The organism is Butyrivibrio sp. NC3005, assembly GCF_000424545.1.
GTDB lineage: Bacteria > Bacillota > Clostridia > Lachnospirales > Lachnospiraceae > Butyrivibrio.
Window position 1 is genome coordinate 1 of record NZ_AUKC01000003.1, and the last position, 57671, is coordinate 57671.

Annotated in this window: 45 protein-coding genes, 1 tRNA gene, 1 pseudogene and 1 riboswitch (1 of these 48 running past the window's edge); of the genes and pseudogenes, 10 read left to right on the top strand and 37 right to left on the bottom strand. The window is 35.8% G+C overall.

Annotated features, from left to right (window positions below; all coding sequences use genetic code 11):
• Positions 1 to 328 precede the first annotated feature (328 nt).
• The 4 genes from G634_RS0100005 to G634_RS0100025 all read right to left on the bottom strand — a co-directional run bounded on the left by G634_RS0100005 (position 329) and on the right by G634_RS0100025 (position 5394).
• Positions 329 to 1933, bottom strand: a complete 1605-nt coding sequence (locus G634_RS0100005) for an ABC transporter substrate-binding protein (protein ID WP_026503561.1) — start codon at positions 1931 to 1933, stop codon at positions 329 to 331.
• A gap of 496 nt (positions 1934 to 2429) precedes the next feature.
• Positions 2430 to 3038, bottom strand: coding sequence for a dTDP-4-dehydrorhamnose 3,5-epimerase (rfbC, locus tag G634_RS0100010; protein WP_026503562.1), 609 nt, complete (start codon positions 3036 to 3038; stop codon positions 2430 to 2432).
• Between the two features lie 22 nt (positions 3039 to 3060).
• Positions 3061 to 4092 carry a dTDP-glucose 4,6-dehydratase gene (rfbB, locus tag G634_RS0100015; RefSeq protein WP_026503563.1) on the bottom strand — a complete coding sequence of 344 codons (1032 nt, stop codon included), beginning with the start codon at positions 4090 to 4092 and terminating at the stop codon, positions 3061 to 3063.
• Between the two features lie 123 nt (positions 4093 to 4215).
• A complete protein-coding gene (locus tag G634_RS0100025; protein WP_035798342.1) occupies positions 4216 to 5394 on the bottom strand; it encodes a MerR family transcriptional regulator in 1179 nt (392 codons plus the stop codon).
• A gap of 254 nt (positions 5395 to 5648) precedes the next feature.
• Between G634_RS0100025 and G634_RS0100030 the strand changes: the two genes are divergently transcribed.
• Genes G634_RS0100030 through G634_RS0100040 form a run of 3 tightly spaced genes read left to right on the top strand, consistent with a single transcriptional unit; the run spans position 5649 to position 9423 of the window.
• A complete protein-coding gene (locus G634_RS0100030) occupies positions 5649 to 7124 on the top strand; it encodes a nucleotide sugar dehydrogenase (protein ID WP_026503565.1) in 1476 nt (491 codons plus the stop codon).
• A 15-nt stretch (positions 7125 to 7139) separates the two neighbouring features.
• A complete protein-coding gene (locus tag G634_RS0100035; protein ID WP_026503566.1) occupies positions 7140 to 8453 on the top strand; it encodes a sugar phosphate nucleotidyltransferase in 1314 nt (437 codons plus the stop codon).
• A complete protein-coding gene (locus tag G634_RS0100040; protein WP_051233575.1) occupies positions 8422 to 9423 on the top strand; it encodes a type I phosphomannose isomerase catalytic subunit in 1002 nt (333 codons plus the stop codon). Before G634_RS0100035 ends, G634_RS0100040 begins: the two co-directional genes overlap by 32 nt.
• A gap of 168 nt (positions 9424 to 9591) precedes the next feature.
• Here G634_RS0100040 and G634_RS0100045 read toward each other — a convergent pair whose 3' ends face one another.
• The 21 genes from G634_RS0100045 to trkA form a co-directional block, all read right to left on the bottom strand.
• Positions 9592 to 10416, bottom strand: coding sequence for a sugar transferase (locus G634_RS0100045; protein ID WP_242826740.1), 825 nt, complete (start codon positions 10414 to 10416; stop codon positions 9592 to 9594).
• Positions 10417 to 10447: 31 nt separating this feature from the next.
• Complete coding sequence (locus G634_RS0100050) at positions 10448 to 11083, bottom strand: hypothetical protein (protein WP_026503569.1); 636 nt, start codon at positions 11081 to 11083, stop codon at positions 10448 to 10450.
• A 32-nt stretch (positions 11084 to 11115) separates the two neighbouring features.
• On the bottom strand, positions 11116 to 11904 hold the full coding sequence (locus tag G634_RS0100055; protein ID WP_026503570.1) for a hypothetical protein: 789 nt from the start codon (positions 11902 to 11904) through the stop codon (positions 11116 to 11118).
• Between the two features lie 4 nt (positions 11905 to 11908).
• A complete protein-coding gene (locus G634_RS0100060; RefSeq protein ID WP_051233576.1) occupies positions 11909 to 13426 on the bottom strand; it encodes an LCP family protein in 1518 nt (505 codons plus the stop codon).
• Between the two features lie 176 nt (positions 13427 to 13602).
• Positions 13603 to 14313, bottom strand: coding sequence for a CpsD/CapB family tyrosine-protein kinase (locus G634_RS0100065; protein ID WP_026503572.1), 711 nt, complete (start codon positions 14311 to 14313; stop codon positions 13603 to 13605).
• A 23-nt stretch (positions 14314 to 14336) separates the two neighbouring features.
• Positions 14337 to 15890: a Wzz/FepE/Etk N-terminal domain-containing protein gene (locus tag G634_RS19945; protein WP_051233577.1), complete on the bottom strand. Its 1554-nt coding sequence runs from the start codon at positions 15888 to 15890 to the stop codon at positions 14337 to 14339.
• Between the two features lie 38 nt (positions 15891 to 15928).
• Entirely contained in the window at positions 15929 to 16663 is a 735-nt protein-coding gene (locus tag G634_RS0100075; RefSeq protein ID WP_081676381.1) for a CpsB/CapC family capsule biosynthesis tyrosine phosphatase, read from the bottom strand.
• 195 nt (positions 16664 to 16858) lie between these two features.
• Complete coding sequence (locus G634_RS19950; RefSeq protein WP_051233578.1) at positions 16859 to 17443, bottom strand: VanZ family protein; 585 nt, start codon at positions 17441 to 17443, stop codon at positions 16859 to 16861.
• Between the two features lie 136 nt (positions 17444 to 17579).
• Positions 17580 to 19055, bottom strand: a complete 1476-nt coding sequence (locus tag G634_RS0100085; RefSeq protein ID WP_026503574.1) for a flippase — start codon at positions 19053 to 19055, stop codon at positions 17580 to 17582.
• A 3-nt stretch (positions 19056 to 19058) separates the two neighbouring features.
• Positions 19059 to 19946 carry an ATP-grasp fold amidoligase family protein gene (locus G634_RS0100090; RefSeq protein WP_026503575.1) on the bottom strand — a complete coding sequence of 296 codons (888 nt, stop codon included), beginning with the start codon at positions 19944 to 19946 and terminating at the stop codon, positions 19059 to 19061.
• A 123-nt stretch (positions 19947 to 20069) separates the two neighbouring features.
• Positions 20070 to 21230 carry a glycosyltransferase family 4 protein gene (locus tag G634_RS0100095; protein ID WP_026503576.1) on the bottom strand — a complete coding sequence of 387 codons (1161 nt, stop codon included), beginning with the start codon at positions 21228 to 21230 and terminating at the stop codon, positions 20070 to 20072.
• Positions 21231 to 21492: 262 nt separating this feature from the next.
• The gene (locus G634_RS0100100) at positions 21493 to 22647 is read right to left on the bottom strand and encodes an EpsG family protein (protein WP_026503577.1); all 1155 of its coding nucleotides are present in this window, start codon (positions 22645 to 22647) and stop codon (positions 21493 to 21495) included.
• Between the two features lie 334 nt (positions 22648 to 22981).
• Complete coding sequence (locus G634_RS0100110) at positions 22982 to 24763, bottom strand: hypothetical protein (protein ID WP_026503579.1); 1782 nt, start codon at positions 24761 to 24763, stop codon at positions 22982 to 22984.
• A 129-nt stretch (positions 24764 to 24892) separates the two neighbouring features.
• Positions 24893 to 25930: a glycosyltransferase gene (locus G634_RS0100115; protein ID WP_026503580.1), complete on the bottom strand. Its 1038-nt coding sequence runs from the start codon at positions 25928 to 25930 to the stop codon at positions 24893 to 24895.
• Between the two features lie 338 nt (positions 25931 to 26268).
• Positions 26269 to 28134 (bottom strand): alpha-amylase family glycosyl hydrolase, encoded by a 1866-nt coding sequence (locus G634_RS0100120; protein ID WP_026503581.1) that lies wholly within the window; start codon positions 28132 to 28134, stop codon positions 26269 to 26271.
• Between the two features lie 607 nt (positions 28135 to 28741).
• On the bottom strand, positions 28742 to 30142 hold the full coding sequence (locus tag G634_RS17370; protein WP_155830466.1) for an MATE family efflux transporter: 1401 nt from the start codon (positions 30140 to 30142) through the stop codon (positions 28742 to 28744).
• Positions 30143 to 30234: 92 nt separating this feature from the next.
• The gene (locus G634_RS0100130; RefSeq protein WP_026503582.1) at positions 30235 to 31074 is read right to left on the bottom strand and encodes an SEC-C domain-containing protein; all 840 of its coding nucleotides are present in this window, start codon (positions 31072 to 31074) and stop codon (positions 30235 to 30237) included.
• A 55-nt stretch (positions 31075 to 31129) separates the two neighbouring features.
• Positions 31130 to 31777 carry a potassium channel family protein gene (locus G634_RS0100135; protein WP_035798346.1) on the bottom strand — a complete coding sequence of 216 codons (648 nt, stop codon included), beginning with the start codon at positions 31775 to 31777 and terminating at the stop codon, positions 31130 to 31132.
• A gap of 11 nt (positions 31778 to 31788) precedes the next feature.
• Positions 31789 to 33177 carry a TrkH family potassium uptake protein gene (locus G634_RS0100140; protein WP_051233579.1) on the bottom strand — a complete coding sequence of 463 codons (1389 nt, stop codon included), beginning with the start codon at positions 33175 to 33177 and terminating at the stop codon, positions 31789 to 31791.
• Between the two features lie 11 nt (positions 33178 to 33188).
• A complete protein-coding gene (locus G634_RS0100145) occupies positions 33189 to 34667 on the bottom strand; it encodes a TrkH family potassium uptake protein (RefSeq protein ID WP_026503585.1) in 1479 nt (492 codons plus the stop codon).
• A 25-nt stretch (positions 34668 to 34692) separates the two neighbouring features.
• The gene (gene trkA, locus G634_RS0100150; protein ID WP_026503586.1) at positions 34693 to 36054 is read right to left on the bottom strand and encodes a Trk system potassium transporter TrkA; all 1362 of its coding nucleotides are present in this window, start codon (positions 36052 to 36054) and stop codon (positions 34693 to 34695) included.
• 674 nt (positions 36055 to 36728) lie between these two features.
• Between trkA and bilS the strand changes: the two genes are divergently transcribed.
• Positions 36729 to 37259, top strand: coding sequence for a flavodoxin family protein BilS (gene bilS, locus G634_RS0100160; RefSeq protein WP_026503588.1), 531 nt, complete (start codon positions 36729 to 36731; stop codon positions 37257 to 37259).
• A gap of 80 nt (positions 37260 to 37339) precedes the next feature.
• Here the strand turns inward: bilS and G634_RS20665 are convergent, their stop codons facing one another.
• From G634_RS20665 to G634_RS21925, 4 genes and pseudogenes are all read right to left on the bottom strand, one after another.
• Positions 37340 to 37498 carry a FeoB-associated Cys-rich membrane protein gene (locus G634_RS20665; RefSeq protein WP_081676383.1) on the bottom strand — a complete coding sequence of 53 codons (159 nt, stop codon included), beginning with the start codon at positions 37496 to 37498 and terminating at the stop codon, positions 37340 to 37342.
• 130 nt (positions 37499 to 37628) lie between these two features.
• Complete coding sequence (locus G634_RS0100170; protein WP_026503589.1) at positions 37629 to 39710, bottom strand: beta-galactosidase; 2082 nt, start codon at positions 39708 to 39710, stop codon at positions 37629 to 37631.
• 87 nt (positions 39711 to 39797) lie between these two features.
• Positions 39798 to 41678, bottom strand: a complete 1881-nt coding sequence (locus tag G634_RS0100175) for a threonine--tRNA ligase (RefSeq protein WP_026503590.1) — start codon at positions 41676 to 41678, stop codon at positions 39798 to 39800.
• Positions 41679 to 41982: 304 nt separating this feature from the next.
• Positions 41983 to 42495: pseudogene (locus tag G634_RS21925) on the bottom strand (SEC-C metal-binding domain-containing protein).
• Between the two features lie 208 nt (positions 42496 to 42703).
• Here G634_RS21925 and G634_RS0100185 point away from each other — a divergent pair.
• The gene (locus G634_RS0100185) at positions 42704 to 43504 is read left to right on the top strand and encodes a murein hydrolase activator EnvC family protein (protein ID WP_081676385.1); all 801 of its coding nucleotides are present in this window, start codon (positions 42704 to 42706) and stop codon (positions 43502 to 43504) included.
• Between the two features lie 30 nt (positions 43505 to 43534).
• Positions 43535 to 44020 carry a bactofilin family protein gene (locus tag G634_RS17380; protein WP_051233581.1) on the top strand — a complete coding sequence of 162 codons (486 nt, stop codon included), beginning with the start codon at positions 43535 to 43537 and terminating at the stop codon, positions 44018 to 44020.
• Between the two features lie 90 nt (positions 44021 to 44110).
• Here G634_RS17380 and G634_RS0100195 read toward each other — a convergent pair whose 3' ends face one another.
• Positions 44111 to 44398: a YerC/YecD family TrpR-related protein gene (locus tag G634_RS0100195; RefSeq protein ID WP_026503592.1), complete on the bottom strand. Its 288-nt coding sequence runs from the start codon at positions 44396 to 44398 to the stop codon at positions 44111 to 44113.
• 281 nt (positions 44399 to 44679) lie between these two features.
• On the opposite strand from G634_RS0100195, the gene G634_RS0100200 reads away from it, so the two are divergent.
• A complete protein-coding gene (locus G634_RS0100200) occupies positions 44680 to 44880 on the top strand; it encodes a cold-shock protein (RefSeq protein WP_026503593.1) in 201 nt (66 codons plus the stop codon).
• A gap of 193 nt (positions 44881 to 45073) precedes the next feature.
• On the opposite strand, the gene hisA is transcribed toward G634_RS0100200, so the two are convergent.
• From hisA to dapA, 3 genes are all read right to left on the bottom strand, one after another.
• Positions 45074 to 45862, bottom strand: a complete 789-nt coding sequence (hisA, locus tag G634_RS0100205; protein ID WP_026503594.1) for a phosphoribosylformimino-5-aminoimidazole carboxamide ribotide isomerase — start codon at positions 45860 to 45862, stop codon at positions 45074 to 45076.
• Positions 45863 to 45866: 4 nt separating this feature from the next.
• Positions 45867 to 46622, bottom strand: coding sequence for a 4-hydroxy-tetrahydrodipicolinate reductase (gene dapB, locus G634_RS0100210; protein WP_026503595.1), 756 nt, complete (start codon positions 46620 to 46622; stop codon positions 45867 to 45869).
• A 289-nt stretch (positions 46623 to 46911) separates the two neighbouring features.
• Positions 46912 to 47799, bottom strand: coding sequence for a 4-hydroxy-tetrahydrodipicolinate synthase (gene dapA, locus G634_RS0100215; RefSeq protein WP_026503596.1), 888 nt, complete (start codon positions 47797 to 47799; stop codon positions 46912 to 46914).
• 66 nt (positions 47800 to 47865) lie between these two features.
• A riboswitch (Lysine riboswitch) is annotated at positions 47866 to 48045 on the bottom strand.
• A 234-nt stretch (positions 48046 to 48279) separates the two neighbouring features.
• Between dapA and typA the strand changes: the two genes are divergently transcribed.
• Positions 48280 to 50127 carry a translational GTPase TypA gene (gene typA / locus G634_RS0100225; RefSeq protein WP_026503597.1) on the top strand — a complete coding sequence of 616 codons (1848 nt, stop codon included), beginning with the start codon at positions 48280 to 48282 and terminating at the stop codon, positions 50125 to 50127.
• Positions 50128 to 50241: 114 nt separating this feature from the next.
• Here the strand turns inward: typA and G634_RS0100230 are convergent, their stop codons facing one another.
• Entirely contained in the window at positions 50242 to 50886 is a 645-nt protein-coding gene (locus G634_RS0100230; protein ID WP_035798351.1) for a YigZ family protein, read from the bottom strand.
• Between the two features lie 326 nt (positions 50887 to 51212).
• Between G634_RS0100230 and G634_RS17385 the strand changes: the two genes are divergently transcribed.
• A complete protein-coding gene (locus tag G634_RS17385) occupies positions 51213 to 54038 on the top strand; it encodes a transglycosylase domain-containing protein (protein WP_081676387.1) in 2826 nt (941 codons plus the stop codon).
• Positions 54039 to 54434: 396 nt separating this feature from the next.
• Here G634_RS17385 and G634_RS0100240 read toward each other — a convergent pair.
• Positions 54435 to 54507, bottom strand: a tRNA-Thr gene (locus G634_RS0100240).
• A 111-nt stretch (positions 54508 to 54618) separates the two neighbouring features.
• Between G634_RS0100240 and G634_RS0100245 the strand changes: the two genes are divergently transcribed.
• Entirely contained in the window at positions 54619 to 55989 is a 1371-nt protein-coding gene (locus G634_RS0100245) for an MATE family efflux transporter (protein WP_026503599.1), read from the top strand.
• Positions 55990 to 56004: 15 nt separating this feature from the next.
• Here G634_RS0100245 and G634_RS0100250 read toward each other — a convergent pair whose 3' ends face one another.
• Complete coding sequence (locus G634_RS0100250; RefSeq protein WP_026503600.1) at positions 56005 to 56523, bottom strand: DUF4364 family protein; 519 nt, start codon at positions 56521 to 56523, stop codon at positions 56005 to 56007.
• A gap of 105 nt (positions 56524 to 56628) precedes the next feature.
• Positions 56629 to 57671, bottom strand: the 3' portion of a protein-coding gene (locus G634_RS0100255) for a replication-associated recombination protein A (protein WP_026503601.1). 304 nt of this gene lie beyond the right edge of the window; the window shows 1043 of its 1347 coding nt (coding positions 305-1347); its start codon lies beyond the right edge, outside the window; it ends in the stop codon at positions 56629 to 56631.

The following is a 57671-nucleotide window of genomic DNA, read 5'->3' on the forward strand; positions in this document are numbered from 1 at the left end:
GCCTTTTAACCCCAAAAACCAACGTTTATAAACAATTCTGCTCATGAAATATTACAAGCCATCAGAACTCATCTAATTAGTTCAAATAACAAAAAGTATGACTTTTTGTCACTTATATTCAGAAACTCGCATTTACTGCGAGTTTCGTGAGAACAAAAGTCAAGTGGCAAACTGGTCCAAGGCGAAGCCTTTTTAAATGGCCAGTTTGCGTAGTTTTTGGAACGTAGTGACAAAAATCTATGACTTCTTGCTGAGATTTAGGATAATCATCAGCAAGAATCCTGCTTCGCAGGACAAAATTTGTCTTAACGACAAATTTTGTCCTACTTTATCCATCGTTTTCAATAACAATCTGATTATCTGCTTTGAGTTTTGAATAAAAAGTTATCTCATTTTCAGACAAAACATCATACCCTTGTTTTCCAAAGTATTCCAGCATTGCTATTGCATGATAGTAATTTGCCTGCTTAGACGCTTCTTGTACGAAATTACTCGCAGGAACTCTTCCACTATCAACAATATCATGTATACCAACCTTATTAAAAAACTGATTGCAAAAATTCCAATACCCAGCAATATTCGTCCAGCCATATGGAATAGGATTTCTGCAGCTTTCAAAATAAATATCCCAATAATTCTTATGTTCTTTATCCATATTTGTATAAAACATTTTTTTGTATAATTCCCATATTTCATTATCCATAGTAATGGGAGCCGGCATAACATCATTTTTCAATAAATTACCCTCAGAGTTAAGAACAGAATAATCATTGTATGCTTCAATCCTCGTTTTCCATCCATCTATTCCAAAACTCATAAATTTGAGAAGTTCATACGCTTCACGCGGGTATCTAGTACTCGAAGATATTCCTCCAAAATCAATTGTTGCTATAGTTTTGCTATCTATATTCGATTCTGTTTCTGTCAAAGAAACAGGAATTGGGTAAGGCACAATATCCAGATCGCTTTGCATAATTTCATAGCTTTCCCATATGCCTTGATACGTCCAAAAAGAATCAACTAAAACAGCAACTTGTCCAGATGTCCCATACCAGGCATTCTCATCACCAAGCCATTCTTTCATTTCAGGAGTTCCTTTTAACGGGGCAACGTACCCTCCGTTTTTCAAATCAGAAAACTCCTGCTCTCCAATAGCCCATCCTTCTAGGTTAAATCTCCTACCATCAAATCCTAGTTCCCCAATAATCTTGTCAGAATACGCAATTCCATAATACGAATCAAGTCTATTGGCACACCCACAGCCGTAGTACTTTTTCTGATTTTCATCTGTATATGTAGCGTCTTTTATAAGATAAATCATTTCTTCCCAATTCCAACCAGTGTCTGGTTCTGCAATACCAAGTTTATTCAAAACATTTCTATCTATATAGATAATTCCCGGAAAAAATTTAACAGGCACTGCATATCTTCTACTCGTTCCAAAGCATCCAAGTCCTGCACTGTTAATAGTAGGCAATAAGTTTTTGGTCTCAGGATCTTTATTCCAGAAATCTGTAATATCGCCCAGCAGCATGTTCGAAAGTGCAAAATCAGCATCTGAGTACATAATAACATCAGGAGTTTCACCATTTGAAACCATTGTAAGAAGAGTATCATCATAGCTTGATACACTCTCATAATAGTTCTTAACTGTTATGTTAGGATAAATCTGCATGAACCTATTAGCCAGATAATTCGTTATTTCTCTCTGATCGAAATTAAAGTATGTAAGAGTAATCTTATCAGAAGTTATATCATTAGATTTGTGATAAACAATATCGCTGCCGACTACAGTACTTTCAATATAAGTAGTCTCTTCATATGACATTGCAATAGAACTGTCATTTTCAACTTGAATCTCCTTTGAAAGCTGACAGGACGTTATAAAAAATACTGAAGTTATGGCACAAAAAATGGCGATTAGTTTTTTCATATGGCTCCAACATTAAAGTATGACTTCTTGTCACTTACATTCAGAAACTCGCATTTACTGCGAGTTTCGTGAGACCAAAAGTCAAGTGGCAAACTGGTCCAAGGCGAAGCCTTTTCAAATGGCCAGTTTGCGTAGTTTTTGGAACGCAGTGACAAAAATCTATAGGTTCTTGTTTTCATTAGGAAAATCATGAACCGTACCAGACCAAAATTTGTCGTTAAGACAAATTTTGTCCTGCAAAGCAGGATTCTTGCTGATGATTATCCTAAATCTCAGCAAGAAGTCATAAGAAACAATAACCTATATAGTTAATCTCTTATCCCCTATATCGCCATTTTGCCCTTGCTTCATTAGTTGCAGTCTTACAGACTTTTCAAAAATCATCTATAATAATTTATCTTTTTTTATAATGCAAAAAAGCCTGCTACTACCTGCATAATGCAAGTAGTAACAGGACTTATCTTTATAAATGCAATATTAAAACCGTTCTGTATTATTAAAACTTAAATGTGTCTTTAAGCCCAAGCCATTTCTGATCTTTATCAGAAAGGTTAAGTGGTGTACCATCTTCCATCACATAACCATTGGCAGAAGCACTTCCTGAATACTCTCCCTTGACATTTGGCCACTTTATGCCAATCTCAGGATCATTCCATGCCATTCCGCCCTCATCATTCTGATGCCAGAAATCATTTACTTTGTAGCAGAACTCAGCTTCATCGCTAAGAACAAGGAAACCATGTGCAAATCCTTCAGGAATAAGGAACTGTTTCTTATTCTCTGCAGAAAGCTCAACGCCGTACCATTTTCCATAAGTCTTGGAGTTTGAACGAAGATCAACAGCAACATCAAATACTGTTCCTCTTACCGCACGAACAAGCTTACACTGAGGATAATTCTTCTGGAAGTGAAGTCCTCTCAAAACACCTTTAGTAGACATTGACTGGTTGTCCTGAACAAATTTTATGTCAAAACCAGCTTCCTTCATATCATTTTCATTATAAGTTTCCATGAAGTATCCGCGCTCGTCACCATGAACAGCTGGTGTAATAACACATAAACCTTCAATTCCACCAACATTTTTCTCAACAAAAATCTGTCCCATTATTCAAAAACCTCGTTTTTTATCAATCAATTACTTTCTTGTTGCTGTACATTTCTTTGTAGTAATTCTGATATTCACCAGAAATGATGTTCTCCCACCACTCCTTGTTATCAAGATACCACTGAATTGTCTTCTTGATTCCATCTTTGAACATAGTCTCAGGAAGCCATCCAAGTTCATTATGAATCTTTGTAGGATCAATAGCATATCTCTGGTCATGTCCCTGACGGTCAGTTACATGCTCGATAAGAGAATATGGCTTGTCAAGAGCATCGCAGATAAGCTTAACGATATCAATGTTCTTCATCTCATTGTGACCACCGATATTATAAACTTCTCCAACTGTTCCCTTTCTCATGATAAGGTCGATTGCCTTGCAATGATCTTCTACATAGAGCCAGTCACGAACGTTAATACCTTCACCATATACAGGAAGCTTCTTATCAGCCATAGCATTGGCAATCATAAGAGGAATAAGCTTCTCAGGGAACTGGTAAGGGCCATAGTTGTTAGAACATCTGGAAATTGTAACAGGAAGTCCGAATGTTCTGTGATATGCCATAACCAAAAGATCAGCAGAAGCCTTAGATGTGCTGTAAGGGCTTGATGTATGGATAGGAGTATCTTCGTGGAAGAAGAGGTCTGGACGGTCAAGTGGAAGATCACCATAAACCTCATCTGTAGATACCTGATGATATCTCTTAATTCCATATTTGCGACAAGCATCCATAAGTACGGATGTACCAATTATATTAGTCTGAAGGAAAATTTCTGGATTTGCAATTGAACGGTCTACATGAGACTCAGCTGCAAAGTTTACGATAATATCTGGCTTCTCTTCCTCGAAAAGCTTCTCAACTCCCGCGCGGTCACAGATATCAAGCTTAACAAAACGGAAATTAGGCTTGTCCATTACTGGTGCAAGTGTAGAAAGGTTTCCTGCATATGTAAGTGCGTCAAGGCAGATGATTCTGTCTTCAGGATGTGACTCAAGTTCATAGAATACGAAGTTGCTTCCAATAAAGCCAGCTCCGCCAGTTACAATAATATTCATATTATCTCCATTCCATCGCAAAAAGCGATTTTCATATATATATTAAATTCCTTATGACAATTGTCATTATCGATCTTGAATTTAATATATAACATGACGTTACGTCACCTTCAAGCACTTTTTTTATTTTTTACAAAGAAAAATTCCTGCATCTTTTGTAATGTGGAATCCATCCGCAGTTTTTTTCTCAACAAACTCCTTGAAATCCTTGTATCTGTCAAGAAGTTTGAGATTCTGGTTGCCATGGCAGGATAAAATATATGAAATCAATGGCTCAGCAACAGATATTTCAATCGCATCCTCAAAACGCACCATATTTATTTCGGTAAAAAAATCCTGCAAAATAGCCATACCATTTTCCAACCCAAACTTATCATACAGTTCCTCTGCTGCAAGTACTATGTCAGGATTAAATTCCTGAACAAGATTGGTTATTTCCTTCATGTGCCTTGCTCCATAAGTACTACACTCAAATATTCCATCTTTTTTTAGAACTCTTTGACACTCTGACACAGACTTTTTTAAGTTCTTACAGTAAAACAGAACATGATTAGCTATAACAAGGTCGAATTCTTCATCATTAAATGGAATACTTTCGCAGTCAATCTGTCTGAACGAAAACCTGATGTCATTTCCAATACTGCGCCTTACATCACGAATCATACCTTCAGAAATATCCGATAGAACAACTTCTATATTATCTGGAAGTTTATCCATATTTTCAGTCCAAAAAGCCCCACTTCCACATCCAACTTCAAGAATACGCATGCCATCTTTTATATCGCACTTATCCATCATCCATGGAAACCACCCTGTCTTGTTTACAGAAAAATCTCTATGAAGCCTTATTCTAGCTGTAATATTTGCATCATTTTGATACTGAGTCTTAAAACTCTGTTCCATAACACTTAAATGGATAAGATTAAGCATGCTACTCCAATCGACCTGTTGCTGTCTCTCAATAGCATCAGTGGTTCTGTCTATTGCATCTGTCATAGCCTGCATCTGCTCTATTCTCTCTTCTACAAGTCTTTTCTGAACATTTAAGTTCTGTAAAAGAAGCTGACTATCAGCTGACGCAATTGTCATTTCTCTTATTTCATCCAGAGAAAAACCCAGATACTTCAGCAAAAGAATCTGAGAAAGCCTTGCAAAATCTTCGTCAGAGTAAAGTCTTGCACCACCTTCTTTATAAGACGAAGGGTGAAGAAGATTCTTTTTGTCATAAAATCGAATAGTTCTTATAGACACATGAGCTTTTGAGGCAAACTCCCCTGATGTGTAATATTTTTTATCCTTCAAAATAGGCCTCCAAGCCCCGGAATGTTATTTTAAGTAACATTTCAGGGTGATTTCAACTAAAAATTAATTATTTTCAAGTTAAAAGTTGATTTTAAATCACAAAAATGATATTCTAATTTTAACAAAAAGGTCTATCCAATTAATATAGACCCTTATAATGATTGCGTATTTCATCGTCGACGAAATTTGGTTTGATTATAAAAAAATACATAAAACACCAAAACAACTACTATTATACAAGAATGGAGATTACTATGAAAACTTTTTCACAGCAGCGTTTTGCTGATTTGGTTTTACAAAAAAGAAAAGAGTTAAATTTAACTCAGGCTGAATTATCCAGAATCACAGGTATCAACAGAACTACACTTAGTCGTATCGAATCCTGTGAGTATATTCCTCTTTTGCCACAGCTCGAAGCCCTTAGCAGCACACTTTTGTTTGATCCTACAGAGGTCTATGAAGATGCTCCTGACAAAGAGTTAGAGCCACACAAACCTTACAACGTTGCTATTGCCGGAACAGGATATGTAGGATTATCAATTGCTACTCTTTTATCACAGCACAACCACGTTACAGCTGTTGATATCATCCCTGAAAAAGTCAAGCTTATTAACAACAGACAATCTCCTATTCAGGACACTTATATTGAGAAGTATCTTGAGGAAAAAGATTTGGATCTTACAGCAACAACAAATGGTGAAGAAGCTTACAAGGATGCTGACTTTGTAGTTATTGCTACTCCTACTAACTACGATCCTCAGAAAAACTACTTCGACACTTCTCTAGTTGAAGATGTTATTAAACTTGTTCTTAAAGTTAATCCAAATGCGATTATGGTTATTAAATCAACTATACCAGTTGGATTCACCAAATCTGTAAGAGAAAAATACAACACAAAGAATATTATTTTCAGCCCTGAGTTTCTCCGTGAATCCAAGGCTTTATACGATAACCTATATCCTTCCAGAATCATTGTCGGAACAGATCTTGAAGATGAAAAGCTTACAAAAGCAGCCAATACATTTGCAATGCTTCTCCAGGAAGGTGCTATCAAGCAGAATATCGATACTCTTATTATGGGACTTACAGAAGCTGAAGCTGTTAAACTTTTTGCCAATACCTATCTTGCACTTAGAGTATCCTACTTCAACGAACTTGATACCTATGCTGAGTCCAAGGGACTTAATACTCAGCACATCATAGATGGTGTATGCCTTGATCCTAGAATCGGTACACATTACAACAACCCTTCCTTTGGTTATGGTGGATATTGTCTTCCTAAGGATACCAAACAGCTTCTTGCAAATTACAAGGATGTTCCGGAAAACCTTATTGAAGCTATAGTGGAATCCAACAGGACAAGAAAAGATTTTATAGCTGACAGAGTATTAGAAATTGCCGGCTGCTATGGTAACTCCGAAGAATACAACAAGGAAAAAGAGCATTCAGTAGTAATCGGAGTTTATAGACTTACTATGAAATCCAACTCAGATAACTTCCGTCAATCCTCTATTCAAGGTATAATGAAACGTATCAAGGCAAAAGGAGCTACAGTTGTTATCTACGAACCAACTCTTGAGAATGGTACAACCTTCTTCGGAAGTCTTGTTGTCAACGATTTAGAGGAGTTCAAGAAAAAGAGCAACGCTATTATTGCCAACCGTTACAACGAATGTCTTGATGATGTTAAAGATAAAGTCTATACTAGAGATATTTTCCAGAGAGATTAAGGAAGGAAAGAAAAAATGAATATTATCCTTTTATCAGGTGGAAGCGGTAAACGCTTGTGGCCGCTTTCAAATGATGTTAGAAGCAAACAGTTCATTAAAATCTTCAAAAATGAAGATGGATCTTATGAATCTATGCTTCAGCGTATGTACAATAATATAAAAAAGATAGACAAAGATGCGGTTGTAACAATCGCAACTTCCAAAAGTCAGGTATCAGCCATTCACAATCAGATTGGCTCAGATGTATCTATTTCTGTAGAACCCTGCAGAAGAGATACATTCCCTGCTATCGCTCTTGCTACATGCTTTCTTCATGATATTAAGCACGTAGACAGAGACGAATCAGTTGTTGTATGCCCTGTAGACCCTTATGTTGAAAGTGACTACTTCGAAGCATTGAAAGAGCTTGCAAGACTTGCAAAAGAAGGAGATTCCAACTTAACACTTATGGGAATGGAACCAACCTATCCTTCAGAAAAGTATGGCTATATAATCCCTGAGACAAAAGAAAATGTCAGCAAAGTCAGCATGTTCAAGGAAAAGCCTGATATAGAGACTGCCAAAGAGTATCTTGAAAAAGGAGCACTCTGGAATGGCGGAATCTTTGCTTACAAACTTGGATATGTTCTCGATATTGCTCATAAACTTATCGATTTCACAGACTATGATGATCTTTTCTCAAAATATGAAACACTTACAAAGATTAGTTTCGATTATGCTGTAGTTGAGAAAGAATCCCGCATCAATGTTATGCGTTTCTCCGGCATGTGGAAAGATCTTGGAACCTGGAACACACTCACAGAGGCAATGCAGGAGCACACAATTGGAAATGCAACTCTTTCTTCCTGTGACAACGTACATGTTATCAACAACATGGATGTTCCGCTTTTGTGCATGGGACTTAAAGATGTGATTGTTGCAGCTTCTCCAGACGGAATCCTTGTTTCAGACAAGCCTCAGTCAAGCTACATCAAACCTTTTGTAGATACTTTCGATGACAGAATCCGCTATGCTGAAAAAAGCTGGGGCAACTATCAAGTTATCGATGTTGAAAGCGACAGCATGACTATAAAAGTTACTCTTCATGCAGGTCACAAGATGAATTACCACAGCCATCAGCACAGAGATGAAGCATGGACTATCATTTCCGGAACCGGACGTACCATTATCGATGGAATGGAACAACAGGTTAAACCAGGTGATATAATCACAATGCAGGCTGGATGCCGTCATATGATTATCGCAGATTCAGAGCTTTCGCTGATTGAAGTTCAGCTTGGCAAGGAGATAAGCGTAAATGACAAGATTAAATACGACGATCCACAATAATCCTTTTTTGCTCTCACCTGCAGGAAAAGATTATTTATGGGGAGGAAGGCGATTAAAGGATTCTTTTTCCAAAAATATTCCTTTAACACCTCTTGCAGAGACTTGGGAATGCAGCGTTCATCCAGATGGACCAAGCGTTGTAGCCTCGGGTTCTTTTCAAGGAAAAAAACTAATAGACGTAATCAGGGATCATCCGGAATTTCTGGGAACACATCCCGATACCAGATATGGACTTCCTATTCTGGTGAAATTCATAGATGCCTACAAAGATTTGTCTGTACAGGTGCATCCAAGTGACGAATACGCTCTTAAATATGAAAACTCACTAGGAAAAAGCGAAATGTGGTATGTAATAGATGCCGCAAAGGGCGCAAAGCTAGTCTATGGCTTCAAGCGAAATATAAGCAAGGAAACCTTAAGAAAAGCCGCTCTTGACGGAAGCATCGAGAAATATCTAAATAGAATAGATATCCATCCAGGTGACGTATTCTATATAGAAGCCGGAACAGTACATGCCATATGCGAAGGTGCATTAATTGCTGAAATACAAGAAAGTTCCAACTTGACCTACCGCCTCTATGACTATAACAGAAGAGACAAAAACGGAAACCTTCGTGAACTTCATATTGATAAAGCAATCGATGTTGCAAACACCAAAAGCAGTACATCACCTCGTCAGCCTATGCACGTATTAAAATATCAGCCGGGCTACAGTTCAACACTGCTTGCAAGGTGCAAATATTTTCAGGTTGAAAAAATCAGAATAAATACAGAGCATGTCCGTGACATGGCAGATTATAGCTCAGGTTCTACTTCATTTGAAGTCTTATTGTGTATTGATGGATGCGGCAGTATTTTTGGAGATAACTTCTTTTTGAATTTCATTAAAGGAGATTGCATCTTCGTACCAGCCAATTCACCAGATTTAAAGCTTCACGGAAAAGCTGATATGCTAAGAATCTATTGTTAAAAAAAAGAGTTTTGATGCTATTTATGGAAAAATTTATCTTTAACCCTAGCGAAAGATTATTGATAGTATCCATAAATTGTAATCAAAACTCTTTTTAAATCAATATTGTGTTTTATGCAATAATAAAAATATCTGCAACTTAAAAACTCCTTACATACACTCCTACTTTTAATAAGCTCCGGCGCCTTTGAATATTACTGGAATTGTCTTCAATATAAGCTTTAAGTCTGTAAGAATACTCATATCTCGTACATACTGCAAATCAAGTTCAACCCATTTTTCCCAGCTTATATTGGCTCTTCCGCTTATCTGCCAGTAACAGGTAAGTCCCGGCCTAACGCACATTCTCTGACAATCATACTCATCACAAGCTTCCATCTGGAAATCTAAAATAGGCCTTGGTCCCACAATTGACATGTCACCTTTGATAATGTTTACAAGCTGTGGAAGTTCATCAATTGAATAATGCCTTATAAAATGACCAACTTTTGTAATTCTAGGATCATTTTTTATCTTAAATGCAGGTCCCGATTGCTCGTTGTTTTTCATTAAATCTTTGAGCTGCCTAGGTGCATCCTTGTACATGGAACGAAACTTATAAAAGCGAAAAGCTTTCATATTCGCACCGGTTCTCATCTGCGAAAAGAAAACCGGAAAACCATCTTCAATGGCTATAGCAATCGCTGTAATAAAGAAAAGAGGTGACAAACATACTAAAGCCACTAAACTAGCCACTATATCAAAGGCTCTCTTTATGAACTTGTAATATAAAGGCTTGCTCTGCCAGATTGCAGCAATGGTCATATCCAGCTTTTCAAGTTCAGCAGAACTTCTTCTGTAAACCTTAACACCGTTTATTAAAGCTGCTCTTTCTTCCTGACCTTGTTCTTCTTTTTCTACGACATTGCTGTTAAGAAATTTAAAATCAAATGCATCCTTCATCTGATTTTCTGGCTTGCTTCTTATGTTTGGAGCTGTCGTTGTCACATTCATCTGCGATTCCTTTCTATGATGCAATTACATATCAGGCAAATGCTATAATAAATGTTCCCATATCAGTTACACTAACAGAAACCTTTCCCTGAGTGACAGTAACTCTTCTTTCTGTAATTGAACCGTCCTTGTGAATCTGGAAAACAATAACTTCACGTCCATCAAACTGATTACCTATTCCAAAGCTTGCTGTAAATGTTCCAAAGCCATCCCAGATAGCAACTCCAGCATCATACATGCGAAGCTTGAATGGACCAAATGAAGAAACAGCGCCGTATTTATCTCTAATATAATTTTTAAGCGAAGACGTAGCTTTGTCATTTCTTGCTACAACCGCTGTAGACACTGCTCTTCCATTAGTAACACTGCTATAATCAGCATAAATTCTGATAGCACCTCCTGTTGATGCATTTCCAACAATTGTGGCAATGCCACCTGAAGCCTTTTCTCTAGTAATAACTATATTGTTAGGAGAATAAACATCCTGCGATTTAACATAAGATGATGAACTCGAAGGCGTCTCCCTAACCGGAACATACACAGTTTGAGTTACCACTCTTGTTTCGGTATTTCTAGTAGTGGAACTAGGAGCAGCCAAAGCAACATTTCCTAACGACATTGACATAACAAGGCATATTACGCCTGCTATTCTTGCACTTTTTTTCATAGTAGTTATTACTCTCCTTTCACGGACTGTTCTTACGGCGAAAGTGACTTAGCGCCAGTCATCGAAGCCTGAACAATAAAACATCTGCCATCCGTAAGCGATGATTGCAACGTCAGAAGCTGCCACGTATTAACAACTTCCTCATGCATTGAATCATTAACATAGGAATTCATATCCCTAATTAAAAATACATCGTTAATATAATTTTGAAATTTCGTATAGTCATAACAATTGTATTTCACTAGGATATCTTCAGGAGAATGGAAATAAGCCGCAAAAATCTCATACTCCATAACCCTGTTTTTCATATAAATATAAATATATGGATTTTTCTCTAAAACCAAAGGATCCAATACGTTTTGGAGAAGTGCAAAACTTTCAATTATAGAACCTTCTCCATGCAATACAACATTTGGATCTGAAAAATCATGACCGTTTCCTTCATCCAATAAGACATATCCGTCTGTCCCCGTCTGGATGATAAATTTCCTGTCAATTGAAGGAATTACCATAAGTGCCACTGCATTATCATAACCATACACAGCATTATCATAATCAAAATCTGCTAGTGGCTCTTTCCCTCTAAACGCAATCTGTACGGAATCCGTTCCAACAATAATCTGCTCATTTGACTCTGAATTATGCGGAAGCGAGTCTACTCTACTATCATTTTTTTCACGATCATCAAGTTCATTTTGTATATCGGCATTATCTTTCGAACTGACAACCTCCCTGACATTTATTTTTTTGCACCCAGAAAAAGAAATCAAAATGCAGAATATAACCAAAATACAAGCCGCAGTACTTATACCTTTATTCATACACTCACCCTATTTCGTTGTAAAAAATCTCGATTATCATGTCATATAAAGCTTTTTCATCGTAAATAAATTCCTCATGTCCGGTGTTTCCGAGCATAGTAACACCCTCCATAGTATAGAAAGAAGCCTCAGAAAAATTGTAGGCAGAAGCCTCCTGAATCAAATAGGTAAGTTTTGATACAGAAATATCTGTAACCATGTACGGCGAAATATCAGAATATAAGTCCATAATAGCAACAGGATTTTTACTTACTTCAGTTCGCAAGGTCGGAATAAAACTTGTCAAATACTGCTTTTCTCTCTCAAGTCTCTTATCTGCCGCACCAATATAGTCACCTCTTCCCTTCGTGTACCAAAAAGCCTGAATACCATCAAGCGTAACTTCATCTCCTTTTTGCAGTACTTCTTCAAGTTTGTTACTGCCACTTCTAAGTTCTGCCATTACCTTAACATCTTCAAGAACTGTTACCTTCACACCTCCAACCGCATCATTTATCTTAGGGATGGCATCATAGTTAATCGCTGCATAACCGTTTATCGGAAGATTGTAGAAAAGATTGGAAACTGCCCTTACTTCGCGCAAGCAGCTCTCCTGTTTGCCATCTCCATACCCATGTGCAAGGCAAATCTGAAATTTCCCGGTTCCCTGATACTCATCCTTCTCATTGTAAATATCAACATCCGTCATCGTATTCCTGTTAACTGCAATAACAGATATCTTATTCTTCACAGGATCAAGGCATAGCAAAAACAGCGCATCGGCCTGTCCTCCGTCCAGTGCATCTTTGTAATCAGTAACTTCTCCATCATGATCTATTCCCATTATAAGAAAAGATAAAATCTTCTCATTGTAATCATAAACCTTGCCATTATACCTGACATAGTCAGACTTCCAATCCTTAATCTTTGCATCAGCTTGTTTTGCATCAGCAAATTCTGCTCTTCCCAGCATAGGTCCAATCTTGTTGGGACTATAAAGAGAAGCCTTACCTGAAAAATACATAACAACTACAGAAATGAATAAAACCGCAATAATAGAAAGTACACAAATAATGCTCGATAACAAAAGCTTTTTCCAAACCTTTTGCCGAACCTTAAAACTCCTATGATGAATTCTGTGATAGTGTCTTGGGAATAAACGCTTAAACAACGAATTCATCTGCGTATGGCGGTGTATTACAAGCATTCCGCTTTTGTAATTCTGTTTAAACGAATGATTGCGCCTTCTTATACGTCCAAAAAAACTGCTTATCTTAACCTCAAACCAAAATGGTTCTCTTTTTTTGACTTTTTTTATCTTCTTTGGTCTGTAATTGTAATACATTGCTTCCTTACTTCGAATTTTTCTTATCTTTGGTTTTTCTTTTGGTTCAGGCTTTTTATGATGATTTTCTCTTCGAAGCTCTTCTTCAAGTTCTTTAACAGTAGGCGTAGCATTTACTTCGTATTCAAGTATAAAATCATCATTACTGTCTTCTTCTAGCGGCGCATAATCACTATCATAATTTTTTTGTTTTCTCATATCCCCTATTTCTAATGATTATAGGCACTATAGGAAACGTTACTATGACTTCTTGCTGAGATTTAGAATAATCATCAGCAAGAATCCTGCTTTGCAGGACAAAGTTTCTCTTGACGACAAATTTTGGTCTGGTACGGTTCTTGATTTTCCTGATGAAAACAAGAACCTATAAATTGTTAATGATCCTCGTTTTTCCCATAATACTTACCATAGTACTTGCCATAATAGCTTCCATAATATCTGCCATAATAACCACGTCCCGACAAATTGACTTTATTAAGTACGCATCCTATTATGTTGGCCCCTGATTTCTTTAACTGTTCCAAAGAACGCTGTACAAATCTGTAGGAATTATCTCCAGCACCTATTATTAGAATGGATGCATCGCACTTTTTGGCAACGATTGCAGCATCAATAACCGAGCCAACAGGCGGAGTATCCACAATAACCATGTCATAATGAACTCTAGCAAAATTTAAAAGTGCATCAAATTTCTCTTTTCCCAAAAGCTCAGCTGGATTAGGCGGCACTGGCCCCGCAAAAATCATATCAAAGTTAGGAATATCACTTTGACTAATGCAATCGTCAAGCGATACCTTTCCTACGAGAAAATGAGTAAGACCATAACGAATCTTTCCCTTTTTTCCTCGCGATTTCATAACAGACTTTCTTAAATCTGCATCTAAAAGCAATGTTCGCATTCCATTTTGAGCAAAAGAAATGGCAAGATTAAAAGCAACAGTTGACTTTCCCTCAGCAGGAGTGGTGCTCGTAACCATTACTATTCTGGTATCTTCACCTGAAAACTCAATGTTTGTTCGCAGCGTCTTAAACGCTTCCCTGCTCCTATAATCAAGATTTGAATCCTTTACCACGAATTGCTGCATACTCTATACCTCATGTTAAAAAGTTAATGAGATCTCATTAAATCCCTGGTTGTAGCTGCACTTATTCTCTGTTTATTTGCTCCATTTTTGATATATACGCTCTGACCATTTACCACCTGCCTAGGCGCATTTGATGACATCTGCTGCCTTTGAGCACCTATTGGCATTCCATTTCCCATCCTCTGAGGAATGCTTCCTGACATCCCGTTTCCTGTTCTCTGCATAGCACTTTGCGGCATCCCATTTCCCATTCTCTGCATAGCACTTTGCGGCATACTGTTGCCACTCCTCTGAGGATTGCTGTTTATCATGGCGTTTCCCATCATTTCACTAGCAGTTCTCTGAGGATTTGTTGCCATACTTTGATTCATTCCCATTGCAGATGGCTTTCTCATGCTATTTTGCTTTGCCCTATCCATTTGCATCTGTCTTGCAATTTCCTGAACACTTGCCCTTTTTGGTACAGTCAATTGCCTCTTAGGTTCTTCATGTCTTATCATATTATTGCTTCTAAGCATATCCTGTGCTGTCATCCCGGTATTGGTACCTTTAGGCGTATTAAGCGCTTCACTTAACGCTTCCTCATTCGTAATAACTTTAGGAATTGGACCTGTATAGTTCATACGTTCGTTTTTTTCCACCTTGTTAAGCCTAGTCAGTGCTGACAAATCAGAATCATGATTAGTAAATGGATTACTCTCTGATTCGATTATTTCTTTATCATACTCTCCTATATCATCGTTTTCTTTTTCTAACAAAGGATCTCTATCAAAAGATTTCTCTTCAACAATATTGCTGTCTTCTTCCTCTCGTGACCTTCTCCTCTCTTTCCTGAAAATACTTCTCTTTTCTCTGGATTCATCTTCCTCCTCGATAATAGGAATAAGCGCCAGCGTAGTCTGCCCCAGATACTTTTCAATATCATCAGAATCCATAATAGAATCATCCATTATATATTGAAGAATCAGTATAAAACCAATAAGTATCATTCCAAGAAGCCCGCCAAAAACAGTCCACTTGATAATAGATGGTGCTGCTGGTTTTGTAGGAAGATTAGCTTCATCGACGACATTTACAGCTTCGATATCCATTACATCTTTTATCTGATCTGTTGCGACGTTTCGAATATTGTTAGCTATTTTCTGTGCAAGCCTAGGATCTTTTTCTGTGACTGTAATACCTATAATACGCGTATCTGTGGCATTTTTGACTTTAACCTTCTCATATAAACTCTTGTAATCCTCTTCAAGCTGTAGATTGGAGATAACAGATACCAGCACAGTCCTACTCTTTACAAGTTCTTCATAATCCTTGGTAAGCTGGGTTGCCACCTGAGTATCATTGTAGGTGATTGTATTACTTTCGTTCTTATTCAGAATATATACACTGGTAGTCGAATCATATACAGGAGTAATCAGGTAGGTACTTATCAAATATCCTGCACTTCCAGTTATTATACCTATTAGAATAATAAGCCATAGACGATGCAGAATTAGACCAAAGATTTCTCCAAGGTCAATTTCAATTTCTCCACTTCCTGTGTTTTTGGTATTCACCTGATCAATTTTTTGTACCATACGCAAATCTCCCTTTGCTAGAAAAAAAGAAAACAATATTACAAAAGATATTTAAATGCATTTTTGTACAAAATTCTGTCAACATATTTGGCTGGATATTTACGATATAATCTTTTAACACACTTTCTAATGTCAGGAGTTCTACGACCTCTACTCCTATGTGCATCACTTCCTATGTAATCTACAAGTTGTTCTTTAAGCATTTTGTGAAGAAAACGCTTAACTCTTCGTCCCATAAATCCTGTAACATCTGCTGCATTAACTTGAATCTGCACACCCATATTGTGGATAATTCTGGCATTTTCAAAACATTCAACAAAGCAGTTATATCTCTCAATGTGTGCTAGAATAGGCGTGATTCCAAGCCCTTGAATCATATCGAGTGCATTTTTAATATATTCAAAACGATCTTCTGGAAGAAACTCTACTAAAACGAAATCCTGATCATTCATTCCACAAAAACATCCATGTTCAAAATAATCATCAAATTCAGAAAAAAACAATACTTCATTGCCCGAAGCAATATCTATGTCAATCCCCTGTTTCTCTGCTTCATCAAGGACTCTCATAGTAAGTCTTTCAATCCCCTTTGGAGAAACATTCCTATGTCCTGTCTTATAATGCGGAGTAGCAAAAATGTGCGTAATACCACACCTTTTTGCCAGTTTTAACATTGCTATAGTCTCACTCATATTCCTCGAACCATCGTCAACGCCAGGTAAGATATGACAATGAATGTCGACAATGAAAGGTGGTAACTTCTTTTTGAACATTTATTTCACCCCTCAAAAGTGTAACCAAAATAAGACTAAACCTCTCCATATTTAATTTTACGATAATTTATATACGAATGATAGATATTTTTCTTACAAAAAGAATTTTAAAGAAAAAAAGTGAATTTTCCGAAGTTTTTCTAGATTTTTCATTCTATTTTTACTTAATATTAGAGATTTTTTAATGTTTTTTTGTTATTTTTTACCAATGATTGATTTGATACCTGCAAATAGCTTATAGACTATCCATAAAGATCCAAATGCGCAGTATCCAATTATAGAACCGAACACATTCGTAATGATATCATCTGTCTGAGTAAATCCTACCGCAAATAAGAGCTGTATCATCTCAAATGAAAAACTTAAGAAAAATGCAGCTCCAATGCATACAAAAAAACTCCTGAATTTCTTAAAAGCTATTGGGAACAAAAATCCAAAAGGAATAAACATTATGATATTCTCTATAAAAAAGGCAGTATCCCAAATTGACTTCTTCCAAGTAGAAAAAGGTATAACCTCAATTTCAGACAAGCTTCCCGGCACTCTAGATAAAAGCACTCTCTGAATCATAACAGTGAAATATATAAGAATAAAGCAGATGCTAAGCGCACTTATTGGACGAAGCTTGACCTTTATTTGCTTTTTATGACACAAAATAAAATAAGAAATATATAAAAGTGCGAAAACAAACGCATATCCACATCCTCTTAAGGCATATGGAAACACGTTTTCAATATCTGTTTGAATTACTTCTGGTAAGTTTATATAAATGTTGTACATAAAATCCTTTTTAAATAAATCTTTGAAATTGTGTTAATCTCTAAAAATAATTAGTTCTAACCTGCTCATAATTGTCAACGTAACAATTCTATCACACTTTCTAAAATTCGAAGTAAATTATTCACTATTGATAGAATCATTTTTTCTTTGTTATAATCAGCCCTCTAACATTATTCATTATATTGGAGGAATCATCTTTCTTAATAAATCTACTAGAAATAAGTAATATTCCAAGTACCAACATATATGATATACCACTAAAAAAAATTTTTAGAATAAGTGCAAATACCATATTTCCAACTGGTGGTACGTATTCTTTAAACAGTAAAAACATTACGATTCCAGCTATGACAAAAGGAATCGAATTGATAATATTTCTCTTTATATTAGCCTCTTCGTATACATATGCAGCCTGTATAACACAAACTGTAATCTCTGCTCCAAGAGTTCCTATCGCAGCCCCTATCGATGCCAATTTTGGAATAAGTAAAAAGTTAGAGATTAAATTCACCGCTGCACCAGAAAACAATGACAGAATAAAAAGTTTATCTCTTTTTCTTGGTAATAAGTATTGTGTCCTAATGACATTTGCAAAAGCAAGGAACAAACAACTTGGTAGAATAATATAGAAAAGTACAACACACTTTTCGAATCCTTCCCCAAAGAAAAGAGGAACAAATATATCCGCAACCGTCATTATTCCTAAGCAAATCGAAGAAGAGATAAACATAGCAAATACAATTGATTTATTAAAAGTCTTTTCCAATTCATTGAAATTGTCATTATGCGATATAATATTTGACATCCTAGGAAGCATTACAGTTCCTAAAGCCGTAATCAAAGCAAGCGGAACATTTATAATTTTTTCACAACTATAATAATATCCAACTTCTTTGCTACTACCTAACGTACCCAGCATTATTTTATCCATAATCCTATATAAACTAACAGCAATCGTTGGCAAAAATAAAATTAAATTAGGTTTTATATGCGATAGTATACCTTTATATGATGGTTTTATAAAACAAACTTTCTTAAAAACAGCAGGTATCACCACAACTTGACTAAATAAAAAACCAATACTATAAATAAGAGCATATTTCCAGACATCGTTTTGATTATGTATGAATAAAAAAATAAAAAGTGTCGTTAATAGCTTTATTAATACATCTCTAATGGAAGTAAGCCTAAACTCCTCCATTCCATACAAAAACCACGTAATATCTAATGTTCCGGATATTACAACCAAACATAAAACAAGTGCTACTATTTTGCTATGAGAAAAAAAAATCACGTATTCAAGATATGCTATTGATAATAACGTTCCAATCAAAAACTGGAACATATATATTTCCCAAAAAGTTTTTGAAAGCTTATGTCTATCATCTTTTATATATGCAATCGTTCTGTTACCATAGTTCTTCAATCCCAAAATTGATAATATATAAAAATAGTTTGCAATAGAATAAGCATATGAAAACTCTCCAACTCCCTGAGCCTTAAGGACTCTTGAAATATAAGGGGTAGTAATCAATGGAAGCATTATTCCCGTAAGCTGGTTAAATACACTAAACATGAAATTTTTCTTTACGCTTACACCATTATTATTCATATGCTAAATTCCCGAAGTAAGGTCCCATTGTTTTCCTAGCATTTCATCAAATTCTGATGGAACACATTTAAATAATCCACTTCCAGTAGAAAATGTCATTTCACCAAAATAAATTTTACCCTTAATATTGTATAAATCCACTCTAACATGCGAAAAACCTGTTGATAATATTTCTGCTATTTCTACCATCTTGTCATAATTTTCAGGTTTTTCAATCTGATCTTTTATCGGTTCAAAATCCTCTCGATAATAAGGGAGTAAATTAAAATCTCTATCGCAAATACCTAATTTAGCATTTGTATGTACCGGATACGTATTTACCATTACATATAAGCAATAAACCTTACCATTGAAACAAAAAAACTTATAATCTGGTAAATCTCCAACATTTATATTCAATATATTTTCTTCAACATATAATTGCGGCTTAATATTCTGATACTGTAATTCCAAAGTAGTGTATGCAAAATTAATATCGAGCCAGCTGTTGGCAGTTTTAATAGCCTTATCTAAGTTAATCTCACTTTTATTATTGACAACATAATTAAATCCAGAACCATGATTTGCTTTTATAACAAATCTTTCTGGAAGTGAATCAAAATCAATTTCCTCCGCAGAATTATATGGTCCTTGAAGAATTGGTATAAGGTAATCTTTCCCTATTTTTTCTTCAATCCACTTTCTAACGCGGATTTTATCAGAAAGCATTTCTAATAGTTGATTTCTTCTATGAAGTTTTGCCCACTGTATTTTTTCTGTGTAAGTACATGGATGTTCTAAATTACACTTTTTTCCAACATTTTTAACATATCCCAATTCAATACACAACGGATACATTTCCGCTGGTATATTTTTAACAATATGATATTTTATTTTTCTGCAACTATTCATCAAACATCCTCTTTCTTAATCATAAAAAGCATATTATAATCAAGTAATCTCTTCCTTGGTATCAACAACTATTTCTTTTCAGTAGTAGTCTCTAAATCTAACATATTTTTTATATATTCACATCTATACAAACTCAGAATATAAATAGAATATTTTTCTAATATTTTTTTCAGATGAAAAATCATTTACAGCTCGTTCATGTGCATTTCCACCAAATTCAGGAATCAATCTTTTGTCGGATATTATTCTTTTAATGCATTGTGCCAAGTTCTCGCAATCGCCCCATTTATATATAAAACCATCAACTCCCTCTCTAATAATCTCTTTATTAGCCCCACTATCTGAAGCTACAACCAATAATCCATGCATCATATATTCAACTGTAACTCTCCCAAAAGCTTCGGATTTAGAACAAATAACCCCAACATCATATTGGCCAATAATTTTTTCTGGATTAGGAACATATCCAATAAATTTAACTACTGTTCCAAGATTATACTTTTTTACAAGCTTCTTTAACTCAGACATGTATTTTTTATTTCCATCACCTACTATATCAAGCAATACTTGACTTTTTGTATAATTATCCATCAAAGCTATAGCTTCAATAAGATGCTTTTGACATTTAGCTTCACTTATTCCTCCAAGCATTAATATTTTTATTCTTTCACCTTGAAAACAACCGTAGTCTCTACATTTTTCACATGCAATGCCGTTATAAATAGTAATAATCTTATTTGGAATAATTCCCCTATTTATCCAATGGTTACGAACTGAATCAGAAACCGCAACAAGTAAAGTCCTACTATCATTCATTAAATCTATATAATCATTTCTGAAATGAAAACAGTTAAAATCTGAATCTCCGTATTCTCTTATATGCCAAATCAATCGCTTATTATACTTTCGGGCAAGTCTAATTCCAATATCATCTCTTGATGAATTACTATGTATCAAATCAATTTCATCAAATTTGATACTTCTATTAAGAAACAATTCTATATTAATTGTTCCTATAGCATATTCTATATATTTTAAAACAACTTTTATGGGGAATACCAATTTGCTATATGGTCTACTTTGACAATACTGACCAAATACTTTGCATATTACTTTTTCACAATATGCCTCATACATATGACGATTATGACGTAATTTAAATGGAATTAATAAATATATTTTCACCTTATCGCCATACAATTGTTTCAATCCCTTTAACGTATAAAGCATTGATTTTGACGCACCATATTTACTATCAGAATCTGAAATATATAAAACATTCATAATATCTCCATAGAATAATCAAAAACTACCCTCACGTATTATCTTTAGGTTATATAGGTAATCGTAAAATGATTTAACTAGAAACCAGTTTCCAATAAGCATTGAAGATAAAATTTTTTCTATATTCATTTTTAATCAATTTCTGAAGTTATTCTTTTAATAATCCACCACCATAAATATGCAAACTCTACTCATTCAACTTTTCAGCTGATACAAAATCTCAAATTAATAATTCTTGCTCCTTCTCAGATATTGATTTATTTCAAAATAGCAGATCCTCCCAGCTAAAGAAAAAACTGTATGGAATTACGCCATCTCCATCATGTACCCCTAGTCTCCACATGTACGCTACTGATACAACGCATATTAGCGCCTTTAATATCCAATTATCATTAAAAAACTTCTTTATTATGAACGGTATAGTTAGAATCACCCAATAAACAAACAGTGACTTCAATCGATTAAAAATATCACTACTAAGAATCAAATATGTCATGCATAAATAAATTGCATTCATACATGCCAATACATTTCCCAAATCATCGTTTGCGATGCTCGTAATTTTTTCTCCAGCTTCAACATTTCTTATTTCTTTAACTTCTCGAAATTTCAGTTTATACAAACCATAGACAAGCAAAATCTGCAATATAAGTGCCATAAAGAAATCAGCATACCGGTATATACTTCTTTTTTCAACAAATAATTTTGTATATTTCAAATAATGCCTATATTTAGGAAAAATATTAACGAATATTCCTATTACCCTATCATATGCAAATGCAATTACTATTGATGCGCCTGAAAAAATCACAACAATTTTATGACTAATACGTGGAACTAGACATATAAACGCATATATTGGAAACATTACAACTGCCACATTATGGATAAACGTAGCAACAAAGCATAACAGCATTGCTTTAATGAATTTTTTTTCAACTGTATATCTGAAACCAAACAACAAAACTGCAGATGCCAATGCCTGTCTCGTTTGATTCATTGAATTAAAAAATATTCCCAACGTAATAAATAAAAAAATGGAAACTTGGATATCACAAGAATAGCTTGTTATAAAAAAATATAAAGCTACATAGATAACTATCGAACAACAAATATTAAAAATATAAACATTATCTGTAAATTGTCTGATTACCAAATCCCATAAATTGTATACCCAATGATAATTAGAATCAAAAAAATGTACTTCATCTATTGTCATTTTAAGGAAAAATCTTGAATAGTTATATGTATCCTTTCCAACTTCCAACGATCTTAAACCAGCTACACAACATAAAAAAGCACAAGAAAAAAAAACTTTCTTAACATGCACGAAAATCTTATTATCATAATTTGTTATTTTAAAACCTATAGACCCCAAGATTACTATTATTCCCAATAAATATAAATAAAAATGCATATAACATTCCTATTCTACTGCATGAGATGCTCCTTTATTCTAAAATACGGATTTAATCTCATACAATTTCCTATTATTCCGATTTTATCCTGCGAAATTCCAAATTTCCAAAAAACAAAAGTAATGATATAGGAAGCTTTCTGTATATTCTTTATATTCTTCCCTCTTTTTCATAATGATTTCATTAGTTTTTCCTACTTTTGCTATTATCACATTACATTTAAACATTCCATCTTCATTTTTAAACTCTAACTTCTGATAGGCATTTTTATTCAAGAACGTCAAGATTTACTACAATTGTCAAACTTCCAGCAAAACTCTCTTCAAATACATATCAGTTATTTTTTTTGAATGCGTACAATAAATCATAAAATGTTTTAGCAGGAAACCAACTTCCAAATGTACATTTTAGATACGCTGTTTTCCATACACTATTCATAAAAGTATTTTTAAAATTCCTGATGGATAAAGTCTTTAATCCAAATCCAGAACTCAAACTATATGACTCATCTATAAATGCCAGCCCCTTGAAGAAATCTAGATCCTCCTTCGATGGACTATTTCCAAATTTAAGCAAATTGAATGAAGAAAGATATTGATCAAAAATCAAAATATGTTTGGTTGAACTATCATGCATATCATTAACAAAATCCAGCATCCCCTGCTGAATCATTGCTATTTTCTTTGAATCATTCTCACTATACTCGTATCGGCATCGCTCTATCTCAATGGAATTCTCTCTTGTTGAATAATTCTTTACACTTCCATTTTGCTCAGATAAAATACTCTCCAATAACCCAACAAACGAAAATACATCTCTCTGTTTCTTAACACTATCTCCATTGAATAAAAAGCCTTCTTTATAATCTTCACGATAGTTATTAATATGAACTCCTAGGTATAGACCTTTTATGTTCTTTACAATTTTTCTTGTTTCCAAATAATCATTTAAATATCGTTGCATGGTACCTGCCCACCCAACATCAACTATCACACAATCCTCATGGCTATCAAATCCAACATTTTTAAAATACTTTTCCATCGCTTCATACTGATTATGTGACTTTTCTCTAATTTCTAATATATGCCTAATTATGAACGAATATGCTTCATTATCATGGATAATCTCACTTGATGAAGAATAAAACCTTTCTGCTAAGTTCTGAGCTTTTTCATCTTTTTTCAAACAATCTTGTATATTTAAAAGTGATACAATCTTCTCAAAGCTTATCTTTCTATCTATACGAAGACTTTTAATCATACTTTCAACATCATCATATATCCACAACAATGAACCTATGATACTTCTTCTGGAAATAAGCATATATTTCATGTTATTTGTCTTCATTCCCATTATTTCTAATGCCTTAAGAAAGATATATCCTTCTCTGGAAAGAAAAAAAACTGGTTCTTTTGATTCTGAAAGTTTATCATTTAACCAATTAGCAAAACCATATAATAGTGGCCCAAAGTATTGATATCCAATTTTATATTCATAATTCTTACCCGAAATATGATTTTCTATAAATCTATTTAGATTTCTTATTTCATTATTACGACTATTCAAGTTGTAACTGCTTTTTTCTTGCTTTAACCATATTGCTTTGATACCAAGCATACGCGGTTTTAGATAATCACTTCTTATCGCATCACCAATATGAACTATATCTTCAAATTCAGCATTGACTTTCTCTCGAATCAGCTTATATAACCCACCATCTTTTTTTGTGCATCCATAATCACTAGACACAAATAGCAAATCATAATCAACACCTTTAACAACACCTATGTTTATCAATAAATCTCCAACCATCTGCCCGCTCAGATACATATCGGAAGTAAGTATAATTATTTTTCCATCTTTTTTTAGACGTCTCATAACAGAAATCATGGAATCAATTGGATGTACAATTGAAATTTCAGCCTCATATAATGCTTCAAGATTTTCTTTTATTGAAAAATCTTTATTGCCGTTTTTCATTGCTTTTGCAATTTGAATTACATCATTAGGATTCACCACATCTCTAGTTATAAGTGTTCCAAACACATCAAAAGAGATAACCTTTGCATGTTTGCATCTGTTATAAATAGTCTCCATTTTTTTCGAGTAACCCATATTCTAAACCCTTAATTTATTATGATGAATCAAAAAGCAACTACTCTTTTTTAACAACCAACCTATCGTATCTCAACAGTTTTATATACGAAAAAAACAATCCAATTATTGCAATAAATATAAAAAACGTCATTTATAAACTTCTTCATATTTACGACACATTCCTTCAAGCGAGTAATTTGCCTTAATATATTTACATGCTTCCTTACCATAATCTTCATTGTCTATAATCTGTTTGCAAGCTTCCTCTAACTTATTAAACAAAGTTCCTGTTTTTCCCTTTACAATTAGTTCATTATTCCCCTCAACATTTGAAACCACACACTTTTTTTCCATATACATTGCTTCCATTAAAGCAATAGGAAGCCCTTCCCACAAACTTGTAGACAAATAACAATCATAGTTTTTAGCCCGACGTATTACTTCTTTTCTTGGTAATAATCCAGTTATTTCGATATTAGGACTTGTTAATTGATTCCTATCATCTCCATCACCAATCCAAACAAATCTATATTCTGGAAGTTTAGTTGCAATCTCATTGAATAACCTTGGGTTCTTTTGTGGACCTATTCTGCCCGCAGTATAAATAGTATATCTATGCTCCTGTTCAATAACATTCGCCTCTGCTTCATTTACAAGCTTTGTATCTAATCCATTGTTTATTAAAACTGCTTTTTTTGTGAACTTTTTAGCTACTTTATACTCATTTTTTCCACATGCTATTATCCCATCGCAAAAATGTGTAAGAAAACTCTCCATTGTAATTAATAGTACACGCTTAATTCTATTTTGGTCTTTTCTCAAAAAACAAAATCCATGAGGTGTATAGTATTTTTCAGCGCTACATCTCCATAACCCTAAACGAGCATCGATTCCAGCTTTAGTAGAATGAATGTGTATCACTTCAGGATTCTCTTCACAAACAATGCGTCTTAAATCTTTAATTGCGGTAATATCTCCCTTAATTGATATTTTAAGTTTTAAAGAAGGTAATGGAATCAGTTTGACTCGAGAGTCAAATACCTCATTAAGATTTTTGGGCGTATCAAATCTTAATCCAAAAACAACCACAAACTGATATTTATCAGATAGACCATTACATATACCAGCAATTACTGGAAGCACACCTCCAGAAAGTACTTCAGTAACATGCATAATTTTTTTCATTTATTCTCCTGAAACCTCAATAACTCGAATGATTATATACAACCTTCTTGACATCTTAAAAACACACGCTATTCTTGGCTTATAATCGAAAAACAGCCCCATGCCTCAAAATATATTTACGAATAAAATTGGATAATTAAAGAAAACCCCACGCTACCAGCAAAAAAGAAGCTAGTTATACCACACTTCTTATATCGACATATTTATCCAAAAATTAATAGGCAATCGAACACTTTTTTGTGTCGATTGCCTATTATATCTTCATCGCTATAAAACATTACTTACTCAAACAATTCTAGGTTACTGTGGATTTATATCTTACTAATCAAGAAATTTTGTCACCTAAAACTCTTAACCCAGTTAACAAGTGAATCATGCCAAATATTATCAGTTACTGTTTTCTTCATTTCAGGAGTTACCGGTCCATTTTTCGCCATTTTATCAAGTATGCACTGCTGAAGTTCTTCAACTGTCATTTCTTCATATGAAATATTTTCTCTAACCTTTACTCTTCCATTTTCATCTTTAGTAATAGGTTCTTTCTTTTGGGAAGGAGTATCAGGTATCTGACTTATCTTACCTTCAGCTTTTTGTGGTTTATCTTCCTCTACTGCTTTCTTAGCTGATGTTTTCTTTTCTTGCTGAATTTTATTATCGCCTTTTATCTTTTTATCTGCCTTGCAAGACTTTGCTTTTTTATCTGACTTTACAGTTTTCTTTTTATCTTCTTTTTTATCCTTTGCTTTTTCTGCCTTTCCTTTTGCAGTAGATGATTTAGCCGATGTTTCTATCTTACCTGCTATGGCAGAGATTTCCTTTTCTCCTTCTTCTATCTCTTTTTGGAGCTTATCATAGTCTGATGAAGGAATCCAGATTTCTCCGCTGCATCCCTTTATATGAACTTCTAACTGACCACCAGAAGATGTAATTCTATTTCCTGATATTGCACCTACATACTCTTGTTTTCCGCAATCTGTCACACGAATTGTAGCTTCGTTCTCATCATTGTTCACAGTAACGATAGCAAGGCTTTCACCTGCATTTCTTAAAAAAGCATACTGTCTATTGGTAAGAACAAGCTGTTCATAGCCTCCATATGCAAGTGCATCACTATGCTGTCTTACTCTTCCAAGCCTGCATAACAGCTTTGTAAGAGGATTATCATTGCAAGCATTTGCAAAATCATCAAGGTTAAGCTCGGGTCTAATAGACCAGTCTGAGCCATTCTCCTTAACTCCCGGAATGCCAAACTCTGAACCATAATAAATAGACGGTACTCCAGGCAGTGTATACATCAAGATATGCACTGGCACCATCTGCCGTTTATCTCCTATCTTGGATGCAATTCTCTCTACATCGTGGTTATCTACAAAGTTATAGAGGTGAGAGCGTATAGGTTCCTGCCCCCAACGATCCTGCAACCACTTTACGGTATGTGCTATTTCGAAATAATTGTGATCATTATGTCCGGAAAAAAGAGCCTTGTGAAGTACATAGTTGGTGACTGCATGAAGCTTCTCATTATTGGAAACTGACGCATAATCTCCATGTATCATCTCACCCATCAGCCAGAAATCAGGCTTTACTTCATTTGCAACTCTTCTTAGAACTTTCAAGAATTCGTGATCTAATACATCTGCAGTATCAAGCCTTATTCCATCCACATCGAATTCTTTTACCCAAAATCTAATTGCATCAGAAATATGCTCCTGTACTGCTGGATTTCTTTGATTTAATTTGACAAGGAGGTTGTAACCTCCCCAGTTTGCATAGGAAAACCCGTCATTATACTCAGTATTACCTCCAAAATTCACGTTGCAATACCAATCTTTATATGGCGAACGTTCTCTGTTTTTCTGTATATCTTTGAATGCAAAAAAATCTCTTCCGGTGTGGTTGAATACTCCATCGAATATTACCTTAACACCTTCTTCATGACATTTTTTTACAAAATCTTTCAAATCCTGATTAGTGCCAAGCCTACTATCAAGTTTTTTATAATCAGTCGTTTCATAACCATGTCCTACCGATTCGAACAATGGTCCGATGTAAAGAGCATTACATCCGATTTCTCTTATATGCGCAATCCATGGAATTAATTTCTTTATCCTTGGCTGAGGTGTTCCATAATCATTTTCGTGAGGAGCCCCTGTAAGTCCTAAAGGGTAAATGTGATAAAAAACTGCCTTCTCATACCAAGCCATTAGAAAGACCTCCATTCTTTCAATCACTTTTTACAAAACTGCAACACAATTACTTTATCGGTTTTGAATGTTTTTTTGATAATATATAATCGCCTATAAGAATATTTTATCACATTTTTAAAACTTTTGAATATATTTCTAGCAATCAGAAAAAAGCGTATCTGCAAAAAGTCATAGGTTATTGTTTTCATCAGGAAAATCAAGAACCGTACCAGACCAAAATTTGTCGTTAAGACAAATTTTGTCCTGCGAAGCAGGATTCTTGCTGATGATTATCCTAAATCTCAGCAAGAAGTCATAGATCATTGTTACTAAAACTAAATAGATGAGTTTTGCTGGCTTGTAATATTTCATGAGCAGAACTGTTTATAAACGTTGGTCTGGGGTTTAAAGGCATAAATAATGCCTTTAAATCTGCCTACGGCAGACGACATAATTTAAAAGTGTTTAAATTATGCCGCATTTACTTATGCGCTGTTTTTTAGCGCATTATGTACCATTACGTTTATAATCAAGCGAAAGCGTGTCTGCGACGAAATATACAAACAGCAAAACGGACTAAATAAAAACAATAAAGTCATGACTTCTTGTCACTTTCATTAAAAAATCACGCATTTACCGCTTTTTCATACTCTTTATCAAGCGGTACAATTTCATTTTCTTTTGGAAGTGTCCTGAAAAATGCTATTGCAAAAGGAAGACAGGTGAGTGCTGTAAGAGTATCTGAAATTGTCTGCGCACACTCTATTCCTGTTAGTCCCAAAAACATCGGAAGAATAATAAGTGAAGGTATATAATAAAGTCCGCTTCTAAGTGTCGCTGTAAAGGATGCAATCTTACTCTTTCCGATACTCTGGAAGAGCATGTTGGTAATTACTCCAAGTGGCTGTACTATAATAGCAAAACACTGAAATCTTAATGCACGTACACCTATTTCGATAACTTCTGCGTCATCTCTGAATTCTCTTACTATAGGAGCGGCAAAGATAAAAGCTATAAATGCCAGTATTCCGAGGACTATTTCAGACAAAATAAAGGTAAACTTAAATGACTGTCTGATTCTCTTATATTTCTTTGCACCATAGTTAAATGCTGACACAGGCTGAAAACCTTGTCCAATACCTATCATTGCTGAACCTACGAACATGACTATTCTGCCTACTATTGCCATTGCCGCAATAGCCGCATCGCCGTAAGGATGAGCACTCAAATTTAGTGTAATTGAAGATATACTGTTAAGTGACTGTCTGATAAGACTAGGGAATCCGTTCTTTATAATATGGAATAGTCGGTCCAAATCCCATTCAAAAAAATTTAGTTTAATACGTGTAATAGTTCTTCCTGATATAAACATATATCCTAGAATAAATAAACTGATATAGGATGAAATTGCTGTAGAAAGTCCTGCTCCTGCAATCCCGAGTTTACATCCAAACATTAGAATAGGATCACCTATCATATTCAAGACTCCGCCTGATACAAGGCCTATCATTGCATAAAAAGCTTTTCCCTCATATCTCATGATGTTATTGAGAATGCATGAAAGTGTCAATGCCGGTCCACACAAAAGAATATAGAATCCATAGGTCTTTGCATAAGGAAGGATAGTATCTGTGCTTCCTAACATTTTCATAAGTGGTTCGAGAAATATTAGTCCTAACATTGCCGGAACGATACTAAATACAATTGCAGAATAAAAGGCAATACTTGCTGTTTTGTTGGCTTCTTTCTGCTGTCCCATTCCCATGCTGATACTGATCATAGATCCTGAGCCATGACCAAACATAAATCCTATTGCCTGAAATATTGCCTGAACACTCATCAGTATTCCTATAGAGGCACTTGCACTTGTTCCTAGTTTTCCTACAAAGATTGCATCAACCATGTTGTAAATCATAGAAATCATCATGCTTATAACAGTTGGAACTGCAAGCTTTGGTATCAAAGAAGAAATCGGTGTAAGTATTAGTTTCTGATACTGCTCTATTTCTTTCTTCCCCATTTCCATATTACTTATTCCACCAGCTTTCTATATATTTGTTTTGCTATTTATCATATGTCTGCTAACAATTAATGCCCAAATCTGACAGCAAATCGTTTTTATCCCTTTATTCCATGACATTTTTTATACTTTTTGCCACTCCCACAAGGGCATAGATCATTCATTTTTACATTTTCCCACAACTTGGCTCTTTCATACGCTTCTTCTTTTTTTAAAGGATGAGTTTTGACCAAATCAGTATAGTAAATTGAAGAAAGAAAATCATATGCTTCTTTCCTTGTTTCTGGATATTTTACACTTGAATCTGCCTCTTTCCCTGCTTGAACAAACTCATCTACAAGTCTATTCTCCTCATATACACTAATTTCCTTTACAAGTACTCGCCCCACAATGTCAGCAACTGATTTATACAGATGAGGATAGGTGTTCTTTAGTTTTGTTAATACGTCTTTATTTCCTTCATCGAAAGCATAATGCAGTATCATCCACTTTGTTACAATCGCTGAAGTTTCATCAAGTCCGCTGCCTTCTTTATCATAAAAAAATGCAGCTATTCTGGAAATCATGTTTTTGAAAAAAGTCTCAAACTCTTCATCTAGGTCAAAAAGATATGATTCATTGGAAGCAAAAGCACAATCAATTTCCTTTTTGATATCATCTGTTTTAAGATAATAATCTTGATCAAGAAATGTAATAAACTTTCCAAAAATAGGAACAAACCATTCTTTTTTCTGGCAATTGCTAAGAATTCTTATTAGATAAACAAGCTTTTCTTCTTTATCTTCATCCATGTACAAATCATTTAAACACAAAGACAAACTATCCATGTTCTTGCTGCACTCTTTTGCGTCATCATCATCAACATTTGTCTGTATAGAGTTTAATAGTTCTTCCCATGGCATATTTTCTTTATTACTTCCTTGCTTCCAAAATCTCATTTTCTTTTCTCCGTTTAGTTTTCCAGAAAGTCTATTTTTTTATGTATCTAGATTCTTAGTCCTCTAACTCCTGTACCACTTTTCTATCTGCTACTATTAGAAGTTCTGCATCAATAGAAAGAGGTCTCTTTGGATCTATATGTGATATCATCTGCTCTTTTTCTTTAATAGCGACTACGTTTGCATCATATTTGGAACGGAAGTTTAATTCGATAAGGTTCTTACCAACCCATTCTTTTTTCACTTTCATATGTACGATACAAAGGTTTTCATCAATATCGAACATTTCGAGAAAATTATCTGAAGTAAGTCTATGAGCCATACGGTATGCACTTTCCTGCTCAGGATAGATGATAGAAGTAGCACCGATTTTCACTAATACTTCGCCCATACGTTCTGATGATACCTTAGCGATTATCTTTGGAACTCCAAGCTCCTTTGCTACCATTACGCACATAATACTAGCTTCAAGGCTGCTACCCATTGATACTACAACAGCATCCATATTTCCTATTCCAAGCTTTTTAATAGCTTCCGGATCGCTCAAATCCGCTGAAACTGCGTATGAAGCCATATCTGCATACTGCTGAATCATTTCTTCGTCATCATCTGCTATCAATAAATCTGCACCACATTCGTGCAGCTCTGTAATCACGCTTTTACCAAAACGTCCAAGTCCTAAAACTGCAATTGACTTTTTCATAGAAATCTCCTTTAACCTATAAAATACTTACCTTTAGCAAATCTTACTGCATTCTTATCAGATATTTTTCTGTTGAAAAACAGTACCATAGAAATAGGTCCTATTCGTCCCAGATACATTGCTACGATTACGAGAATCCTTCCTATCGCGTTAAGACTTGATGTAACATTTCTTGAAAGTCCTACCGTTGCAGTTGCACTGAACATCTCATACATAGCATCTATAAGAGACAGATTATTAGAATTCATAAGTAGTATTGTCATAACCATCGTAACAGCAAAACTGATTGTTACAATCGCTGTTGCCTTTTTAGCCATATCTACTGAAAAAGCTCTTCTGAAAACAACAGTCTCATTTCGTCCACGTACAAATGATGCTGTTGTAAGTACCAAGACGAAGAAGGTTACTGTCTTAACACCACCCGCTGTTCCCATAGGAGAACCTCCAATAAACATATAAAAACATGATAAAAATGCTGTTGATTCTGTAAGATTTTCCTGCGGTACTGCAGCAAAACCTGCCGTTCTAAGCGTTACAGATTGGAACAGGCTATTCACAAGCTTACTCCACAAAGACATATTTCCTATAGTGCCAGGATTGGAGTATTCCATTATAAATGTGAAAAAAGCTCCGGAAACTATCAAAAAGACTGTAAGTACCAGTACAAGCTTTGTGTGTTCATTTATATTCTGTCTGAAAAACCTAAGTTTTTTCTTCTTAAAGACCTGATAAATACCGTTTAACAAATCAAACCATACTATGTATCCAAGCCCTCCCAGAACAATCAAAGCCATAGTAATAGTCAGAATATAGAGATTAGACTGAAACGGTATAAGAGAATTCTCTCCAAGTAAATCAATTCCGGCATTACAAAAGGCCGAAATTGAATGAAAAAAAGAGTACCATATTCCTCTTGCAAAACCATACACAGGAATAAAATAAAAAGAGTACAATAAAGCTCCTATACTCTCAACAATAAAAACTCCAACGAATACTTTTCTAAGAAATCTAACTACTCCTCCTGGAGTATCCAGATTGAACGAATCCATAAGAAGAACTCTGTTAGCCATAGTCAGCTTTCTTCTGGCAAGAATCATCACAAGTGCTGTTATAGCTACGATTCCCATTCCTCCAAACTGAATAAGCATAAGGATTACTGCCTGACCAAACAATGTCCAATGAGAAAATGTGTTCACTACTACAAGTCCTGTAACACAGGTGGATGTTGTTGCTGTAAACAAAGCTGTGAGAACTGATGTTTTCTCACCTTCTACTGTGGAAAATGGCAGGCACAATAACAACGTGCCTGCCAATATTAGTAATAGAAATCCTACCGGTATCAGCTGAGATGAAGACAATGATTTTTTAGTATTGTTTTTTGTATTATCTTTCCTTACCATAAAAACGAATTTCAACCTCTCCATGTACTACGTTTGAACAATATCAAAATCGGAAGAAGCTCAAGTCTTCCAGCAAGCATATCAAAAATCAGAACGATTTTTGATGCCGCAGAAAAATCATGAAAACCTCCCATCGGTCCTACAAGATTAAGACCCGGTCCAACGTTATTAAGTGTTGTTGCAACTGCGGTAAGGTTAGTCTCAAAATTAAAGCCTTCCATATCAACATTACCTGCAAATGATTCGAAAAATGAAACCATTAAAAACGACACTACTAATATCATAACATATATTGCAAGATACGCATTAGTTTGTCTCACAGTATCATCTTCCACTACATGTCCATCCATTGAAACTCTTTTAACACTCTTTGGATGTGTTATTCTAACAAGTTCATTACGGGCATTTCTGAATATAATAACAAGTCTTGAGAATTTAAAACCGCCTCCGGTTGAACCTGCACACGCACCAACCAACGTCAGCACAAAAAGCATTGCTCTTGAAAACTGCGGCCATAAATTAAAGTCTACTGTTGCAAAACCTGTCGTAGTCATTATGGATGCAACTGTAAATAATGAATGGTGAAAAGCTAATCCAAAATCAGATATAATTCCTGATCTGAATACATTTACAGCTATTAACACTGCTGAAAGAATCATCACACCAAAATACCATCGCATTTCATCGCAATTGAATGCTTCCTTGAATTTCTTTGTAAGTACAAAATAGTACACAGAGAAATTAACTCCGCATAAAGCCATAAATATAATAATAACAACCTGTGAAGCATAGGAATATCCGCCTATACTGGCTGAATTAAGTCCAAATCCTCCGGTACCAACAGTTGAAAATGTAAGCGTTGACGCCTCATACAAACTCATTCCTGTTATCATCAATGCGATAATTTCTGTAACTGTAAATCCTATATACATTGTATACAAAATCTTAGCAGTATCTTTTACTCTTGGAGCATACTTACCAACAGAAGGTCCAGGGCTTTCGGCACGCATAAGGTGCATTGAATAGCCATCTGTCATAGGCAAAATAGCCAGCATAAATACCAATATTCCCATTCCTCCTACCCAGTGGGTAAAACATCTCCAGAACTGAACACCATGTCTTATTCCTTCAATATTAGTCATGATAGTAGCTCCGGTTGTTGTAAAACCGGAAACCGTCTCGAATACCGCATCTAGGTAGTTTTCTGTAGTGCCTGTTACACAAAAAGGTATTGCACCAACAAGACTAAGCATAATCCACGCAAGAGCGGTTATAACAAATCCTTCTCTTGCATAAAAAATCTTTTTCTTTGGTTTTAAAAGTTTTCCGAATATTAATCCAAGTACTATACAGATAGCTGCTATAATGGCAAAAACAGCAGCATCAGACCATTCTCTATAGAAAAGACTTACTGCTAAAGGTAATAACAACAATGCTCCAAGCATTTGAAGCAACACAAATAAAACATAACGAATGATAGAAAAATTCATTCTATAAATACCTCAACTTTTTTATTTAATCTGCCAGAATATCATTTACGCTATTAAAACCTCTTTGTGTTGTTACTACAATCACTGTATCATTTGGATACATTTTGCTCTGACCATCAGGCATTATGATTTCTCCTGAATGATTGATGCAGGCAATAAGCGTATTCTTCTTGATGGAAAGATCAATAAGAGGAATTCCTACAACAGGACTACCCTCAGGAATTATAAATTCAAGCGCCTCAACTCTGTCATCATCCATCTTGTAAAGTGTCTCAATGTTGTTACTTCCAACGGAATTGCTCATTCCTCGAACATACTGAACAATCTTCTCAGCAGTAATATTTCTAGGATTTAGTACGCTTCCAACATCAAGTGTATCTATTAATTCATTATATCCTGCTCTATGCACTCTGATTATTCTCTTTGCCTTGGAAACAGTAGCTGCATAGAGTGATAACATAATATTCTCTTCATCAACACCTGTTAAAACGACAAAAGATTCTGCAGCTTCAATATTTTCTGCAAGAAGTTCACCTCTGTCTGTTCCATCAGCATGAATAATAAGTGCCTCTGGGAGAAGTTCTGCAAGTTCATCACATCTTTCTTTGCAATTCTCGAATATCTTAATTGAAACTCCAAAACTAATAAGCTGCTGAGCAAGATAAAAAGAAGTCTGACCTCCACCAACAATAATGGCAGAATGCACTCCTGTAGTAGGTTTACCAATTTTTCTAAAGAAACTAAACATCTTTCTAGGTGTTCCTATTACTGCAACTTCATCTTTGGCCCGTAAAACAAATTGCCCATCCGGAATAAATACTTCATCGCCTCTTTTAACTGTTGCGATAAGAACAGGAAGACTAAGTTCAGATGCAAGGTCTCTGACTGCTTTGTTGCAAAGCTTGGAATTCTCTGCAATAGTAATTCTAACAAGTTCTGCTCTTCCCTTTGCAAAAGTTTCTATCTTATTGGCGGATGGGAATTTCAAAAGACGTGCGGCCTCATTAGCACAGGCTTCTTCAGGATTAATCACCATTGAAAGACCGAGTTCTTCTTTGATAAAGCTTATTTCATTACTATAAACAGGATTACGAACTCTTGCTATTGTATGACAATTACCTGCCTTTTTCGCAATAAGACAGCACAAAAGATTTCTCTCGTCAGAATCAGTTACTGCAATCATTAAATCTGCATTTTCAATTCCTGCATCTTTCATAATAGAGTAACTTGCTCCATTACCTACTATTCCCATTACATCGAAATTATTAACAACATTTTGAATAACATCACTGTCTTCTTCAATAACTGTAATATTATGTCCTTCTTTGCTAAGCTGTTCTGTCAAGGTGCGTCCAACATTACCGCATCCAACTATGATTATCTGCATAAAGCCTCCAAATATTTAAAGTACCTTGAACTTTTTTTGATACCAAATACTCTCGCCAATTTTAGTCCACTAGCTATAATAACCTTTCATTTACCTTTTGGCAAGCAAATGAAAAATAATATATTTATTGTTTTTTAATATTTTTTTATCCGCCTTTCATTGTATTTTGCATGCTCTCTCGCTAGAATATCTTTTGTAGACAAGTGATAGAAAGAGGATAATGACATGAATTTACGCCAACGCATGATAACTTTTATGCAGGGACGCTATATTACATATGGAGCTGATTCATTAAGTAAGTTTTTATTTTCGGTAATGTTGTTTTTTATTATTCTTAACATATTTGCCAAAAGCATAATTGTCAGCATATTAGTCTGGACAATTTTTGTATATGCTTACTATCGGTTACTATCAAAAAATATTTATAATCGATATCAGGAAAATGAAGCATTTGAGAAACACAAAAATTCTTTTATATGTAAGCTGAACAGATTTTCGTGCAAAGTTTCAGAATATAAAAGATACCATATTTATAAGTGCCCTGATTGCGGTCAGAAAATCCGTATTCCAAGAGGCAGAGGCAAAATTATTATCAGTTGCCCTAAATGCCATAATGAGTTCATAAAGAAAAGTTGAAGTCATTTACTATAATTTTTTTACGAGAGGAATATAATATGCTTCAATATCTCGTCACTTATGCAAGTGAAACAGGTAATACCAAAAAAATAGCGGACGAAATCTATAGAACTCTTCCGAATTTCAGGAAAGAAATATTAAATATCCGCCAGTGGAATGGCCAATATGACTCCGAAACATATTTTATTGGTTTTTGGGTTAACCACGGGACCTGCTCTTTGGAGATAATTGATCTTTTATCTTCACTGCATGGAAAAAATATTGCATTATTCGGAACCTGCGGTCTGGGAAATACTCCAGAGTATTATAGAAAGATTGAAAAATCTGCCCTCACCTGGCTTCCAGATGATAACCATTTCCTTGGTTCATATTTTTGTCAGGGTTGCATGCCTCAGGAAATACGTCAAAAATATGAATTATGCAGAGGAAAATGTGATGAAACTCAGCTAAATCTTATGATTAAAGCGTACGAAGAAGCTAAATTTCATCCTAACAGACAAGATCTTTTAAGGGCAAATATCTTTGCATCAGAAGTAATAACGGTTGCAGACAAAATACAGGGAAGATGAATAAAAACATCTTCCCTGTATTTTTTATGATTCTATTTGCAATTTCACACATTTACATTAAGAATATTTATAAGTATCCTTTATTTCTTGTTATAACCAGTCTTTGAACATGAACAACCACCGCTGCATCCACCACTACATCCTATGCATGCTTTTCCAGACTTCTTCTGTTTATAAATATATCTGATATCCAAAGCCACTATAATGGCAATTATAGCAACTACAATAATATTAGCCATAAAAACCTCCTTTTTAGCTATCGCTAACATTGTAAAATTGATAATGCTTATCATTTTCACTAACAGTATATTGCCATCATTATGCTCTGTCAAGTTCATTTCTATATAAATTAATTCTATAGTTTCAATTCTATTTTGGTGCTACCACTGCAATTCCATATGCCGGCAGATAATATTTTCCTTTGGTCATGCCTCCCTGAAGCATGTCTTCTACTTCCTTCTTGAAAGTTATCTCACACTTGGTTTTATCATAGTTTAATATAATAAAATATGTCCTTATACCATCACTTCTTACAGCAAGCTCGCAGCTATTTGGAAGTTCTATATATTCGCTGTAAGGATTATACACTGACAACATTTTATAAATCTCTGACATTGTATCTTCAGAAAATGTGCTTCCATAAGAAAAAACTTTTCCTCTTCCATATGAATGCATGATAAACGCAGCTTCGCCTGCAAGATATGTACTGTCGTATACTCCTAGAACTTTGCTGTTATTGTCATCGCACATAAGCTTATCATAGAATCCCTGCGCAGATATTCTAAACTTTTTTGCATCAGCGATTTCTCCTGACGCATCCTTACATGGTACTACATACATAGCTCCGCTATCAGGTGGTGCTATTGTAAATTCATCAACAATGCATCCTGTAAGTTTTCTGAATTTCCCCGGAAGTTCTTCCATTGTGCATTTTCCAGTTGTTTCCTTTAATCCAGCTCTTGCTCCTAGAAGTAGCTTTCCACCATTTTCAACATATTTTTCAAGAAGGCTCTCCTGTTTATTCGATACCATAACTGCGTGAGGGAATATAAGCAGCTCATATTTTTCCAATTGTTTAATGGAAGTATCGTCTTCAATATAAATATAATCTATAGGAGTATGACTATGGATAGATGCAGCAAAAATTCCATCCTGACTTATCTTTTCTACAAGACCGTGCCACTTATCTATTTGTGCATCAAATTCGTTATCCCATGTTCTTATTACCGCAACTCTTGCAATATATTTACTTCCTGCAATATTTGATATTTTTTTCAAATCATCACACGTTTGCTTAACTTCACGAAGTCTCCTGTTATCTTTTCCTGAATAGTCTAAAATTCCATGCCAATATATTTCATTACCCATTGTAGATGTACGCCAGCGAAAGTAATTAATAAACTCTGCACCATGAGCAACCGACTGCATTGTCCACAACCTTATCTGTCCCGGCCTTGGAGCAGGCATCATCATTCGTGAATGCCACCCTCCAGCACCTGACTGCTGTTCCATTATTCCAAAGGGCTCTGAGACGCTTCTTACAACAGCCAAATTTCTACTCCATACTCTATCACGCAAATTGCTGTTATTATTCTTTTCATAATATTCATCAAATGCAAAGTCAGGATATGAATCATAAGAAAAGAAATCCAAGGACTCTTTGTTCATGGCATGATTGTCTAGATTAAACATTCCATTTGTAGTAATAAAATCATTTTCTTTTATATACTTTCTTAAAATGTCGCTCTGTATCTTCACATATTTTCTGGCACTGTCAGAAATAAACCTGCGATAATCAAGACTTTGGTGTGGATTGGCAGAGCTTTGATTTGTTAGTCGCACTCTATGAATCTCATTAAAATCTGTATACGTCTGATTCCAGAAAACAGTTCCCCATGCTTCATTTACTTTTTCTATTGTCTTATATTTTTCTTTTACCCATTCTCTAAAAGCTGTGTCATCACTTTCAGAATAGAATTCATCTGTTTCACAGTTTATCTCATTATCAATCTGCCATCCTATTATGCAAGATCTTTTGGCATAATGACCTGCAAGTTTTTCTACTATTATTTTGGTTTTTTCAATATAAATCTTTGAATTATAATTGTAATGACGTCTTTCGCCATGTCTGATCAAAGTCCCATCTATTCTGGCATTTAACACCTCTTCATATTTTTCCGTAAGCCACGCTGGTGGTGTAGCTGTTGGAGTTCCAAAGATAACCTTCATCTGAACTTTTTCACACAAATCAAGAAACTCATCCCAAAAATCATATGTAAATTCCCCTTCTCTTGGTTCAGTAAGACTCCATGAAAACTCTGCTATTCTTATAACTTCAATCCCTACTTCTTTCATTCTTTTCAGGTCCTGCTCCCATAGGCTCTTATCCCAGTGTTCCGGGTAATAGCAGGTTCCAACTGTATACTTTGTTCCATCTAATAATTCAGCCATATAATTCCCCTCTACTTGGTTAGTTTTTGCCCAATATACAAAAAGCTGCGTTTATAACCACTAGAGCTATAAACGCAGCTAAAAATATTAATCGAGGCTCTGAATCAGTTCCAGTGCATGAGTATTATTAAGTGTATCACACATTTCAAGGAACTTATCAAGCGGTACATTCTGAATCTGTTTGTTAGAACCACGAACGTTGATAGAAACTGTTGTCTCTTCTGCTTCACGGTCTCCCAGAACCAAAATGTATGGATCCTTATAATTCTTATATTTCTTAATCTTCTCTTTCATGTTGTTGTCAGAGTAATCTGCCTCAACACGAATTTCTCTTGCAAGAAGTGCCTCTTCAACCTTCTTTGCATATTCATTGTGCTCAGTTCTAATCGGAACAAGAGCTACCTGATATGGGCTAAGCCAGAATGGGAAGATACCCTTGAAGTTCTCAATGATAATTCCAATAAATCTCTCAAGAGAACCATAAATTGCACGATGAATAACAACCGGCATTTCCATCTCACCATCAGAGTTCTGATATGTCAATCCAAAGTTGTGAGGAAGCTGGAAGTCAAGCTGAATTGTTCCGCACTGCCATTCTCTTCCAAGTGCATCCTTAATCTGAAGGTCAATCTTAGGACCATAGAAAGCACCGTCTCCTTCGTTGATTTCATATCCATCTACGCCATACTTCTCGTCAAGAATCTCTTTAAGAGAAGCTTCAGCTTCGTTCCAAACTTCGATGTCACCCATATAATCATCAGGTCTTGTTGAAAGCTCTGCTCTGTAAGTTACACCAAAAGTTGTATAAATTTCATCAGCAATTGCAATGATATCTGCAATTTCATCCTTAATCTGTGAACGCATTACAAATGTATGATCATCGTCCTGACGGAATTCCTGAACACGGAAAAGTCCATTCATCTGACCAGACTTTTCTTTTCTATGAAGAACATCATATTCACTATATCTGATAGGAAGTTCCTTATAAGAGTGGTTTGTTCTCTTATATGTCATCATAGCGTTAGGACAGTTCATCGGCTTTGCTGCCATTGTATCAAGCTCTTCACGGTTATAGATAACAGAACCAGCCTGAATCTTAACATTCTTAGAAGATGAATTGTCATTAAGAGTCTCTGCCACGTCATTTATATTAACATCAGCCTTTGCATATCCGCCGATTCCAGGTACGATGAACATATTGTTAAGATAATGAGCCCAGTGTCCGGAAATAAGCCAAAGCTTTTTATTATTAACAAGGGGTGCAGCAATTTCTGTATATCCATGAAGAGACTGAATCTCTCTTGAATATTTAAGAAGTGCCTGATACATCTTCCATCCTCTTGGAAGCCAGTATGGCATACCAGGAGCTGTCTCATCAAACATGAACAAGTCAAGAGCAGCACCAAGCTTCTTGTGATCACGCTCAAGAGCTTCCTTAATCATGTTAATGTGAGCCTTGAGCTCGTTCTTGTTAGGGAATACATACAGATAGATTCTCTGAAGCTGATCTCTATGCTCATCACCTCTCCAGTAAGCGCTGGATACAGAATGTACCTGATATGCAACATTCATCAGTTCCTGAGAATTCTCTACGTGAGGTCCTCTGCAAAGATCTACGTAGTCATCACCTGTATAATAAACTGTAATAACTTCATCTTCTGGAAGATCTACGATAAGCTCTGTTTTGAACTTCTGATCCTTGAACATCTCAAGAGCCTCTGCCTTAGAAACTTCCTTGCGTGTCCAAGTCTCTCTTCTCTTGATGATCTCACGCATCTTTTCTTCAATTGTCTTAAAATCATCCTGACCTAAAGATCCATTGATAAGAAAATCATAATAACATCCATCATCAATCTGTGGTCCAATAGCATACTGAACATTTTCTTTACCATACAGTTCTATAACTGCCTTTGCAAGGATATGAGCCATAGAATGACGGTATACCTGCAAAAATTCTTCCTTTTCCATTTCTTTCTCCTTAAAAAAACACCCTTTGCACTATCCAAAAGATAATGCAAAGGGCATATTATCACGCGGTTCCACCTTTGTTCATCTGCACTGCAGATCTCAAAATGACTATAACGTAGTCAACGGACCGGATTGGGGTCTCTCCGAGTTAGTTTTCGAAAAGTCATATCTTAAGCGCTCTCAGCACTGAATAATCAGGCGCTATTCTCTGAAAACATCTGACTTCCTACTCTTCTCATCAACGATTTAAAAATATAAATTACGCTTTTATTATATTTGCGTATTATCATTTGTCAAGCATATATTATTCTGCAGAATTTCTTCCGTGACATTTTTTGTACTTCTTACCACTTCCGCACGGGCATGGATCATTAGGATAAATCTTTACAGGAGCATGAACTGTGTGAGAATTCTTCTCTTCCTTATAAAGCTCTTTTCTCTTTTCTTCATCGAAAATATCATTCCACTGCTCAAGCTTGTAGAGCCAATCAGCACCAGCTGCTACCATGTTCTTGTACAAAAGCTCTTTATCAAATACAAGATTAACCTCTGTATCTTCTTCAAGATTCTAAATATCGTTGCGAAGCTTAAGGCTTTCATCGATACCATCAAGGAATCCTGTCATTGTCATAATATCAACGTTATATTTCTCAGCAAGTTCTTTTACTGTTCCACGAACCTCTTCATCCGGATTAGTAAGAAGCTGTGCATAAATTTCCTTCTCTTTTGTAAAATAAGTATTCCAGAGTTTCTGAAGCATTCCCTTATCAGCTGTTTCAGAGTATGCCATGTCTCTCCACTGTTGTAATAATGCCATAGTATGGTAAAACCTTCTCTTTCCCAAAAATTGCGTCTGCACATCTAAATCATAAAGCCAATACCAGCTTTTCAAAAAATTCTAAAAATCAAACTCAGACGTAAGATTATTTTAACGTATTTGTGTAAAATTGTAAATGGGTGAGTAGCTTGTCAGCGCAAAAACGCTGTGTTACAATACGGAGTATAGGGTGTGGAGGTAAATAGTTATGGGTAAGAATAACAGTTTTATGCCACGTAAACACCGGCATAAGAGACATTATACGTTTATGATTATAGCTGGTGATTCTGATGGATCTAATAAACGTATCCATTTAGGCCATGTCGCAACTCAGATTGTGGCATTTACTCTTTTTATTATCCTTGTAACAATTGTATGCTATATTGCTTTTATAACGGTGCGGTTTCGCAGAATGTCTTCTGAAACTGCTGACGCAAATGCAAGTTATAGCAATCTTGTCTTACGACAGGAAAAGCAGATACAAGAGCTTTCTTCTGCCAACTCTTCACTTGCCACTAAGAATGAGGAACTACAGGCAAGCGTAGACCAGATAAGCAAAGCTTTGAATATCATGGTATCTAACGAAGAGGCTAGCAAGGCTTTAGCTGATGAAGCAGCTCTTCCAAAAGGTTTCCCTCTTTCAGGCCAGGCATCCTATGAAATAAAAAAAGATGATCCTTCCTCGTCTACCAAAGACAATGCCAAAAGTGGCAACCCTATCATGATTTTAAAAGCGGCTAATGGCTCTGAAGTCAGAGCTACAGGCACCGGCACAGTATCATCTGTCACAAATGATGCCAAATACGGAAAATGCATCATGATTGACCACGGAAATGGTTATGTAAGCGTTTATCGTTACTCGGGCCGCGTTCTTGTAAGTGAAGGCGATCATGTTAATAGAAGTTCAGCTCTTTTCCTTGTACAGGGAGCTGACACAGTTCTTGGTTATCAAATTATTAAAAGCAACAATTATGTAAACCCCGAAAAAATAATAGAAATCAGTGGTTAGTGGTTAATTTTTTTAATGAAGGAGAGTTAAATGTTTAATTCAAAGTCTAAAAATCAAGCTCCAATTGCCACATATGATACAGAGGCAGAGAAAGTTGTTACATTAATTGGTCCTGGTGCTTTATGTGATGGTCCTTTCAGTGCCAGAGATACAACAAGAGTCGATGGAACGATTAACGGGCCTGTTCACATCGATGGAAGTCTTATCGTAGGTCAATCTGGTAAGATAACTGGTACTATTGTTGCGCAGAATGTTTTTCTGGCAGGTGAAATAAACGGAACTGTTAACTGTCAGGCAGGAAAGCTCGAAATAAGTGACACTGGAAAGCTCATCGGAGATGTTAATACAAGAAGTCTTGTTATCGATGAAAACGCAATATTCCAAGGAAACTGCTCTATGAACGTTGAAGCCACTTCTGCTGAAAAGGCAAAAAAGAGGGCTGAAAAGGCAGTTTCCACAAATGACAATAATAATGAATCCACTGAAGATACCAATTCTTCTTTTGAAAATGATTAAAAAAATCCCTAAAGATTCCACTGAGCTTGAAATCTTTAGGGATTTTTTAACGTTATTTATCTGCCTTGCCTGCAAATAAATAATTTACAATCAATCCTGCATTCGCTCGAATACCATTTCATAGCCATCGTCTCCATAATTAAGAGAGCGATTAACTCTGCTGATAGTTGCTGTTGAAGCACCTGTCTTCTCAGCAATTTCAAGATATGTTTTCTTGTCACGAAGCATTGATGCCACTTCAAACCTTTGAGAAAGTGAAAGCAATTCGTTTACTGTACACAAATCCTCGAAGAAATTGTAGCACTCTTCCTTATTCTGAAGGCAAAGTACAGCATCAAACAGATGATCGACGGCATCCGTCCTTATTTTTTTGTTCATAAATGTGACCTCCATTTTGAGCGCGATAAAATCATATTACCACATACTTTTGTGATATTTTAGCATACTAAAGTTATAAAGTAAAGATGAACAATTTATCGTCCATAAATATTCGCGCCTTGTAAATTTTTTCCAAAAAAAATATAAAATTTCACTTTACTTTTGGACATGTTTGTGATAATCTAAATATGTTGTTTGAGACAACTGGTACAGATGATATTCCAGTTCAATTCAAACAATGGAGTGATTACTTTTTTTATCATCTATGTGGAGGTACTACAATGAACAAAGGTACAGTTAAGTGGTTCAACAATCAGAAGGGTTATGGTTTCATCTCTGATGAAGCTGGAAATGATGTATTCGTACATTATTCAGGACTCAACATGGAAGGTTTCAAGTCTCTCGATGAGGGCGCTTCCGTAGAGTACGATGTAATCCAGGGCGCAAAGGGACCGCAGGCAGTAAACGTAAACAAGCTTTGATTTTTAATCAAGGTTCTGCTTTTCCTTAGGGTTCGCGCCTTAATCATAAAGCTGAAGATTTATATTTTACTGAAACAAGTGACCGGTATAGCTTAGCTATACCGGTTTTGTTTATCTATAAACACAGCCTCAAAAATTTCCCAAAACCACTTTCTGTTCACATTGCATTTCTCCAGCAAGGAAATCTACTATACTACTCTTTACTTAGAAAATCAACTACTTTCTTTAGCTCCATATTACCGCCAAAGATTTTAAGCGCACTACCTATTGTAACATCTATTTTAGATTTTCCAAGTCTTTTTAGGATTTTTATATCATCAAAACTGTGAATGCCGCCTGCATAGGTAATTTTTTTATCATTTTCAAAAGCCCAATCTCCTAGCATGCCTGCAACATCTTCTTCTATTCCATTTTGTTGTCCCTCGACATCGGCTGCATGAACCAAAAATTCATCACAATAATTGCTCAGCATATCCATTGTCTCCGGATTTAATTTAGTATCTGAGAATTTCTGCCATCTATCTGTTACAACATAATATGAGTCGTTTTTCTTTTTACAGGAAAGATCAATTACCAAATGTTTTTTTCCAACTGTCTTTACCATTTTCTCAAGATTTTCAAAGTTAATCTTTCCATCTTTAAATACATATGAAGTTACGATTACATGACTTGCTCCTGCATCAAGAAACTCTTTTGCATTATCAGCATTTATCCCTCCACCTGCCTGAAGCCTTCCAGGAGTTCTACTCAGCGCCAAAAGAGCCTGCTTTTTGGTTTCTTCATAAAATGGGCTGTCACCTGCATTAAGCAAGATGACATGCCCATTACAAAGTCCAAGATTTGCGTACATCTCTGCATAGAAAGCTGCATCATATTCAGATACAAAATTGTTAACAGCACTGTCTCCCAGATCCTTTAAACTTTGACCAACTATCTGTTTAACCTTACCATTATGAATATCTATACAAGGGCGAAAACGCATATTTTTATCCTATAACATCGCTCATATCATACATTCCAGCTTCTTTTCCAGCAAGAAACTTTGCAGCAGCGATTGCTCCCTTTCCAAATATTGCACGAGAATATGCTCTGTGTGAAAAAGTTACGACTTCATCAAGTCCTGCAAAAATAACATCGTGGTCTCCAACAATTGATCCACCTCTAACAGCAGAAATTCCGATTTCTTTTTCTGGACGCTTTTCTCTTCTGTTAGAACGATCATACACATATTCGTAATCTCCTCCTGCTGATTCATTAATAACGTCAGCAAGAGAAAGGGCTGTCCCGCTTGGAGCATCAAGTTTCTGATTGTGATGTTTCTCAACAATTTCCATGTCAAATCCAGCCTCTGATAAAGTTTTAGCTGCTTCTTTCAATACCTTCATAAGTACATTTACACCAACAGACATATTAGCTGACTTTAAAATAGCTATTTTCTCAGAAGCCTTATGTACATGATCAAGCTGTTTTTCAGAGAGTCCTGTTGTACAAAGAACTATCGGAAGGTTCTTTTTTACACAGCTTTCAAGGAGGTCATCAACACCCTGAGCATTTGAAAAATCAATAACTACATCACTTTCAACGTTAACTTCATCTATAGAACTAAAAACAGGAAAAGAAGCTTCATTTTCTCCGAAACGATCTACACCTGCTACAATTTCTATTCCATCATCTTCTGCTACAAGACCTGCAATAACTCGTCCCATACGTCCATTGCAGCCATTCATTATTGCTCGAATCATTTCTTTTTCACCTTTCTTTTCAAATCTTATACTTTATTGTTGCTTATATTTGATAAATGAGTTTTGCTGGCTTGTAATATTTCATGAGCAGAACTGTATATAAACGTTGGTACTTAGGTTCTGTATTTTAGAACCTTATGTACCATTACGTTTATAATCAAGCGAAAGCGTGTCTGCGACGAAATATACAAACAGCAAAACGGATTACATAAAACAATAAAGTATAGATTTTTGTCACTTCGTTTCAAAACTACGCAAACTGACCATTTAAAAAGTCCTGTCTTATTCATTATTTAATAAGACCATATTCTTCCATAGCTTTTTTTAATACTTCTTCATGCTCTTTGGAGATTTCTGTAAGTGGAAGACGAAGAGGACCAGCTTCTATTCCCACATATGTAAGAGCTTTTTTCACAGGGATTGGATTAACTTCGCAAAAAAGTGCCTTAATCAAAGGAAGTGCCTTAAACTGAAGGTTTCTTGCACTTTCAAAATCTCCTTCAAGCGCTTTCTGACATATATCGTGAGTCTGCCTTGGTGCAACATTGGATAATACAGAAATTACTCCCACCCCACCAAGTGCTATAAGCGGGATAATCTGATCATCATTTCCCGAATACAAATCAAGACATCCGTCTGCAAGATGCATCATTTCAGTAGTCTGCGCAATGTTTCCTGTAGCATCTTTGATTCCTACGATATTCTTAACATTTTTGGCAAGATAAACTGCTGTTTCTGGTAATATATTGCAGCCTGTACGGCTTGGAACATTATACATAATTACTGGAATACTGATAGAATTTGCAATTGCAGTAAAATGCGCGATAAGACCTTGCTGAGTAGCTTTGTTGTAATATGGTGTAACGCAAAGTACACCATCTGCTCCATACTCTTGTGCTTCTATAGACAATTCTATAGCTGTCTGAGTACAATTACTTCCTGTACCTGCGATAACCGGTACTCTATGGTTTACTTTTTCAATACAAAATTTTACAACTTCCATGTGCTCTTTTTCTGTCATTGTAGCAGCTTCGCCAGTTGTACCACATACAATAATCGCGTCTGTACCATTTGCAATCTGCATTTCGATTAATTTTTCGAATTCATCGTAGTTTACTGAGTGATCTTCATTAAATGGAGTAGCAATTGCAACTCCAGCTCCCTTGAATATAGCCATTTTTTCCTCCTTATAATAAAAAAAGCGCTTACAACAGCGCTACAAAAAATTCTAGTATTACTGAATTTTTCGGATAGCGCCCCATCTAAAAACAAAGATGACAGTCATGTACCTATTAAATACATGCCCAAGAATCCCAGCCTGCAGCTAACTGGTCCTTTCGGCGTATTTCCCTTTTCATCTTCTTCTAATATTGCTGCCATATCAGAAAATGTACTAATAAAATACGCAACCTCTATCTCTAAACAACGTCATGATATCACTTGAAACCAAGCGGTGTCAACCGTTTCGCATTATTTCCCATGTTATAGGCATAAAAAATACACTTTTATTTCTTGTCAATTTTTAACATATCTTTTATTGTTTTTTAGTGCAATTCTTATTATTAAAATATTGCACATAAAAAAACTGCGTGCTATACTATGGTAGTTTGCAAAGAAATAATATTTTTTATGTAATAATACTGAGGAGTAATATAATATGGTACAGTCTAGAAACGACGTTAGAAATGTCGCAATTATTGCCCATGTTGACCATGGTAAGACAACACTAGTTGACGCTATGCTTAGACAGAGCGGCATTTTTCGTGATAATCAGGAAGTAGTAGAACGTGTAATGGATTCTAATGATATCGAGCGTGAGCGTGGTATCACTATCATGTCCAAGAACACAGCAATCACTTATAAAAATACAAAGATTAACATTATCGACACTCCTGGTCATGCTGACTTTGGTGGTGAGGTTGAGCGTGTTCTTAAAATGGTTAACGGTGTTATCCTTGTTGTAGATGCTTTTGAAGGACCTATGCCACAGACAAAGTTCGTTCTTCGTAAGGCAATGGAACTGCAGCTTCCTGTTGTATGCTGCATCAACAAGATTGACCGTCCTGAAGCTCGTCCAAATGACGTTATCGATGAAGTTCTCGAGCTTCTTATGGATCTTGGTGCAAATGATGAGCAGCTTGACTGTCCTTTCGTTTTCGCATCCGCAAGAGAGGGTATCGCTTCCAAGTCTCTTGATGAGCCAGGTAAGGATATGATGCCTCTTCTTGATACTATTATCGATTATATCCCAGCTCCAACAGGTGATCCTGAAGCTAATACTCAGATTCTTATCAGCACAATCGATTACAACGAATATGTTGGTCGTATCGGTGTAGGTAAGATTGATAATGGTACAGTTAAGGTTAACGATGAAGTAGTCATCATCAACCACCATGATCCTGATCGTAAGATTAAGACTAAAGTTACAAAGCTTTATGAATACGATGGACTTAACAAGGTTGAAGTTCAGTCTGCCAGCATGGGCGCTATTGTTGCTCTTTCTGGTATCAGCGATCTTAAAATCGGTGATACTCTCTGTTCTCCTGAGAACCCTGTTGCCATCCCATTCCAGAAGATTTCCGAGCCTACAATCAGCATGAACTTTATCGTTAATGATTCTCCTCTTGCTGGTCAGGAAGGTAAGTTTGTAACTTCACGTCATATCAGAGACAGACTCTTCAAAGAGCTCAACACAGATGTTTCTCTTCGTGTTGAAGAAACTGAAAGTGCTGATACTCTTAAGGTTTCCGGACGTGGTGAGCTTCATCTCTCAGTACTTATTGAGAACATGCGTCGTGAAGGTTTTGAATTTGCTGTATCTAAAGCAGAAGTTATTTACAAATATGATGAAAACGGCAAGAAGCTTGAGCCTATGGAAAAGTGTTATATTGACGTTCCTGAAGAGTTCTCTGGTGCAGTAATCCAGACTCTTTCTCAGCGTAAAGGTGAGCTTGCTAACATGGGCACAGCTAACGGCGGTTATACACGTCTTGAGTTTAACATTCCTTCCCGTGGTCTTATCGGATATCGTAATGATTTCATGACAGATACAAAGGGAAACGGTATCATGAACACTGAATTTGACGGTTATGCTCCATATAAGGGAGATATCTCCTACCGTAAGCAGGGTTCACTTATCGCTTTCGAGACAGGTGAGGCTGTTACATATGGTCTTTTCAATGCTCAGGAGCGTGGAACATTGTTTGTTAAACCTGGTGATAAGGTTTACACAGGTATGGTTATCGGTAGCAATGGTCGTGGTGAAGATATCGAAGTTAACGTATGTAAGACAAAGCATCTGTCCAACACTCGTACTTCTTCTTCAGATGAAGCACTTCGTCTTGTTCCGCCTAAGGTTATGTCTCTCGAAGAAGCTATCGAGTTCATTGATACTGATGAGCTTTTGGAGGTAACACCTGATAACCTCAGAATCCGCAAGAGAATTCTTGATCCTACAAAGCGTAAGAGAGCAGGAATTGCAGCTAAGATGAAGAACGGCAAATAATTTTATAGATTAGTTTTTTGTATAGCAAAAACGTCAGAAATTACATTTACTGTAGTTCCTGACGTTTTTTCACATAAAGTGTAAATGCCCAATTCTTCTTGTTTCAACTCGTTTTTATTTAAAAATTGGATAATAGCCCTTTTCTTTTTCAGTAACTTTTGCCTGTCCATTTGTAAGTTGAATAATTTTATCTTTGATTTCATTCAAAATACTGTTTTCAACTGTTATTTCATAAGATACATCTTCTGCATAAACAGGATTATCAACTTGAATACTCTCTATTTCAAAAAAATGCAGCATTCTGTCTATATTGCTATAACTGACACTAACTGTAAGTTTAGCACCAAGTGTCATTGTGGCTATGGTACTATTTTCAAGTGCAATCTGAGCTGCCTTTGTATATGCTCTTACAAGTCCACCGGTTCCAAGAAGTGTTCCTCCAAAATACCTTGTAACCACTACTAACGTATTAGTAAGTCCTTGCCCTTTTATTACCTCAAGTATAGGTTTTCCTGCCGTCCCTGAAGGTTCTCCATTATCACTGCATCGCGATATTTCGCTGTTTTGACCTAGAATAAAAGCATAACAATTATGTTTGGCATCCCAATATTTTTTCGTTATAGCTGCAAGTATTTCTTCTGCTTCATCCTGACTTCTGATTATAAAGCTCTCACCGATAAATCTGGATTTTTTTTCTTCATATTCTCCGCCTCCTGTTTTGGCTAATATTTTGTAGCTCTTCAACTTATTCTCTTCCATAATGCTCCTATTAGTAACCTGTGAATTCTTGCCAAGATTTAGGATACTTGTCAGCAAGAACCTATTATTTATTATCTTTTACTTTATATTATAAAGCTTTTTTGCTATAATATTTCAAGATTCTGCCTTTTAAACCTATGTTTGTTAATAAAGATTAGTATTTTTCTTTATTTGCAAACCTTTAGAACGATTATTTGTCGTATTATACTTGTTTTTTCTTTTGTATGTATGATTTTCACAATCGTTCGAATCTGTTACCACAGCTTTTTCTAGGCTGTCCGTAACTTGTGCTCATTTTTAGAGCATTGGAAAGGGGTAATTACATCATGAATTATAGTAAAGAAGGTGTCCGCAGGCAAGAAGCGGAACTTCGCAAAGGATCCGGACGTTGGTGCAAAAAGTTCGGTATCCTATTAGTAAAAGTAATCATTGTAGCGGCAATTGCAGGAATTTTCCTTGCCTGCTCTGCTGGTTTTGGTGCTATATCAGGCATTATTGATTCCGCACCGGATATTTCCAACATTGACGTTACTCCATCTGGATTTAGTACATTTGTATATGATGCCGATGGAAATCAGATTGCAAAGCTGGTATCAACAGACTCCAACCGTATACCTGTTACTGGAGATATGGTACCAAAAAATCTTTCAAACGCATTTGTAGCAATTGAAGATGCGCGTTTCTATCAGCATAACGGTATTGATATACAGGGTATCATTCGTGCCGCATTTATCGCTATTAAGTCAGGACACGCAAGTGAAGGTGCTTCCACTATTACGCAGCAGCTCATCAAAAACAATGTTTTGACTTCATGGACCAAAGAAGGTTCTGGAATGTCCAATTCCAAGATAAAGCGAAAAGTTCAGGAACAACATCTTGCCCTTCAATTAGAGAAGAATATGAGTAAACCTGATATTCTTCTTAACTACATGAACACTATCAACCTTGGTCAGAACTGTCTGGGTGTTCAGGCCGCATCTCTTAGATATTTCAACAAACCAGTCAGCGAACTGAATTTGTCTGAATGTGCTGTTATTGCAGGTATTACGCAGAATCCAAGTCGCTTTAATCCTATTTTACATCCTGATCAGAACGCTAAGAGACGTAAAAAAGTTCTCGACAACATGCTTGATCAAAAATTTATCACTAAGGCAGAATATGATGAAGCCATTGCTGATGATGTTTATTCAAGAATTCAGATTGTGGATTCCAAAAATGAGGACAATGCTGTAAATTCATATTTCGTTGATGCACTTACAGAAAATGTCATTAATGATTTAATTGAAGCAGGTTACACAGAAACTCAAGCTTATTCACTTCTTTACAGCGGCGGACTTAAAATTTACTCTACTGAAGATCCTAAAATTCAAGCTATAGCTGATGAGATTTTCTTAGATGAATCTAACTATCCTAGCAATACAAAGTTTTTACTGGATTATGCGCTTACTATTAAAAAAGCTGATGGTTCTCATGAAAACTTCAGTGATGAGAAGATGGAAACTTATTTCAAGGCAACAAATAAGAAATTCTCACTTCTTTTCTCCAGTAAAGATGCAGCACTTGAAGCTATTGAAAAATATAAGGCAGCCGTACTTGGCGATGGAGACAAGGTATATGATGAAAGATATACATTAACACCTCAGCCTCAGGTATCAATGACAATTGAAGATCAGTCAACAGGTTACGTTGTAGCTATCGAAGGTGGTCGTGGTGAAAAGACCGCCAGCCGTACTCTCAACAGAGCAACAGATGCAACAAGACAGCCAGGTTCTGCATTTAAGGTTCTGGCGGCCTATGCTCCTGCTATCGACAGCGCCGGATATACACTGGCAACTACTATAAATGATGCTCCATTTGCATATGATAGCGGTGTCCAGGTTCGTAACTGGTATAAGGGATATCGTGGTCTTTCAAGCATTCGAGAAGGTATTAGAGATTCCATGAACGTAGTAACAGTTAAGCTCATGACTCTTATTACGCCTCAGCTTGGTTTTGACTACCTTACACAAAAATTCCATTTCACTACTTTAATTGATAAAGTTAAGATTAATGGAAAAATATACTCTGATAAGTCACAGACACTTTGTCTTGGTGGTATTACAAAAGGTATCAAGAATATAGAAATCAATGCTGCTTATGCAGCCATCGCAAATGGTGGTGTTTACTATAAGCCTACTCTATATACAAAAGTTGTAGATCATGACGGAAATATTCTTCTAGATAATACTAACAGACAAGGCGAGCGAATACTCAAAGAAAGTTCAGCATTTCTCTTAACTTCTGCAATGCAAGATGTTGTATCTTCTGGTACAGGTAAAGCTGTTAACTTTGGCGGCACAGATATTGCTGCAAAAACAGGTACTACAACCGGCAACAATGACGTATGGCTTTGTGGCTTTACTAATTACTATACAACATCATGCTGGGCAGGTTATGACACTGTAGGAAAGCTTAGTTCTTCAGCAGAGACTCATCTTGCCAAGACAATGTGGAAAAAAGTAATGAGCAAAATACATAAGGATCTTCCTGCAGCAAAGTTCAAGAAGCCTTCAGACGTTACTACTGCTACTGTATGCTCTCAGTCAGGACTTCTTCCTTCATCAAATCTTTGCGGAGGTTCATTAAAGACTGAATACTTTGCAGAAGGAACTGTACCAACTGAAACCTGTAACGTTCATATGGTTCAGACAATTTGTAACTATTGCGGACTTCCTGCTACAGAACAGTGTCCTTTCAAAGTTACAAAAGTATCTACTGTAGTTCCTGTTGAACCTCAGATTCTCTGGAAGGGTTCGGGATATAAGGGGCAAGTTACAGCTGATGGTGTACCAACCTCTCAGACTTGTCCTCATAATGAAGCATTCTTCGCTCAGCCAAATGCACAGGAGATATTAGCAATTCAGAATCAGGAGATTGTTAATAGAATCTCTGCTGAGACAGGTATGACACCTGAACAGATAACAGGAAATACCACTCAGCCTCAACCTGATCCTAATGCCCAGCAGCAAGCTGATCCTAATGCTCAGACTCCTCAGGCTGATCCTAATGCCCAACAGCAGCCTCAGGCTGACCCTAATGCTCAGGCTCAGCAGCAAGCCGATCCTAATACCCAACAGCCTCAACCTGATCCTAATCAGCAGGGGACACCATAAAAAAATCTAATTGTCTAAAGCCAATTATCATTACATACTAAAACCCGTAACAAAAGCTTTAAAGCTTTTATTACGGGTTTTATACTCTATTTGTATTACCACAATCACTGTTTTTTCCGATAAAGAATATGGCGTAATATTTCATTATGCATACTTTTTTGTTTTATATAATCTGTTCTGATGTTTGTATATTTCGTCGCAGACACGCTTTCGCTTGATTATAAACGTAATGGTTCGTAATGCGCTAAAAAAAACCCAATAAGAACCAACGTTTATAAACAGTTCTGCTCATGAAATATTACAAGCCATCAGAACTCATCTAATTAGTTCAAATAACAAAAAAGCAGTAACCATAAGGCTTTGTACAAAACCATATAGTCACTGCTTATTAAAAAAAGCTACTAACGGGACTCGGACCCGTGACCTCCGCCTTACCAAGGCGACGCTCTACCACCTGAGCCATAGTAGCTTATTATGTAGCTTGCTTTCACAAGACACGTATGTTATTATATCAATTTGTATTCATCATGTCAATGCATTATTAGATTTTTTCTAAAAAAGGGTAGTTAAGGGTAGTAAAATGGAAAAAACAGAAAACAAACATCTACAAAACTCTATTATCGAGGGAAATATTAAAGTTGAAATGCTTAGATACTTTTTCCCTCTGCTTTTTGGGAGTTTTTTTCAACAATTATATAACACAGTTGATGCAATTATTGTAGGAAAATATGTAAGTCCTGAAGCACTTGCAGCTGTAGGCGGCTCTGCTGCTATGATAGTTAATTTATTTGTTGGTTTTTTTGGAGGACTTGCATCAGGTGCTACCGTTGTAATTGCGCAGTTCTACGGAGCAAAGCAAATGAAAATGGTTAAAAAGGCCATTCACACTTCTATTGCTCTTGCTTTTACTGGCGGACTGGCCTTCACAATAATAGGTTTTATTTTTACTCCTTGGGGAATTGAAGTTTTAAAGACCCCAAAAGATACTATAGACATGTCTACTATGTACCTTAGAATCTATTTTCTTGGAATGATACCAAATATTGTATATAATGTCGGTTCTGGTGTTTTGCGCGCGCTAGGAGACTCCAAAAGCCCTTTATGGGTACTTTTAGTTGCTACTTTTTCCAATATCATTCTTGATATCTTATTCGTTATAAAAATGGATATGGGCGTTGTGGGCGTTGCTATTGCTACCATTCTCTGCCAGCTTATCAGTTCCATACTTATTCTGGTGATAATGGTTAGAATCAAAGCAGAATATAAACTTAGATTAAAAGAAATTGCATTTGATAAAGGGATTATGAATAGAATAATACAGATTGGTCTTCCTGCTGGAATCCAATCTTCGATGTATACTCTTTCAAATCTGCTTATTCAATCTGCTATTAACTCTTTTGGAACAGCTGCAGTATCCGCCTGGGCAGCCTACGGCAAAATTGATGTTATTTTATGGATGATAATGCAGTCTCTTGGAATAGCTGTAACCACTTTTGTTGGCCAAAACTATGGTGCTGGTAAGAATAGCCGTGTACGTGAATCCATAAAGCAAGGACTCATTTTCACCTATGCCATGACTATTAGCTTATCAATAATTATGTACGTTGCTAGAATGCCACTTTTAGGATTATTCATCTCCAATCATAAAATTGGAGCAGAGGTTCTTAGATATGGAAATGTAATGATGCGATGCATGGTTCCTTTCTACGGAATCTATGTCGCAGTTGAAATACTAGCTGGAGCACTTCGAGGAATAGGTGACACCCTTATTCCTACTATAATGACACTTTCTGGAATCTGCCTTCTCAGAATTGTATGGATACTCTTTATCGTGCCGATTTCTGGAAAAATAGAAATGGTAGTATACAGTTATCCTGTAACATGGGCAGTTACTTCGACAATGTTCATTATTTACTTTGTTTATGTGATGGTAAAGAAAAAGAGTTTTTAATTTTTTTACACATCCTTATTTCAGCAAAGACTCAACAATATTTTGATACACCAGATGGCTTTTTTCCTTCCACTTATAGCAAAGATTTTCTGCCATTTCTTCTGTTGGCATTGGCAGTTTTAACTCAAATACGCTTTGCCCCATCTCTTTTATCTGGAGGGAAACTTCATATTGGCCATCTGATGTCTTTTGATAATCTGCAAGTATCGAAGACTCATCACGAATACGAAGTTTATTTTCTTCAAGGAATCTGTCAACACTCAACCGTATCTCTGCATCTACGTGCCCTAGAAAAAAAAGTAGTGTCTGTTCACCTTCACTTGAAAGTCTGAGAAAAGTTCGATTTTGCTCTTTTTCTTCAAAAATAAAATTTTGATTTCTCAGCTCGAAAAAAACTTCCTGCATTGTCAAAAAATTAGTATATTCACCTTCAAGCATAAAATCATAAATCTGTGATTTTGACAAAGAAACATCTGAACGTTTCAGCATATATAAAACTATTATTTTATATAACGTTAGATATTGTGATGACATGTTTTACTCACTTTCCCCTGCGGCAGCTTCAAATTTCTTCTGCCATCTTAAAGATACATTAAGACTTTTTGCTGTGTAAAATTTCAGGCAAAAAGTCTTATTAGTTTAGTCATTGTCTTTTTTTCTTTTCTCTTCTGCAGCCTTAAGTGCTCTCATATGATCACGGATTTTCAGTTCATATCCATTACCTGATGGAGAATAGAATTCTTTACCATTTAGTTCATATGGCAGATACTGCTGTTTTACATAGTGATTTGGATAATTGTGAGCATACAAATATCCGGTTCCATGACCTAGTTTAGAAGCAGACTTATAATGTGCATCCTTTAAGTGAGACGGAATCTGCAAATTGCCGCTTTCTCTTACTTCTTTAATAGCATCGTCAATCGCTGTTATAGCACTATTACTCTTAGGAGCTGTAGCAAGATATGTAACTGCCTGTGACAAGGTTATTCTACCTTCCGGCATTCCCAGTCTTTCAACTGCAAGCGAAGCTGCGACGGCTATTTCAAGTGCTTTTGGATCAGCGTTTCCAATATCCTCCGATGCACTTACCATCATCCTTCTTGCTATAAACTTCGGATCTTCTCCAGCATCCAGCATTCTTGCAAGGTAATACACGGCTGCATCCGGATCACTTCCTCTAATACTTTTAATAAACGCCGAAATAGTATCATAGTGGTTGTCGCCATCTTTATCGTAACGAGCTACCTTCTTTTGAATGCACTCTTTTGCAACTTCAGTTGTAATATGAATTTTACCATCTTCACTTCTATTGGTTGTCATTATTCCAAGCTCTATGGCATTCAATGCATGCCTTGCATCTCCATCTGCCATATTTGCAAGAAAATCCAGTGCTTCTTCATCTATCGTAGCGTTGTAGGAAGCCATTCCCTTTTGTGTATCATATACAGCTCTTTTTATGAGAACTTTTATATCATCTACAGATAACGGCTTTAATTCAAATATTACTGAACGAGAAAGTAAAGCTCCGTTTACCTCAAAATACGGATTTTCCGTTGTTGCACCGATAAGCGTGATAGTTCCATCTTCGACGAAAGGGAGCAGGTAATCCTGCTGCCCCTTATTAAATCTATGAATCTCATCTATAAAAAGAATCGTCTTTTTTTGGAACATGCCTGCATTAT

Excerpts from the sequence above, each read along its gene's own strand:
- G634_RS0100005 (WP_026503561.1), bottom strand. The coding sequence starts at position 1,933 with ATGAAAAAACTAATCGCCATTTTTTGTGCCATAACTTCAGTATTTTTT.
- rfbC (WP_026503562.1), bottom strand. The coding sequence starts at position 3,038 with ATGGGACAGATTTTTGTTGAGAAAAATGTTGGTGGAATTGAAGGTTTA.
- rfbB (WP_026503563.1), bottom strand. The coding sequence starts at position 4,092 with ATGAATATTATTGTAACTGGCGGAGCTGGCTTTATTGGAAGCAACTTC.
- G634_RS0100030 (WP_026503565.1), top strand. The coding sequence starts at position 5,649 with ATGAAAACTTTTTCACAGCAGCGTTTTGCTGATTTGGTTTTACAAAAA.
- G634_RS0100035 (WP_026503566.1), top strand. The coding sequence starts at position 7,140 with ATGAATATTATCCTTTTATCAGGTGGAAGCGGTAAACGCTTGTGGCCG.
- G634_RS0100040 (WP_051233575.1), top strand. The coding sequence starts at position 8,422 with ATGACAAGATTAAATACGACGATCCACAATAATCCTTTTTTGCTCTCA.
- G634_RS0100045 (WP_242826740.1), bottom strand. The coding sequence starts at position 10,416 with ATGAATGTGACAACGACAGCTCCAAACATAAGAAGCAAGCCAGAAAAT.
- G634_RS0100050 (WP_026503569.1), bottom strand. The coding sequence starts at position 11,083 with ATGAAAAAAAGTGCAAGAATAGCAGGCGTAATATGCCTTGTTATGTCA.
- G634_RS0100055 (WP_026503570.1), bottom strand. The coding sequence starts at position 11,904 with ATGAATAAAGGTATAAGTACTGCGGCTTGTATTTTGGTTATATTCTGC.
- G634_RS0100060 (WP_051233576.1), bottom strand. The coding sequence starts at position 13,426 with ATGAGAAAACAAAAAAATTATGATAGTGATTATGCGCCGCTAGAAGAA.
- G634_RS0100065 (WP_026503572.1), bottom strand. The coding sequence starts at position 14,313 with ATGCAGCAATTCGTGGTAAAGGATTCAAATCTTGATTATAGGAGCAGG.
- G634_RS19945 (WP_051233577.1), bottom strand. The coding sequence starts at position 15,890 with ATGGTACAAAAAATTGATCAGGTGAATACCAAAAACACAGGAAGTGGA.
- G634_RS0100075 (WP_081676381.1), bottom strand. The coding sequence starts at position 16,663 with ATGTTCAAAAAGAAGTTACCACCTTTCATTGTCGACATTCATTGTCAT.
- G634_RS19950 (WP_051233578.1), bottom strand. The coding sequence starts at position 17,443 with ATGTACAACATTTATATAAACTTACCAGAAGTAATTCAAACAGATATT.
- G634_RS0100085 (WP_026503574.1), bottom strand. The coding sequence starts at position 19,055 with ATGAATAATAATGGTGTAAGCGTAAAGAAAAATTTCATGTTTAGTGTA.
- G634_RS0100090 (WP_026503575.1), bottom strand. The coding sequence starts at position 19,946 with ATGAATAGTTGCAGAAAAATAAAATATCATATTGTTAAAAATATACCA.
- G634_RS0100095 (WP_026503576.1), bottom strand. The coding sequence starts at position 21,230 with ATGAATGTTTTATATATTTCAGATTCTGATAGTAAATATGGTGCGTCA.
- G634_RS0100100 (WP_026503577.1), bottom strand. The coding sequence starts at position 22,647 with ATGCATTTTTATTTATATTTATTGGGAATAATAGTAATCTTGGGGTCT.
- G634_RS0100110 (WP_026503579.1), bottom strand. The coding sequence starts at position 24,763 with ATGGGTTACTCGAAAAAAATGGAGACTATTTATAACAGATGCAAACAT.
- G634_RS0100115 (WP_026503580.1), bottom strand. The coding sequence starts at position 25,930 with ATGAAAAAAATTATGCATGTTACTGAAGTACTTTCTGGAGGTGTGCTT.
- G634_RS0100120 (WP_026503581.1), bottom strand. The coding sequence starts at position 28,134 with ATGGCTTGGTATGAGAAGGCAGTTTTTTATCACATTTACCCTTTAGGA.
- G634_RS17370 (WP_155830466.1), bottom strand. The coding sequence starts at position 30,142 with ATGGAAATGGGGAAGAAAGAAATAGAGCAGTATCAGAAACTAATACTT.
- G634_RS0100130 (WP_026503582.1), bottom strand. The coding sequence starts at position 31,074 with ATGAGATTTTGGAAGCAAGGAAGTAATAAAGAAAATATGCCATGGGAA.
- G634_RS0100135 (WP_035798346.1), bottom strand. The coding sequence starts at position 31,777 with ATGAAAAAGTCAATTGCAGTTTTAGGACTTGGACGTTTTGGTAAAAGC.
- G634_RS0100140 (WP_051233579.1), bottom strand. The coding sequence starts at position 33,177 with ATGGTAAGGAAAGATAATACAAAAAACAATACTAAAAAATCATTGTCT.
- G634_RS0100145 (WP_026503585.1), bottom strand. The coding sequence starts at position 34,667 with ATGAATTTTTCTATCATTCGTTATGTTTTATTTGTGTTGCTTCAAATG.
- trkA (WP_026503586.1), bottom strand. The coding sequence starts at position 36,054 with ATGCAGATAATCATAGTTGGATGCGGTAATGTTGGACGCACCTTGACA.
- bilS (WP_026503588.1), top strand. The coding sequence starts at position 36,729 with ATGCTTCAATATCTCGTCACTTATGCAAGTGAAACAGGTAATACCAAA.
- G634_RS20665 (WP_081676383.1), bottom strand. The coding sequence starts at position 37,498 with ATGGCTAATATTATTGTAGTTGCTATAATTGCCATTATAGTGGCTTTG.
- G634_RS0100170 (WP_026503589.1), bottom strand. The coding sequence starts at position 39,710 with ATGGCTGAATTATTAGATGGAACAAAGTATACAGTTGGAACCTGCTAT.
- G634_RS0100175 (WP_026503590.1), bottom strand. The coding sequence starts at position 41,678 with ATGGAAAAGGAAGAATTTTTGCAGGTATACCGTCATTCTATGGCTCAT.
- G634_RS0100185 (WP_081676385.1), top strand. The coding sequence starts at position 42,704 with ATGGGTAAGAATAACAGTTTTATGCCACGTAAACACCGGCATAAGAGA.
- G634_RS17380 (WP_051233581.1), top strand. The coding sequence starts at position 43,535 with ATGTTTAATTCAAAGTCTAAAAATCAAGCTCCAATTGCCACATATGAT.
- G634_RS0100195 (WP_026503592.1), bottom strand. The coding sequence starts at position 44,398 with ATGAACAAAAAAATAAGGACGGATGCCGTCGATCATCTGTTTGATGCT.
- G634_RS0100200 (WP_026503593.1), top strand. The coding sequence starts at position 44,680 with ATGAACAAAGGTACAGTTAAGTGGTTCAACAATCAGAAGGGTTATGGT.
- hisA (WP_026503594.1), bottom strand. The coding sequence starts at position 45,862 with ATGCGTTTTCGCCCTTGTATAGATATTCATAATGGTAAGGTTAAACAG.
- dapB (WP_026503595.1), bottom strand. The coding sequence starts at position 46,622 with ATGATTCGAGCAATAATGAATGGCTGCAATGGACGTATGGGACGAGTT.
- dapA (WP_026503596.1), bottom strand. The coding sequence starts at position 47,799 with ATGGCTATATTCAAGGGAGCTGGAGTTGCAATTGCTACTCCATTTAAT.
- typA (WP_026503597.1), top strand. The coding sequence starts at position 48,280 with ATGGTACAGTCTAGAAACGACGTTAGAAATGTCGCAATTATTGCCCAT.
- G634_RS0100230 (WP_035798351.1), bottom strand. The coding sequence starts at position 50,886 with ATGGAAGAGAATAAGTTGAAGAGCTACAAAATATTAGCCAAAACAGGA.
- G634_RS17385 (WP_081676387.1), top strand. The coding sequence starts at position 51,213 with ATGAATTATAGTAAAGAAGGTGTCCGCAGGCAAGAAGCGGAACTTCGC.
- G634_RS0100245 (WP_026503599.1), top strand. The coding sequence starts at position 54,619 with ATGGAAAAAACAGAAAACAAACATCTACAAAACTCTATTATCGAGGGA.
- G634_RS0100250 (WP_026503600.1), bottom strand. The coding sequence starts at position 56,523 with ATGTCATCACAATATCTAACGTTATATAAAATAATAGTTTTATATATG.